The following is a 57,671-nucleotide window of genomic DNA, read 5'->3' as shown; positions in this document are numbered from 1 at the left end:
AGCAGGTGACTCAGATGATGTTCATATCGTCTTAAAAGGTGTTACTATGTCCAACACCAACGCACCAATTTCTGCTACGAAAGCAGGGCATGTCTACCTGACTCTAGCAAATGGCACGACCAATACCTTGTCTGATTCAAGTTCAAACAGTGATGAAGATGCCGATGCGGTCATCTTCTCTAAAGGCGACCTCACCATCAATGGTTCGGGTACGCTCAACATCGATGCCAAGAAGAACAACGGGATAAAGGCCAATGACACTCTCCACATCACGGGTGGAACCTATAAAATCACAGCTGTAGGAGATGCCCTCAATGTCAATGACGAACTCAATATCACTGGCACGACCATGACCATTGACGCAGATGAAGATGCGGTCAAGGTGGATAATGATGAAGATACTTCGGTCGGAACCATGTACCTTTCAGATAACAAAATGACCATCACAGCAGGAGACGATGGCATCCATGCTTCTGGTGATCTGATCATCGATAGCGGAACCTATCAGGTAACCGAGTCTGTCGAAGGTCTCGAAGGAAAATCGATCACCATTAACGGTGGAGATATCACCATCTATGCAACCGATGACGGGGTCAATGCGGCTAATGCTAATGCCAACCAAGATGAAATTTTCTTCACCATGAATGGTGGAACTCTCAACGTTGAAGTTGGCCAAGGGGATACCGATCCAATCGACTCAAACGGTAATGTCACTGTGACTGGAGGAACCATCAATTTAACAGGGCAATCCGGCTTTGACTTTGATGGTACTGCTACCTATACCGGTGGAGATATCTATATCAATGGTGAAAAACAAACAGAAATTGTCAATTCCATGCCTGGAGGCGGTGGTGCTCCCGGCGGTGGCGGACCTCAAGGTGGTGGACCTGGAGGCGGACATCCATAACAACAAATAAAGGCAGGATTTCTTCCTGACCTTTTTTTGTTCCTCTTTTTATGATAGAATAGAAAATCAATCAACTTGTTGAAAGGAATATGATGAAAAAACAGACACTACCTCTTTTCTTCACACTCTTGCTGTCTCTTCTTTTTCTATCAGCCTGTGTGCCGGACCTTAAGATCAATTTTAAACAAGTGCCTACTACTACCAGCTCAAAAAAGAAAACCACTAAAAAAAGTAGCTCGAGTCGTTCAACTAGCTCAACTAGCACAGGTAATTCCTCTAGCTCTCCCTCAACTACTACGGAGACCACTTCTGACATCATCACAACCGAAGGGCTCCCTAGAAATGCCCAAGAAGCACCCAAGGATAAAATTTATGCAACAGGGAACTTAAAAGTAGCCTACTCTAGAAATGACGACAATATTTTTGTACAAACGCCGGATTATGAAGGGTATACCACTGCTCTTGTCCAAAAAATCCTTGGAAATCCAGAAAAACAAATAACAGACCCTGCTTATATTAGCGAATCTTTTCAAAATATTGAACTAGAAAATATTAAAAATCTCTACCGTAAGGGGAAAATTACAGAAGAACAAGCTCATGCCTTTTTATTGGGAGCTGTTGATCTGAAACAAGCTTCTAAATTCGGAGTAGATTACACCATTTACACCTATAAAAACAACACCATCCAACTGGTCTTTGAAAACGACCAACTCCTCTATATTACGCCAAATCCTGATGTTGTCTTCTTTAAATAATGAATATTCTCGCTTAAACAAGCGAGAATTTTTGTTTCACATGAAACAAAAAACTCTCAACTCCAAATGAGTTGAGAGTTCTTGACGATTAGTCCTCTTCATATTTTTTTGGATTGTAAAACCACATCCCTAGTCCCGCAAATAGAGCAATGGTCATCAAAAGAAAGACCACTTGATTTCCAATTTCTCCTGTCATCGAAATCGTTTGACGAAGACCAGAGACGGTATAGCTCATTGGCAAGAATGGATGAATGGCTTGGAAAAATCCATTTGTCAAAGCAAGAGGATAAGTTCCTGCACTAGAAGCCAATTGCAAGAGCAAGAGGATCAACGAGAGGAAAGCACCGACCTTTCTTTGCCATGTTGTTAAAGCGGTCACGATAGACATGAAGGCTAGACTACCGATCACACAAAGGAAGAGGGTAGCCATCTCATGATTGGCAGATAAACCAATCAAGTGAACAGCACCATAGACCAAGATTCCTGCAACCACCGCAATGGTTCCATTGACCTCAAAGCGAGATTTAAACCATGCCCAACGACTTTCAGGATGACGACCGGATGGCAATTTTGCAAAGATCATATTGGTTGACAAGGCACAAACAAAGAGTGCTACAGAGATCATATAAGGAGCCATTCCGACCCCATTTACAGGGACATTATCTTGATCTGTTTTAGAAGTCGTAACAGGATTGGCTAAGGTTTTTGCGTTTTCTTTTTCAGTTGTAGCCACATTCAATTGTCCCTTAGCATCGTTTAATCCTTGACTCAAGGTTTGGCTTCCTGTTGCTAATTCACCTAAACCGTTTGTCAATGTTTGGCCACCCGTTGCTAATTTGCTGGATCCTTCTGAGATTTGATTTGCTCCGTCAGCTAGTTTATCAGCCCCATTCACCAATTGACTTGATTTTTCTGTCAACTGATTGACACCAGTGACAAGTTTGTTGACACCACCTGCCAATTCTGGAGTTTTGCTGTTCAATTGTCCTACACCGTCAGCTAATTTTCCAGCACCGGCAACCAATTCACCCGACTTACCTGTTAATTGGGTCGCTCCTGAAGCCAGTTGATTCATGCCTGATGTCAAGGCAGGCATCTTCCCATTTAACTCACCTAGACCAGAAGCTAATTGATTGCTTCCTGCAAGTAATTCTGATGATTTACTATCTAGTTGGCCAACCCCTGCTGCTAACTGACTAGCACCATCCGTTAAAGTGCTACTATTGGTCTGAAGTTGGGTTGCTCCATTAGCGATTTTATCGACACCTGCTGTATAAGCGTCGATCCCTTGACCGATGGTTTGACTAGCTGGCAACAATTGTCCACTAACTGCGGATTGGATCTTAGACAAGCCACTTGACAAGTCTGTCAAGGTAGAAGAAGCTGTCGGTAAAACTTGATTGGCTGCCGTTTGCAGTTGTGTCAAGCTATTTCCTGTATTCAAACTACCTTGGATCGTTTGAATCGTAGTCAAGATTCCTTGAGCCGCCGTTTCACTCGAGCTTGGGCTCGATGAGATCGCCGCATTGATTTCCGCTTGTTGGTCAGCTGTCATTGCTTGATAGGCTGCTGTTCCTTGCACACTTGCAAGGGCATTTGCACGATCCGCTTGGGCTGAAGCAAGGATTGATTGAGCTGAATTCGCAATACTCGTCAATCCAGACGAAAGTTGACTGGTATCTACTGTAGCATTTTGAATCGCTGCATTTAATTGGTTTAAACCTGCTGCCAATTGATCAATCTGAGCGGATTGACTTGTAGAAGCTTGTAGCTGGCTTGATAATGTTTGAATACCTGATTCTAATTGTGAAACCCCATTTCGAAGAGTAGCAGATTGACTACTTAATTGACCCGCTCCCTCTGATAAAGTAGCGACTCCATTTGTATAGGTTGCTAAACCATTTGAAAAGTTAGATAGGCCTGAATTCAATTGACGCACGCCATTGGTATAATTCCCAAGACCATCATTGAGGGTCCCCATACCACTGGTTAATTGACCAACTCCTGAAGCCAGCTGAGGGGTTTGACTCGCCATTTGATTGAGACCATTTCCTAATCGATCCACTCCGGTAGCATAAGCCATCAAGCCTGTATTAAAAGTACCAAACCCATTATTTAATTGATTGACGCCAGATACCAAGTTTGGAAGTTGACCAGCCATTTGATTGAGACCATTTCCTAATTGACCAACACCATCTGTATAAGCCGCTAGACCTGTACGAAGAGTAGTTGCACCATCTGAAAATGCTAAGCTTGAACGAGCCAATGTATTCAAATTAGTAGATAGTGTTTGACCACCATCTTCCAATTTACTTGCACCATCTGCTAATTTAGCACTTCCATCTGCCGCTGTACCCATACCAGTTTTAAGCGACCCCATTTTAGAAAATAAAGCTGTTGTATATGTATTGGTCACTTTTTCAGCCACTGACTGCTTCATTTTTGTCATCGCAGTATCGCTCATTTTTCCTGCGATAAAACTATGACCACTGGACGTTTGGTAATCAATGGTCATCTGTTCCGGATGATTGGTTAAGATGGAGCTAGCTTTTTTTGAAAGATCCTCAGGTAGCGTTACAATCATATAATAATCGCCATTTTTGAGGCCATCTTTCGCAGCTTTCTCATCTACAAAATGAAAATCAAGTGAGTCATTGTCCTTCAAATTGGACACCATGTCTTTTCCAATTTCCATCTTTTGTCCATTATATGTAGCAGATTGATCCTTATTGACAACCGCTACAGGAAGATCCGAAACCTTTCCATATGGATCCCACATGGAAGATAGAAAAATAATATTATAAAGAGCTGGAATCAAAGCAACTCCAATCATGACAATGATAAATGTTGGCTTTTTAAGAACAGCCTTCCATTCTTTCATCATATTTTTTGTCTCCTTTTTATACACATTGTCTAAATTTCTGATATAATAGATTATACAGTTTCTAGAAATTTTCACAAGTAGGAAATCTTTATTTTTAGACACTGTGTATATTTTTGTGCAAAAAGGATTAACAGATGACTGAGAGCAATAAACGATTAAAAACAAAACGAAATATCGAGGAGGCGATGGTTCGACTACTAGAAAAGGAATCATTCGACCAAATCACAACGGTTGAGTTAGCACAAGAATCCGGCATTAGTCGCTCTAGCTTTTATACCCACTATCGAGACAAGTATGATATGATCGAGCGCTACCAACAAGCACTCTTTCACAAGCTTGAATATATCTTTGATAAACACCAAGATGACAAGCGCCAAGCGATTACAGAAGTGTTCGAATTTCTAACCAAGGAGCCACTCTTTGCGGTTCTTCTGACAGAGAATGGAACCAAAGAGATCCAAACCTTCTTACGACATAAATTACAGATTCTTCTGGTTGATAGTTTGCAAGAGCGCTATAGTCATAAATCATTAACAGATATTGAAAGAGTCTACAGTTCTGTCTATCTGACCAATGCCTTCTTCGGAGTCTGTCAGATGTGGGTTTCGCGCGGAAAAAAAGAAAGCCCTCAACAAATGGCTGAATTTTTAATGAAAATGTTACGGTAACAGTCTCTCCTGATCGATCTAGATCAGGAGTTTTTTTATTAGCAGGTTTAGGTTTTAAGAAAACAAAAAGGAGAGCAAACCCAGAAATCAACCCTTTAAGACAAAACAAAAAGCCCACTGTAGTAGGCTTTCTGCAAAGTATATCTTAAAATTAAAGCATTTTGTTGTAGAATTCAACGACAAGTGCTTCGTTGATTTCTGGGTTGATTTCATCGCGTTCTGGAAGGCGAGTCAATGAACCTTCAAGTTTGTCAGCATCGAATGATACGAATGCTGGACGTCCAACTGTAGCTTCAACAGCTTCAAGGATAGCTGGAACTTTAGCTGATTTTTCGCGAACTGAGATCACTTGACCTGGAGTTACACGGTATGAAGGGATATCAACACGTTTTCCGTCAACAAGGATGTGACCGTGGTTAACGAATTGACGAGCTTGACGACGAGTAGTCGCAAGTCCAAGACGGTAAACAACGTTATCCAAACGACGTTCCAAAAGAAGCATGAAGTTGAAACCGACAGTTCCTTCTTTAACTTTAGTAGCTTGTACGAACAAGTTACGGAATTGTTTTTCACCAAGTCCGTAAGAGAAACGAAGTTTTTGTTTCTCAGCTAATTGCAAACCGTATTCTGACAATTTTGAACGGTTGTTTGGTCCGTGTTGACCTGGTACGTAGTTACGACGTGCCAATTCTTTACCTGTACCTGTAAGTGACAAGCCAAGACGGCGAGATTGTTTCCAAGATGGTCCTGTATAACGTGACATTTGAAATGTCCTCCTATAAAAATAATTTTTGTAGGAAATAACGTTTTAGACAAACCTGATTCGTTCAGAAAGCCTTCGCCCAAACAGCAAAGGTTACTTTTCTAGCTGACTTCCTGTTGACGAGCTTCATTTTGTCCTGCTGTCATTTCGCACAAATTCTATTCTATCACGGAATAGATACTTTGTAAAGTCCTTCAAAACAATTTCAATGAAATTCAGACAATAATTCTATGATTCGTTTTTTATATTGCAATTGTTGCCAGTCTCTATCCGTTGCTGGATCCCATTTTAAAGGAAGATCTGCAATAATTTCACCGGGATTATGATTCAAGATATAGACCCGATCACTCAATGTCAAAGCTTCTTCGATACTATGAGTGATCACCAGAGTGGTGAGACCAAGACGTTCCTTACTGTCTAAATACCAGTGATAAAGATCCTGCCTTGTCAATTCATCTAAGGCACTAAAAGCTTCATCTAATAGGAAGACAGAATGACCCAGAAGATAGGTTCTCAATAGCGCCACCCGTTGCCGCATCCCCCCACTCAGGGCATTGGGATAAAGGTTGGCAATACTTCCCAATTTAAATTCATCTAACAATTTTAGAGCTGTAGATGTTGCCTCTTCCTTAGGAATCTTTTTTAATAAAAGGGGCAGAATAATATTTCCCAATACTGTCTTATGTTCCAACAAAAGATCCTTTTGTAGCATATAGCTGACTTTCCCAAAGGAGATCGGAGCATTATCTACTTCTATGGTACCCTTTTGTAAGGGAAGGATCCCAGCAATTAAATTAAACAAGGTTGATTTCCCTACCCCACTCGGACCTAGAATAGAGACAATTTCTCCTTTTTGCACTTCTAGTGATACATTGTTTAAAACTGCTTTATCTCCAAAAGAGAAACTTACATCTTTTACGGTTAAAATATCAGTCACCTACCAATTCATTTGTGAAACCTTTGTCTTCTAAGTCATTTGAAACCAATCCTTGCTCTTTTGCCCAAGCATAAAAAGCATTCCACCGCTTAGGATCAAACTGCCCCCACTTTTCCTTGTCTGAAGCATATTGACTAGAAAGATATTTTTGGGAAGCTAGTACAAAATCACGCTGGTTAGCCAAAGCAGGGGCCTGTTTGATCAAGATATCCGCTGCTTCTTCTGGATGCTCTATAGCATATTGATAGCCTTTTTTCACCGCTTGAATGAATTTTTTTGCTTCCTCTTTATGAGACTTCAAATAGTCATTGTTAGCAATAATAACAGGCGAATAGTAGTCAAATGCAGGAACAAAATCTTTCATATAGAAGAAATTGGTCTTCATTCCCTTTTGCTCAGCCAAAATTCCATCCCAACCGTGATAAATCCAAGCAGCATCAAAGACCTTATTTTCAATCGGAGTAATGGAATTTGAATCACTATTTGGAACCAATTTTACTTGATTAAAATCAGCTCCCTCTTTTTTCATCATCGATTTGATCATTTCCAACTCAATTGGATCATTCCAGGTACCATACTTCTTACCAACCAAATCTTTTGGACTTGTGATCGCTGCATCTTTTCTTGAAATAATCCCTGACGTATTGTGTTCGACGATAGCTGCAACAGCGGTAATACCCGCACCTTTATCTAATTTCTTAGCCATAGAATCTTGGAAATAAATACCAAATGGAGCTTTCCCATTGATAATCAAATCAGAACTACTGTCTTCCGGAGGAAGTTTTATATCTACATCCAGTCCTGCTTCTTTAAAGTACCCTTTTTCCTTTGCTACATAGAGACCCGTATGATTGGTATTCGGGGTCCAATCTAGAATAAAATCAAGCTTTTTCAAACCACTTGACGATTGCTTGACAGAATTTTGACAAGCACTCAAGAAAACAAATCCCAATATTATTGAGAAAAATAAACCTATTGACTTTTTCATTAGCTATACCTCTTTTACATTTTTGTCAATTTAATTTTTACACCATTTACAAGTTTGTCAATCCTTTTTCCATTTTAGAATGGTTCGTTCTAATTGGTCAACGAGAAACATACCAAGTAAACTAATAGCAGAAATCAATACAATGATCGCAAACATCGTATCATACTGAAATAACTTCTTCGATTGGATCATATAGACCCCCAATCCATCAAAACCTCCTAACCATTCTGAAACGACCGTACTGATAAAAGCATAGGAAACACTCACACGTAAACCTGCGAAAAAATAAGGAAGCGCTGCAGGAATTTTATAATGGACTAAGGTCTGAAAGCGATTGGCTTGCATAATCTGAAACAATCTCAGAATATCTTGATCGCAATGCCGAAAACCATCTAACAGACTGACTACGATGGGAAATACCACCGTAATAATGATCAAAACCAGTTTTGGAAGCATACCATAACCAAACCAAAGAACCAGGATAGGGGCCAAGGCAATCGTCGGAATGGTTTGAATCACAACCATAAAAGGATAGACCAGATCATTCACCCATTGAAAACTATCCATGAGAATCGCAAAGCCAGCAGCAAGAAGAACGCCTATAACAAGTCCGATCAAGGCCACTTGAAGGGTAGACAAACTGTGATGAATCAGGAGAGCTCGATCTCGTACAAAGGCATTCCCAATTTCAAGTGGCGTTGGTAATACAAATTTGGGGAGGATATTTAAAAATCCTGCTAGCTGCCATAAGACAAGAAGGCTGCTAAAACCTGCAAATCCTATCAACTGTTTTGAATATCTTTTTACAAGAGACATCGTAACCTCCTTTCTCACAAATAAAAAACGCCTCCAAAATAGGAGACGGATTGCACAAGGTCACTCATAACGAAAAATACATTTCATTTGTTTCCTACGCTGGCATTACCCAGATCAGGTGCGGTCGAAGCTTACACTTCCTCTCAGACTGTACACAGACTCCCATATGTATTTATTATAATAACTGTTTTAGACGATAAAAGCAAGGAATTAATCCAAATAACGAATTAAATTCTTCTCTGTTAAAATATCTGAATAGGTGTAAGACTCCACGTATGTATTGGCCGGTTCACCTGGTAAACTATTGTCGTTCGTATACTCGATAATAAATAAAGAAGGATAGACCTCAATCAAGCGTCCAAATTTATTTTTTTGACGTTTCCGTCCATTTTCAAGCGTCATTTCAACCACTTGTCCTTCATGGGCCTTAATTTCTTCCTTAATTTTTTTCATTTTTGCAACATCTGTAAATGCATCACTCATCTTATTGATCCTCTCTCTTTGAAATACTTGAGAATTTATTGTATTCCTTTTGGAATATTAATTCGACTGTCCCACGCGCACCTGAACGGTTTTTCTCAATAATCACTTCAACCGTATTATTGGGCATTCCATCTTCGTCCTCTTCACCAGCTCGATCATAATAATCATCACGGTACAAGAAAGCAACAATATCCGCATCCTGCTCAATCGATCCAGATTCACGAATATCAGAAAGAACAGGACGTTTGTCTTGGCGCTGTTCCACACCACGTGATAGCTGACTCAAAGCAATAACGGGAACTTTTAGTTCCTTAGCCAAAATCTTTAACTGACGGGAAATTTCTGAAACTTCCTGTTGACGGTTTTCTCTTCCAGTCCCTGTAATCAGCTGCAGGTAGTCAATCAGAATAAGACCGAGATTACCTGTTTCCTGCGCTAATTTTCTTGCTCTCGAACGAATCTCAGTGATCCGAATTCCTGGAGTGTCATCGATGTAAATACTCGCATTGGCCAAATTTCCTTGAGCAATGGCATATTTTCGCCACTCTTCATCCGTCAATTGACCTGTACGAATCGAATGGGATTCAATTAAGCCTTCAGCAGCTAGCATCCGGTCTACCAAACTTTCAGCACCCATTTCTAATGAGAAAATAGCCACTGTCTTATCCAACTTTGTCCCGATATTTTGAGCAATATTTAGAGCAAAGGCTGTTTTTCCTACTGCAGGACGAGCCGCTAAAATAATCAACTCTTCCTCATGTAGCCCCGTCGTCATATGGTCCAAATCGCGATAGCCTGTCGCAATACCCGTAATATCAGAGGTTTGAAGCGAGCGGGCTTCTAAGCTACCAAAATTTATATTCAAGATGTCTCGAATATTTTTAAATCCACTACGATTTGCGTTTTCACTAACATCAATCAGAGCTTTTTCAGCACCCGCAATGATTTCATCTGAAGGACTTGCACCATCATAAGCTTGATTAATACTTTCCGTTAATCGAGAGATCAATCGACGTAAGACAGCTTTTTCGGCAACAATCTTCGCGTAATACTCCGCGTTAGCTGAAGTTGGTACCGAATTAATGACTTCTACCAAATAGGAGAGACCGCCAATATTTTGGAGATCCCCCTGACTATCTAAAATATTTCGAACAGTCGTCGCATCAATCGCATCCCCGCGGTCAGCTAGATCGATCATGGCTTTAAAAATCAAACGGTGCGAGTACTTAAAGAAATCGCCAGGCTCGATATATTCACGAACAAAGACCAATTTCCCCTCATCAATAAAGATGGCTCCCAACACTGATTGCTCCGCTTGGATATCCTGAGGTTGTGTTCGTAATTCCTCTATCTCAGCCATAAAAAAACCTTTCTATCGATCGTGTTTACCCTTCATTTACACGAATATTAATCACACCTGTAACATCTTGATAAATTTTTACAGGGACGTCAATCAAACCTGTTGAACGAATTGGAGAGGAAACTTGGATATGACGTTTATCAATTTTAATGCCAAATTGTTTCTCAAGCTCTTCTGCAATCTTTTTATTAGTAATAGAGCCGAAAGTACGGCCATCTGGCCCAATTTTTTCAGTGAATTGAACAACAGTTGCTTCTTCTTCTAATTTTGCTTTAATCTTTTGCGCTTCCGCTAACAATTCAGCATGCGCTTTTTCTTCTGACTTTTGTTTTCCACGAAGCTCACCGATTGCTTGGGCATTGGCTTCTTTCGCAAGATTTTTTTTGATCAAAAAGTTTTGTGCATAACCAGTAGGCACTTCTTTAATTTCGCCCTTTTTACCTTTACCTTTTACATCCGCTAAGAAAATAACTTTCATTCTACATTCTCCTTTTCAATAGTTACTTCGTTTTCAATAGTCTCAATCAGTTGTTGACGAATACTCATTAAATCTTGACCCTCAATTTGAGAAGCCGCCGAGTTGAAATGACCTCCTCCGCCAAGCTGTTCCATGATACGCTGTACATTGACTTTGCTTCGACTTCGTGCAGAAATCGAGACAGTTCCACTTTGATTACAAGCAATGACAAAGGTTGCTTCCACCTCAGACATGGCTAGCATACTATCAGCTGCTTTACTAATAGTTACTGAATCATAGGCTTTAGTCGTATTGGCACAAGCTACGATGATATGCGGCAAAATCTTTTCACCAGTCAAGATCAGTTCGTTCACTTCGCGGTACTCATCAAACTGAATCGCAGAGATCTCCTGGATGGTTACACTATCACTACCTCTTGAACGAAGGTAACTCGCCACATCAAAGGTCCGACTCGTAACACGTGCGGAGAAGTTCTTAGTATCCAGCATAATTCCAGCCATCAAGACACTAGCTTGAATCTTCGTTAACCGATTTTTCTTCGACTTCTGGAACTGAATAAGTTCACTAACCAATTCGCTCGCACTACTTGCTCCACTTTCAATATAGGTGATCAGAACATTTTCAGGGAAATCATCATCCCGACGATGATGGTCAATGACAATAATCTGTTGGAATTCCTGATAAAATTCTTTAGAAAGGGTCAAGGCTGTCTTAGAATGGTCAACCATAATTAACAAAGAGCGATCCGTCACCATTTGCATGGCTTCCTCTAGGGGAAGGATTTTCGTTACCTGCTCTTCTTCTAGTTTCGCAATTGCTCTTGAAATATCACTAGCCATTGCATGCGGGTCATAGACCACATAAGAGGAAGCCAAAATATTGCTAGAGAAAAACTGCATTCCCACAGACGCTCCTAAAGCGTCCATATCCAAGTTTCTATGCCCAACAATGAAAACTTGATCAACGGATTTAATCTTATCCGAAATAGCTGTCATCATAGCGCGTGTGCGAGTCCGCGTCCGCTTCACAGCAGAAGCTGTTCCACCACCAAAGAAAATAGGGTTTTTCTGTTCATCGTTTTCTTTGACTACTGCTTGATCCCCACCACGAACTTCCGCAAGGTTTAGGTTCAAGAGAGCCACTTTACCAATCTCATCATGCTCCCCGTCACCATACGAGAATCCCATACTTAAGGTAATAGGTAGCTCACGATTTTTAGCTTCTTCACGGAATTGATCGATGACAGAAAATTTTGATTCCATCAACTGTTCTAAGACCGTGTAGTCTGTAAATAAATAGAAACGATCCATCCCCACACGTCTGTAAAACATATGGTAATGAGCTGTAAACTCTTCTACAAAGTTGGCAATAAAACTATTGATATTGCTAATATCAGAGTCTGAAATGACATCTTCTAGATCATCATAGTTATCAACAGAAATAATACCGATAACGGGACGAGTTGTCACCAATCCCACAGTTGCTTCATACTCACTTGAAACATCAAAAAAGTAAACAACACTAGACGTCTGATCAAAGTAAACAGAATATTTCTTATCGGCTACAGTGACATAATGACCTTTATCCTCAAACAGAGTATTGAGTAACTTTTTCAAGGATTCAACATCAAAGTCCCCATCATCTGTTGAAAAAATCAATTCAGCATAAGGGTTGAACCACTCTACTTCATTTGTCTCTTCATTAATTTTGATAACTCCAACAGGCATTTTATCAAGGAGGGATGCTAATCCGCTTTCTGCCTGATGGTTAACGTATTGTATTTGTTCTAATTCATCTAACTCTGAAATTTGTAACTGGTATTCAAATAAAGCAATCAATCCAGCTAAGACTAAAAAAATTGCAATGAGAGTTACATAGCCTTTGCCAAAGATTCTTAAAAAAATTGCTAAAATTGCAAATGAAATAAAACCAATTAACACATAATGGATGAACGATAAACGAAATTTTTTCATCATAAACCTCTTCTCGGAATTATACCATAAATAGAGGTAAAAAGCGAGGTTTCTCTCTATATTACAGAGAAGAAAGACCACTAAAAAGCTCTTCCTCCGCTTCACTACTTTGTAAACAAGGTTTACAACTGTGTAAATAGTAACAACAAATTTCAATCCATAAAATTGAGGCTGAAACATCATCTCAGCCCCATTTTATTAGTGGTTTGCTTTGTTTTTGGAGATGCTCCGAGATTTACCTTCCAAGTAAACCATTAAAATAGAGATATCCGCTGGATTGACACCTGAGATACGACTTGCTTGACCAATCGTTTCTGGATTAATTAATTTAAATTTTTGACGCGCTTCGGTTGCAATAGAGTCAATATCATCCCAGTCAATATTCGCAGGGATTCGTTTTTCTTCCATACGCTTCATTTTTTCAACTTGGTCCATTGCTTTTGAAATATAACCTTCGTATTTAATTTCAGTTTCAATCAATTCAATGATTTTATCATCCAGTTCTTCAGCTGCAGGACCGATAAATTCTACCACATCTTGGTAAGAGACTTCTGGTCGTCTCAAGAATTCTTTAGCAGTGACAGCATCTGTCAATGGTTTAAAGCCCATTGCAGCGACCTTCTCATTGGTTTCCTTTACAGGCTTTAACTTAATGCTATCCAAACGCTTCATCTCGTTTTCAAACTGATACTTCTTGGTTTCGAAACGTTGCCAACGTTCATCATCTACCAATCCAATTGCTCGTCCCATTTCTGTCAAGCGCATATCGGCATTATCATGACGCAAAATCAAACGGTATTCTGCACGACTTGTTAATAAACGATACGGTTCGATCGTTCCCTTTGTTACCAAGTCATCGATCATAACCCCAATATAGCCATCACTACGTTTCAAAATGAGTTCTGGTTTTCCCTGGATTTTTAGAGCAGCATTGATCCCTGCAATAATCCCTTGACCAGCGGCCTCCTCATAACCAGACGTTCCGTTGGTTTGGCCAGCTGTAAAGAGACCTGAAATTTTCTTGGTTTCCAAAGTTGCGCGCAATTGATGAGGCAAAACCATATCATACTCAATCGCATAACCCGTTCGCATCATTTCTGCCTTCTCAAGTCCCTTAATAGAATGAACGAGATCCCGCTGAACATCCTCCGGTAAACTCGTTGACAGCCCTTGAACATAGACTTCTTCTGTGTTTCGTCCCTCAGGTTCTAAGAATAGTTGATGACGCTCTTTGTCAGCAAAACGGACAATTTTATCCTCAATGGATGGACAATAGCGAGGACCTACTCCCTTTACAACCCCTGTAAACATAGGTGCCCGGTGTAAATTATTCTGGATAATTTCATGGCTATGCCCATTTGTGTAAGTCAACCAACAAGGAACCTGATCCTTTACATAATCTTCATCACGCGATGTATAAGAAAAATGATTTGGAGCTTCATCTCCGGGTTGAATTTCCGTTTCGTCATAATTAATTGACGACGCCTTTACACGAGGTGGCGTCCCTGTTTTGAAACGTCCAATTTCTAATCCTAGCTGTTTGAGATTATCGGCCAAATTGATAGAAGCTAGACTATGATTAGGTCCTGACGAATACTTGAGATCTCCAATGATAATTTCTCCGCGTAAAGCTGTCCCAGTAGTGACAATAACAGCCTTTGCTCCATATTCTTGGTGAGTTGCAGTCCTTACACCAACAACCTTACCATTCTCCACCAAAATCTCATCAATCATAGTTTGACGAAGAGTTAAATTTTCTTGATTTTCAACCGTTTTCCGCATTTCTTTTGAGTAAAGTTCTTTGTCTGCTTGAGCCCGAAGTGCACGAACCGCAGGACCTTTACCGGTATTGAGCATTTTCATTTGGATGTAGGTCTTGTCGATATTCTTCGCCATTTCTCCACCGAGGGCATCGACTTCACGCACGACAATCCCCTTAGCAGAACCACCAATAGAGGGATTACAAGGCATAAAAGCCAGCATTTCAATGTTAATAGTCGCAAGTAAGACCTTACAACCCATACGGCTAGCAGCTAGGGAGGCTTCTACTCCCGCATGCCCCGCACCAATTACAATGATATCGTATTCTTCAATAAAATTATAAGTCATTTTTTCTCCTATTTCTCAAGATGGATGTGTCGTAATTTTCCGTCCCATTCTGGTAGGGCTGATTTTAAAAAGGCCGGTTTCATGTCAACAGTGTGTAAATCATCTAAAGCAATCCAACGGCAAGGTAATCGCTTTGTATCTTCCTGCATGACCAAAGGTGCATCTTCTAGCAAGTCCACCAAATAATGAAATTCAATGTTATGATAGTGGATTCCAGCTTGTTCAAAGTGATTTTCAACCACGAAAGCTAACGGACCTACTGTAGATGTAACACCAAGTTCCTCTTTGACTTCACGAACTACCGCATCCTCTGTAGTTTCATTGACTTGAATAGCACCTCCGATTGTATAACAGCCGTCCTCATCTTCTATGACGAACAAGCGATTATCTTTTACAATCAAAGCAGTCGCTCTCACGCCAAAAACAGTAGAACCTATTTTCGTCCGAAAATCCTGTTGCCTCATTTTACTTCCTTTCGAAATCACACAAAAATAGTCAAAACTCTGAGAAGTGCAGGACAAAAAAGCCTGCAACATCCATGAGCTTTGACCATCATTTCTATTGCTTTTATTATTGTAGCAAATTGAGAAAATTTGTCAATTTAAATATACTAAGATTGACGGATTGCTTCAAAAACTCCTTTGTCAATCTCAACTGGATCAGAGAATGCATCTAGAACAATCCCTCTCACTGGAAACTTTCCTATCCTTTCTGCAGTAAATAAACAGTCCGTAAAAGGTATTTGCAGCCAAGAAAAACGATCGTAATAATCTTTAGGAATATCCTGTTCCGTCAAGAAACAAGGATAAAAGTAGTCGTCTCCCTTTCGTAGAATATCCGGTTTTAGACGAACACCTTCTTGTTCGTCACTCCCATCCATTAAAGAGGCATTAAAGGGAACCCAAACTTTAGATTGCTTCAATTCCTTGAACAAAGCTTCAATTGACTCCGTCGTTTTCTCCCTCAAATACTGTTTCTTATAGTCAGAGATAGTCTTTGTGTTCTCTATTTTTTTCTTAAAGAACTGAAACACTTTCGTTCCTCCTAGAAAATCTAAATATACTGACAAACTTTTCCATCCCGATAAGCATTGTCAATCAAGCCACCGCCTAGACACTCTTCACCGTCGTAAAAGACAACAGCTTGTCCTGGTGTAATAGCTCGTTGAGGTTCTGCAAAAATCACTTCTGCCTTATCACCTTTAACGTGTACAGTTACCTTAGAATCTGGTTGACGATAGCGGAACTTAGCTGTACACTCTAATGTAAACTCTTCTGGCATATCTCGTGTAAAGTGAACTTGACTAGCCTGTAAACTTGTTGACATCAATGCTTCATGATAGAAGCCTTGACCTACATAAAGAATATTTTGACTAAGGTCTTTACCAACTACAAACCATGGCGCATTGTCTCCACCTTGTTGGCCTCCAATTCCAAGCCCACCCCGTTGACCGATTGTGTAATACATCAAACCTGCATGTTCACCCATATCTCGTCCATCAATGGTCATCATTCGACCTGGTTGGGCAGGAAGGTAATTCCCTAGAAACTCTTTGAAATTTTTTTCTCCAATAAAGCAAATTCCAGTTGAGTCTTTCTTTTTAGCTGTTGCTAATCCAGCTTCTTCAGCTAGACGGCGAACTTCAGGCTTTTCCAAATGTCCCAATGGGAACATGGTTTTTTGAAGTTGTTCTTGTGACAGCTGGCTTAAGAAATAAGTTTGGTCCTTCCCGTTGTCAACACCACGTAACATATGAACAATGCCATCCTCATCACGCGCCACGCGCGCATAGTGCCCTGTCGCTACATAATCTGCACCGAGTGTCATAGCATAATCTAAAAAGGCCTTAAATTTGATTTCCTTATTACACATGACATCCGGATTTGGTGTTCGACCAGCTCGGTATTCAGCAAGGAAATATTCAAAGACACGATCCCAGTATTCTTTCTCAAAGTTGACAGAATAGTAAGGAATGCCAATTTGGTCTGCAACCGCTGCTACATCTTTGTAATCTTCTGTAGCTGTACAGACGCCATTTTCGTCTGTGTCGTCCCAGTTTTTCATGAAGATGCCGATGACATCGTAACCCTGTTGCTTTAATAATAAAGCTGTTACAGATGAATCCACACCACCACTCATACCAACAACAACACGTGTTTTCGAGTTATCACTCATAGATTTCTCCCATCTTTTCGTTTCTCACGATTGAAGGTCGTGGTTTGCTTCAACGATTGAAGGTCGTTTTGAGCAGTTACCATTTTAACACGCTTTATATTAGAAAACAAGCATCTTACTATTCTTTTTGTTGATCAGGATCGATGGGTTTACAAGTCTGTAAATTTAAAAAGAGTCCTATTCAAGAACTCTTTTTAAACGAATTTAATACCAGCCATTTGCCAACCAGAAATTTTTAGCTGCTGACCATGATCCATAACGGTTGACAACATATTGATTGGCTACTTTTTCTTGGTTTGCAGGTGATAAATCACCATTCAAATAAGTGATAGTTAATTGGTAACGGCCATAATATTGGCCATTTTGTGCTGTATAGCTACCACTTGACTCTTTCTGAGCAATCCATTCCTTAGCAGCCGCGTCTTCCGCACTCAAGCCATCTGAAGCAGAGACAGTAGTTGTTGCTTGTGTAGTATCAGTTTTACTAGCAGGAGCTTGCTCCGTGGTTTTCTGCGTTGTATTTGCATCTTCAATCTCAAGAACTTGACCAACTGAGATGAGATTCACGTTACTAATCTTATTTTTCTTAGCAATCGCATCAACCGTTGTGTTTTTCTCTTTAGCAATAGCTGATAAAGTATCACCTGATTTTACAGTATAAGAATCTGCATTCGCTACAATTGGAAGGAAAAGTCCTGCAAGTAAACTAAGTCCAATCATTCGTTTCATCATTTGTTTTTTATTCATTATTATGTACTCCTTTATTGGTATACCTCTATACTACACAAGAAATATTTCATATTTATTGAAATTATATGTCAAATATTTCAGTCAGATGTTAGAAATACTAAAAATCCAGGATAATATAAATGCTTTAAGCCCCCTTTAAGATTTCTCAGATATTTCGGGAAAAATAGAAGAAATCATCAGCCATATCTGATATAATGAAGTAAAGTGATCACAAAGGAGCAGAGCATGAACTCTTTAAAATTCCAATCAGTTTTTGATATTATTGGACCTGTGATGATCGGCCCATCCAGTAGTCACACTGCAGGTGCTGTTCGAATTGGTAAAATTGTTTCTTCTATCTTTGGAGAGGAACCAAAAGAAGTTGAGTTCCAATTATTTAATTCCTTCGCCAAAACCTATCGTGGTCATGGAACAGATTTAGCCTTAGTAGCGGGCATCTTAGGAATGGACACAGATGATCCTAGAATCCCAGATAGTCTAAAAATTGCGCATGAACGAGGCATTCGGATTGTTTGGTCTATTCAAAAAGAAAGCAATGCTCCTCACCCAAACACAACAACCATTACTGTTAAAAATGATCATAAAACGATTTCTGTCACTGGAATCTCAATTGGTGGTGGGAACATACAGGTTACTGAGTTAAATGGCTTTGCTATCTCGCTAAATATGAATACTCCAACCATTATCATTGTTCACCAGGACGTCCCTGGAATGATCGCTCATGTGACAGAAGCTCTTTCTCGCTATGATATTAACATTGCGCAAATGAATGTGACGCGGGAAAAAGCTGGAGAAAAAGCGATTATGATTATAGAAGTTGACTCAAGGAGTTGTGAAGCAGCGATCGAAGATATCCGTAAAATTCCTCATCTTCATAATGTCAACTTTTTCAAATAAGGAGTTCATATGTTTTATTCAATTGTAGACCTCGTAGAACAAGCAAGCACGCAATACCAAGGAAACGTCGCAGAGTTAATGATTGCAACTGAATTTGAACTAACTGGTCGTGAACGAGAAGAAGTCCTACGATTAATGACCCGTAATTTAGAAGTGATGATTGATTCTGTAAAGTTAGGGTTAAATGAAAACCACTCTCGTAGTGGGTTAACTGGTGGGGATGCCGCAAAATTAGATCGCTATATCAAATCAGGAAAAACGTTATCTGACTTGACCGTCCTAACTGCAGCGAAGAATGCTATTGCTGTCAACGAACACAATGCTAAGATGGGACTGGTCTGCGCAACACCCACTGCAGGATCTGCTGGCTGCCTTCCCGCAGTTCTCACTGCAGCAACTCAAAAATTAGGGTTAAACCGTCAGCAACAATTAGATTTTCTACTGACAGCTGGAGCTTTTGGTTTAGTGATCGCCAATAATGCTTCTATTTCAGGTGCAGAAGGTGGTTGTCAAGCAGAAGTTGGTTCTGCTTCAGCTATGAGTGCGGCAGCATTGACACTAGCTGCTGGGGGAACTCCTTATCAAGCGAGTCAGGCAGTCTGTTTTGTCATCAAAAACATGCTTGGTCTCATTTGTGATCCAGTAGCAGGACTCGTGGAAGTTCCATGTGTCAAACGAAACGCAATGGGAGCCAGCTATGCCTTCATTGCTGCTGATATGGCCTTAGCAGGTATTGAATCAAAAATACCTGTTGATGAAGTGATTGACGCCATGTACCAAGTTGGATCTAGTCTTCCGACTGCCTTTAGAGAAACAGCTGAAGGAGGATTGGCAGCAACACCAACCGGACGTAGATTACAAAAAGAGATATTTGGAGAATAGCATGCAAGCCTTATTTTTTGATTTAGATGGAACATTAGTTGACAGTTCCAAGGGAATTACAGAGAGCTTTCAACATACATTCGATACTTTGAAGGTTCCTCAACCCGATCTCAAAACTATCCGTAGTTTTATGGGACCACCTTTGATTTCTAGTTTTGAAGCTACCCTTCCTGAAACTTTAGTAGATCAAGCCGTAACTATCTACCGCCAGTATTATCATGAAAAAGGTCAATACAAATCAACTCTGTTTCCTCAGATAGTAGAAGCTTTGAAAGCATTACAAGACGAAAACATTCCTCTTTATGTAACTACTTCAAAACATGAACCAGTTGCTTTACAGATGTGTCAAGATTTAGGTATCGCTAAATACTTTAAAGGAATTTATGGATCAAATTCAGATCGTATCCACAAAGCCGATGTCATTCGATACGCCTTGTCAATCAATGACCTTCCAAAAGAGGAGACAGTGATTATTGGAGATACAAAATTTGACCTCATCGGAGGTCAAACAGTTGGCATAAAAACCATGGCCGTCACTTGGGGATTTGGAGATCTTGAAGAGCTACTTCTTTACTCACCAGATTTTATTTGTCACTCTCCACTTGACATTCTTGAGACATTAAAAAAATAGGTTTACAATTTGTAAACCTATTTTTTAATAACCCCAAGCTGATAAACCTTGTGAGCTATATGCATTGTATGCAGCCTGGATTTGATCATCAACTGTTGCAGTTGAACCCCAACCTGGCATTGTTTGGAACAAACCACTGGCACCAGAAGCATTTGCTGCATTTACTTGACCATTTGATTCACGGGCAATGATTGCTTCCCAAGTAGAAGCAGGTACACCAGTCATTTCAGCCATACGAGCAGCCGCATAAGATCCTTGTTCTCCAGCAGTATTCCCATTTGATAGAACAATTCCACCATTTGTTGATTGTGCAGAAGTCACTGCAACATTTGCTGCATAAGTTGTTTGTTTTTGAGCAGTTTGTGCTGTTGCAGTTGCTGTAGATGCACTTTCAGCAGGTTTTGCTTGCTCTTGTGGAGCAACTTTATCAATCATAGATTTTGAACGCTCACCTAACTCAATAATTTGTCCTGCATAGATCAAATCTTCATTGGTCAGATTGTTAGATGCAATAATATTTTCTACTGAAGTGTTATTTTCTAGTGCAATTTTTGATAGAGTATCTCCAGACTTCACTTCGTAAGTTTCAGCATTCACTGTAGCAATACCAGAAATGAAAAGTGATGCTGCTGAAAGTAGGGAAGTGACTGTCCATTGGAACTTTTTACTGTTCATGAATTCTATTCTCCTTTCGAACATAATTCTATCATACACACAAAATGTTACAGTTTATTGTAGAATATATTACAAATGTTACAAGAATATGTGAATTTAATGTAAAAAGCGCTTTGTATAGCGCTTTTTCCTTATTTTTGAACCAATACAACTAGCTCTATCCATTTTTTAGATAAAAAACTATCAACATGAGGCACAGAATAACGAGCAATGCCAGGGTATCTTTTACTCCCCACTGCAGAGTCCGATAGCGTGTTCGTCCCTCACCGCCTTTGTACCCTCTCGCTTCCATCGCAATTGCTAATGCATCTGCGCGTTTAAAACTTGAGGCAAACAAAGGAATGAGGATCGGAATAAAGGAACGGATCCTTTTTAATAGATTTCCTTCACCAAAATCAACACCACGCGCCCTTTGCGCATTCATAATTCGATTCGTATCATCTACTAAGGTTGGAACAAAGCGCAAACTCATAGATAGCATTAAGCCAATCTCATGAGCTGGAACCTTAATAATTTTTAGTGGGGTAAGGATCTTTTCAACAGCATCTGCTAAACTCAATGGTGTCGTCGTCACGGTTAAAATCGTCGAATAAAAAATAATTAAAATAAATCTACAAAATATGATGGTGGCTTGCATCAATCCTTGGTCGGTTAATTTAAAAAACCACCATTGATACAAAATAGTTCCTTGAGAGGTCGCAAATAATTGAAAAATAGTTGTAAAAGCAATGATAAAAATCATTGATTTTAAGCCTTTAATATAAAAACTAACCGAAATCCTCGTTAGATACATTAAAACAAAAATAAAAGCAAAGAGAAGAACATTTGTCTGGATATTATTTGCCCAAAACAGAAGAAATATGAATAAAAACATTGAGAGCAACTTCCCACGAGGATCTAGTTGGTGGATAATGGAGTTTCCAGGAATATACCTTCCTAAAATCATATTATTCATGAAGTAACAGCTCCTTTAGTTCCTCAATTTTGATTGGTAGTCTGTCCAGAGGAAGTCCTCTTCGTTTCAATTGAAGAGCAAAATTCGTAATTTGTGGGACTCCTAATTGAAGTTTTTGTAAATACTCAACCTGTTGAAACACTTCCCTTGGGGATCCGTTTAGGACAAGTTTTCCCGCTTCTAAAGCAAATACGGTATCAGCAAAATTTGCTACATCATCCATCGTATGAGTTACCAGAACTAGAGTCATCCCATTTTTATGTAATGTTTCAAACAGCGCCATCAATTCCTTTCTTCCAGCAGGATCTAGCCCTGCTGTTGGCTCGTCCAATACTAAAATCTCTGGTTCAATAGCTAAAATACCCGCGATCGCAACCCGTCTCATTTGTCCACCAGATAGTTCAAATGGACTTTTATCATAGATAGACTCTTCTAAACCAACGATCGCTAATTTTTCTTTGGCTATTTCCTCCGCTTTGTCCTTAGGTACCCCAAAATTTTGTGGTCCAAAGGCTACATCAGCTAGAACAGTTTCCGCAAATAGCTGACTTTCTGGAAATTGAAAAACCAAACCGACTTTTTTTCTCAGGTACTTCATTTCTTTTGGCTCAGAATGATTATCTAAAACAAAATCTTCAAATTGAATCGTTCCTTTAGTCGGACGCAGTAAACCATTTAGTAATTGCAACAAAGTAGACTTGCCACTACCAGTATGCCCGATGATGGCTGTATAAGATCCATCTTTTATTTCCAAACTAATATCAGAAAGCGCCCGCCCTTCAAAAGGACTTCCCTCTTGATAAGTATAATAGACATTCTTTAAAGAGATTCCCATAGTTGGTCTAATAACTCACTTTCTGTTAGATAGTCCTGCTTTAGCGGAAAATGCGAGCTGAGAGATTCTTGGACCTGCTTACTAAAAGGCTTATCTAATCCAATCTCATTCAGATCATTTCTTGAAAACAATTCCCGCGGCGTCATAGAAGACTCTAGTTTTCCTTTTTGAAACACGAGTGTTCGATCACTTAAGGCAATTTCGGTTAAATCATGGGTAATGGAGATAATTGTTAATTGAAACTTTTTCTGAAGTTTTCTCATTACTGCCATTAGGTCCTCTCTACCTTCTGGATCCAACATACTAGTTGCTTCATCAAGGATAATAATAGTTGGTCTCAAGGCGATAATACCTGCTATGGCCACTCGTTGCTTTTGACCACCTGACAAACGAGATGGTTCGCGATCTTTAAACTCCAGCATACCGACTTGCTCAATAGCCTTCTCCACACGTTGAAGCATTTCTTCCCGTGGAATTCCTTGATTTTCTAAACCAAAGGCAACATCATCTTCTACTGTCGCACCAACAAATTGGTTGTCAGGGTTCTGAAATACAATCCCAATTTTACTACGGATTTCCCATATGGTTTCACGAGTCAGTTGTTTTCCATCAACGTAAATCTCACCAGACTCAGCTTCCAAAAGACCATCAATCAGGCGTACAACTGTAGATTTCCCACTACCATTGTGTCCAACAATCGAAAGCCACTCTCCTTGTTTCACGTGAAACGAAACCGTGTCAATTTGATACTCTTCTACTGTTTTATCGTATCGAAAGGATACATTTTTTAGCTCAATCATCTGTTTCATTTATTTAAATGTGTCTTTAAAGAGATAACTACTTCCCTTAAAGTAGTCGTAACCAGAATAAATTGTGAAAATCAATGCAATATAAAGCAACACTTGCCCTGGAAGTGTCCAATGGCAAAGCAAAAAGATAATGGCAAACATTTGGCTAAAGGTTTTAATTTTTCCTGGCATGGCTGCAGCAAGAACTGTACCACCTGTCTCAACAAGGAGAAGACGCAAACCAGTAACAGCTAACTCACGACAAATGATAACGGCTGCAATCCAAGCAGGAACCATTTTTAATTCAATCATCATAATAAAGGCTGACATGACCAATAATTTATCTGCCATTGGATCGGCAAATTTACCAAAATTACTCACTACATTCCATTTTCGTGCAAGAAAGCCATCTAAATAATCTGTAATACTAGCAATTGCAAAAATAACTGCCGCTACAATATGTCCTAGATAAGAGTGACTTAAACTTAAAATAGCAATAAAAATAGGAATCATCACAACCCGAATTAATGTCAATGCATTAGGAATATTTTCTTTTTTCATACTTCCTCCAAAAAATAAACTATCTTTACATCTATTTTACAGATGCTGTAAACTCATAAAAATATACGATATAAATCACAAAGCCAAGAATGGCAAAACTAACTAGTAGATAATACAGGATTGGTAACCAGCTCGCTTTCTGTCTTAATTTTCTTGAATGAAGCTCTTCGTCATCTACAAGTATTTCTTCATCAAATAACAATTCTTTTCCTTCACGAAAAGCTGTCAATAAGATGGACTCATCTAATCCCAAAGCCCATGCTAACTTTTTAAGATAGATCTGAGCGTAAAAGGGACTCGGTAATAGATCAAACTCATCGTTTTCCAACGCTTCTATATAAGGAATTTCAATGGCTGTTTTATTTGACACATCCTGTAAACTTAAGTGTAAATTTACTCTTGACAGTTTTAACACTTGACCAATCGTTCTCTTCTTCATGTTTTCCCTTCTTGATACATTGTTTACTACTTTTGAAAAATCATATAGTCAACCATCTCAGCCTGGTCGATGAACTGACGCCCTAATTTGATGATATCTTGTAAACTAATACCTTGTAAAATCTTTGGAAGATCATAAGAAGTGCTACCGTCTGAAAAATATTCAAACTGAGTAGCACTATACTCAAGCGAATTTAAACCTTGTAAGAAATCACCAAACATTTCGCTTTTAATCGTATCCAAATGTTCTTGATTCACATCTGGATCCTTCTCAAATTGTTTGATCGCTGATCTAAATTGATGAGATAAGGACACCGGTTCTTGAGTATCCATTGTCAAAATAACGAAATGAAATAATTCCTCAACCTCGACTTCAAGTGTCAATGAGTTGTCAATCTTCCCAGCTTCATATAAACTTTGAAACCGTTGCGAAGTCCAACCAAACATCATCGAAAACAGTAATTTCAACATCAATTTATAACGAAATTTTTCCTCTTCCTTAATGATATCATTTCCTCGAATTCCAATTGCCAACTTAGGAGTAGCAACTTCCATTCTACAAGATTGATTCAATCTTACTTCATTTTTTTCTACAGGAAAACGTTCTAACTCCACAGATGGATGAGGAGGAACTAGATCATATTCCTTTACTACTTGCAATACTTCATCAACATCAAAGTTTCCGATCACTAATAAGTGCATTTGAGAGGGATGATAGAATAGATCAAAGTTTTCACGGAGATTATCTATTGTAATGTCAGAAATAGACTCCCTAGTTCCAGCAATATCATCTGCTAACGGTGTTCCAGGATATAAATTTTCTAAAGCACCAAAAAATAATCGATAGTCTGGACTATCTTGGTACATTCCAATTTCTTGTTGAATGATTTCTCTTTCCTTAGATACAGATTTTTCTGTAAAGGAAACCTTTGAAACCATCTCCAATAACAATTGAATATTCTCAGGGATTTTTGAAGTTGTTGAGAAAAGATAACTTGTCTTTGTAAAGCTTGTAAAGGCATTACTTTCCGATCCTAAATGAACGAATTTTTTTAAATAATCTTGACCATTTTCATCTTCAAATACTTTGTGTTCTAAGAAATGAGCAATTCCTGCAGGATATTGCCTTTCATCACCATTCACTATAATTCGTGTATCCACTGAGCCAAACTTAGTTGTGATTATTCCATAGGTTTCATAATAATCTTCTTTGGGAATTAAATGAATAGTCAACCCATTTGACAAGCGTGTAAAGTAAACTTGCTCACCAACTGATTCATAATATTTTTCTTTAATTTTCAATCTTTACACTACTTTCCTTCCATAAAATAAACAGACTGTAAATTAATTGTTTTTGCCACTTCAATAATTTCTTCTCTACTAACCTTATCGATGGACTCTAACCACTCTTCTAAAGAAAGGACTTTCTTTCCTAGGATCGTTTTCAGATATTCCCTTTCAATCAAGGTATTTTGCCGATCCTGTGCTAATAAGGTCGTATTCACCAACATTTCTTTTGTCAATTGAAGCTCTGACTCTGTAAACTTGCCTCGTTTTAAATCATTCAACTGTCTCATAATCAAGGTCATTACTTTGGTACGAGATTCCTTATCAATGCCTGCAAAAACTCTCATGAAGCCTGTAAAAATATCAAAATGGCTTGAGATAGTATAAGCAAGGCCTTCTTTCTCACGAATTATTTGAAAAAGTCTCGAATGCGAGAAAGCTCCCAGCATCCCATTTAATACAACTAGAGGGATATGGAGAGATTCTCCATACTGGGTAGAAAAATGATAACCTAATTCTAAAATAGATTGTTGGTTTTGTTTTTGCTCTAACTTTTCTCTTACAACATTTGTAAAAGGTTGTTGATAGGTGACAGACAAATTGTTATCACGTGGCTTGAATTCAAACTGGTTCACTCGATCCACAATAGCGACCTCATTAAAATCGCCTATGAAAAAGAAGTCAATGTTATCTAATTGGAGCATCTGATGAAACTGTCCAAGAGAACTTTGAGCTGTTTCTTGTCTCACTAAATCAACTTTCCCCAATCTTGACATCCCGATTGTTTCGTCTTCAAAAAATAGTTGATTCAATTGCCCATGTGCATAATAATAAGGCTCTTCAATTTCTGACTCCAAATCGGAAATCGTATTTTTCTTTTCAACGTCAAATGTATCACTGTCAAAGTGATCTTCTACTACCAAAGGTGAAAAGAAGATAGTTTCTATAATGTCCAAAACCTCATCAGTAAGAACATTTTTCTTACTCAAAAAGTCATCGCGCACAAAGGAAATATTCAAATCAACATAATGAACACGCCCCCTCTTAGAGACTGAGGTTGACAATTCTACCCCGTATAGACTCGCTAATTTTTCACGGAATAATTGTGAAGTTGGATATTTTTGATTTGCAGTTTCCATCATACAGGCTACTAAAACACGCGCAGCCACGGTATTTTCATCTAATGGCGATGAAAAACGGACCTTAATTTTATTGGTTTTAAATTTTTTTGATTGAAGAAAGTGAAGATTCACGCCCTTTACTAATTCCATTTTCATCCTCGTTCTACTCAATAGTAACTTTCATTATAACACGAAATCACACTAAAATCCTAATTCAAACTGTGAAAAAGCTCCTCAAATCACTCAACATTCTCTACCCTAGAAAAACTAAAAATATGGTATAATAACACGCAAAGAGGTGAACTATGAATTACAAATTATTTGATGACTTTATTACATTACAAGCAATCTTAAAAGAACTCGGTATTATACAGAGTGGTGGTGCAATCAAAGCCTTTCTTCAAGAAAAAGAAGTCTTTGTTAATGGTGAATTAGAACAACGGAGAGGCCGTAAACTTCGTGTCAATGATCAAATTGACATTCCTGAACTGAGCATGACTATCACCATTCTTGAACCTTCTCAAGAAGAAATAGAAGAGCATCTTAAAGAGAAGGAAGAAAAGGAACGTGTTGCTAAACTTGTCAAGCAACTCAATCAACAACAAAAGAAACAACCGACAAAGACTAACAAAAAAGAAAAAGCAATTCGCTTTCCTGGTATCTCCTAATGTGGTTAAAACACTTATCCATTCAACATTTTCGTAATTATCAAGAACTTGAAGTCGAGTTTCATCCTGGATTAAATATTTTCCTAGGTCAAAATGCTCAAGGAAAGACCAATATTCTCGAATCAATTTATTTTCTAGCTTTAACCAGAAGTCATCGAACACGAAATGATAGAGATCTCATCTATTTTGAATCCACAGATTTCAAAGTTTCTGGTCAATTACAAAGAGAAACTGGTCCCCTTCCATTAGAAATTTCCTTGACTCCAAAAGGTCGGATAACTAAGGTAAATCATTTGAAACAAGCCAAATTATCGAACTATATTGGCCATATGAATGTTGTCCTTTTCGCACCCGAAGATTTGCAACTGATCAAAGGATCACCTGCAGGGCGTCGAAAGTTTATTGACATTGAATTAGGTCAGATGAAACCTCTCTACTTATCTGACTTATCTCAATACAACCATGTACTGAAACAAAGAAATAGTTATCTAAAAAATTCGGAAAAAATTGATGCTACATTTTTGGATGTCTTAGATTCACAACTAGCTAGTTTTGGAAGTCGCGTCATCCATCATCGGCTTGAGTTTATTAAAAAATTAGAAGCTAAAGCAAAAGAAAAACATACTCGACTTTCTGACAACAAAGAAAACCTATCAATTCAATATCAGTCAACTGTTTTTTCTGAAGAAGGAAATGATATAGAAGAGCAGTTTCTCTCTATGTTGGAAAAAAACCGTCAGAAGGATATTTTTAGGAAAACAACAAGTATTGGGCCTCACAGGGATGATTTGGCATTTTTCATCAATAATATGAATGCTACCTTTGGTAGTCAAGGCCAGCATCGAAGTGTTGTTCTCTCTCTAAAATTAGCAGAAATTGAATTAATGGAAGAAATCACAAGAGAAAAGCCGATTTTACTACTTGACGATGTCATGAGCGAACTTGACAATTATCGTCAACTTCAACTACTTGAAACCATCTCTAATAATATTCAAACATTTATTACAACGACCACTCTCGATCATTTAAAAGAACTACCTGAAGAGTTGAAAATTTTCACTGTTCAAGCCGGTCATATCAAAACAGCATCTTGACAATACTGTCAAGATGCTGTTATTTTTGTTTACAAATGTGTAAATTTATTGTGCCGAGTAGTTAGGAGCCTCGTTTGTAATTTGCACATCATGAGGATGGCTTTCTTTCAATCCTGCACCACTCATTTCAACAAATTGTGCATGATCATGTAAATCTTGAATGGTTGCTGCACCAACATACCCCATACCTGAACGAATACCACCGATCATTTGGAATACCATATCTGCTACAGAACCTTTATAAGCAACACGTCCCTCAATTCCTTCAGGAACCAATTTATTGGCTTCATTGACAGATCCTTGGAAGTAACGGTCGCTAGAACCTTTCTTCATTGCTGCAATAGATCCCATACCACGGTATGTTTTAAACTTACGACCTTGGAAGATTTCTGTTTCACCTGGTGCTTCATCTGTACCTGCAAGCATTGAACCAAGCATTACTGCATTTCCACCAGCTGCGAGTGCTTTGACAATATCTCCTGAATACTTGATACCACCATCAGCAATGATCGTTTTTCCATATTCACGAGCTACAGCGGCTGCGTCATAAATAGCAGTCACTTGAGGAACACCAACCCCTGCAACAACACGAGTTGTACAGATTGATCCTGGACCAATTCCGACCTTAACTACGTCTACCCCTGCATCAAATAATGCACGAGCACCTTCAGCAGTTGCAATATTTCCTGCAATCAAGGTACGATCTGGGAAGTGAGCACGAATTTCTGCAATCTTACGAAGAACACCCGCAGAATGTCCATGAGCAGTATCAATGACAATTGCGTCTGCACCAGCTTCAAAAAGAGCTTCTGCACGTTCAAAAGTATCTGAAGTAACCCCTACGGCACCAGCCACAAGCAAACGACCAAATTCATCCTTAGCCGCATTTGGAAACTCAATAACTTTTTCAATATCTTTGATTGTAATCAAGCCAGAAAGACGACCATTTTCATCTACCAATGGTAATTTTTCAATACGGTGCTCTTGTAGAATGCGTTCAGCTGTTTCCAAATCAGTTCCAACTGGTGCGGTCACCAAATTTTCACTCGTCATATGATTTGAAATGGGTTGATTGTAATCAGAAATAAAACGCAAATCCCGGTTTGTAAGGATACCAACTAATTTACGATTTTCAAGTGTTTCAACAACAGGAACACCACTGATTCGGTATCGTCCCATCAACTCATCTGCTTCTGCAATTGTATGAGACGGAGTCAAATAGAACGGATCAATGATAACTCCATTTTCAGAGCGTTTTACTTTGCGTACTTCATCTGCCTGTTGGTCAATTGACATGTTTTTATGGATAACACCAAGTCCACCAGCACGTGCCATAGCAATTGCCATTTGACTTTCAGTCACTGTGTCCATGGCAGCAGTAATGATTGGGATATTCAAGCGTAAATTACTTGCTAATTGTGTACTTAAATCTGCATCATTAGGCAATACGTGACTTTCTGCTGGAATCAAAAGCACGTCATCGAATGTAAACCCTTTTTTTAAAAACTTTGTGTCCCAATTAGACATTATCTGGATCCTCTTTTCTTTTTATTTGAGCAAGGCTCGAATTTTTATTGTTAATATCATACCATTCTATGGCAATTTGTCAATCATTTATTGGTAAATTATCAATGAACAGTAAGAAATGTTCGCTTTTAATGAAGTCGTTTTATTTTTTAAAATAGGTAATTCCCATCGCAGATTTTACTTCATCCAGTGTTTGAGCTGCTACATTTCGAGCGCGCTCACTTCCTTTTTCAAGAATAGAGTAGACCTCACCCATATCCTTTGCAAACTCAAGTCGTCTTTCACGAATTGGTCTTAATTCACGATCTAAAATTTCTAAAAGATATCGTTTGGTCTTTACATCACCAAGTCCACCACGTTGATAATGTTCTTTCATTTCTGCAATTTCAGCTACATCTTCTGGACGGCCAAATACATCCAGGTAATGAAATACCATATTGCCTTCGATTTTTCCTGGATCCTCTACTTTAATATGATCAGGATCAGTATACATACTCATCACTTTTTTCTTTAAAGTATCTGCATCATCAGCTAGGTAAATGCCATTATTCAACGATTTAGACATTTTAGCATTTCCGTCTAAACCAGGTAAGCGCCCTGCTGCTTCGTTTTCAGGATAAATCCCTTCCGGTTCCACCAAAGTATCTGTGTTGTAAGCATGATTAAAGGAACGAACAATCTCACGAGTTTGCTCAATCATTGGCTTTTGATCATTTCCTACTGGAACAAAATTTGCTTTAAAAGCTGTGATATCGGCTGCTTGTGAAATAGGGTATACCAAAAATCCTGTTGGAATACTCTCACCAAAACCTTTTTGAGAAATCTCGGTTTTTACAGTTGGGTTTCTTTCAAGTCGCGCCAAAGATACTAGATTCATGTAATACATGGTCAATTCCGCTAATTCAGGAATCTGACTTTGAATGAAAATCGTAACTTTTTCAGGATCTAGTCCAGCTGCCAGATAATCCAAAGCAACATTACCAATAGATTCTACAATCGTTTTTGGATCTTTTGCATGGTCTGTCAAAGCTTGCTGGTCTGCTAGGAAAACAAACATATTATACTCGTCTTTATTTTGCAACAAGACGCGATTTTTTAAAGAACCAACATAGTGGCCGATATGGAGTTTTCCTGTCGGTCTATCTCCTGTCAGAATGATGGGTTTTGTCATACTCTTCTCCTTAATCGTTATCCCTATCATTATAGCACTTTCTAGTTGAAAATGTTAGTCTATCCTCTATGTTTGTAAGGAATTAACACTTTACTAAACTGTCAATTTCGTTTACATCATTGTAAAAACAAATTGACAGTAAAAAAGTTGAATTTTCCCCTATTTTCTAGTAAAATGAAGACATTATAGAAAGAGGAGAAAATCATTGCTTACAGTATCAGACGTCTCACTACGTTTTAGTGATCGAAAATTGTTTGACGATGTCAATATCAACTTTACAGAAGGAAATACATACGGTCTCATCGGTGCCAACGGTGCTGGAAAGTCAACCTTTTTAAAAATTTTAGCTGGAGATATTGAACCAACAACTGGTCATATTTCTCTTGGCCCTGATGAACGTTTGTCTGTTTTGCGTCAAAATCACTTTGACTACGAAGACGAGCGGGTCATCGATGTTGTCATTATGGGAAATGAAAAGCTCTACAACATTATGAAAGAAAAAGATGCTATCTACATGAAAGAAGATTTCTCTGATGAAGATGGTGTCCGTGCAGCTGAACTTGAAGGTGAATTTGCCGAACTTGGTGGATGGGAAGCAGAAAGTGAAGCATCTCAATTGCTTCAAAATCTAAATATTTCAGAAGACCTTCATTATCAAACTATGAGCGAGTTAGCCAATGGGGATAAAGTGAAAGTTCTCTTAGCTAAAGCCCTTTTTGGTAAACCAGATGTCCTTCTTTTGGACGAGCCGACCAATGGATTGGATATTCAATCCATTACCTGGTTAGAAGATTTTCTGATTGATTTTGAAAATACGGTTATCGTTGTATCCCATGACCGCCACTTTTTGAATAAAGTCTGCACCCATATGGCAGATCTCGACTTTGGAAAAATCAAACTTTACGTCGGGAACTATGATTTCTGGAAAGAATCTTCTGAACTTGCAGCAAAATTACAAGCAGATAGAAATGCAAAAGCTGAAGAAAAAATTAAACAATTACAAGAGTTTGTCGCACGTTTCTCAGCCAACGCTTCAAAATCAAAACAAGCAACTTCGCGTAAAAAAATGCTTGACAAGATTGAACTTGAAGAAATTGTTCCATCTAGTCGGAAGTACCCATTTATCAACTTTAAGGCAGAACGAGAAATTGGTAACGATCTCTTGACAGTTGAAAATCTTTCTGTCAAGATTGATGGAGAAACTATCCTTGACAATATCAGCTTTATCTTACGTCCTGGTGACAAAACCGCCCTTATCGGACAGAACGATATTCAAACAACCGCTTTGATCCGTGCATTGATGGATGATATTGAATATGAAGGAACTGTCAAGTGGGGAGTTACAACTAGTCGGTCTTATCTACCAAAAGACAACAGTCGGGATTTTGCAGGTGGTGAAAGTATTCTTGATTGGCTTCGTCAATTTGCAAGTAAAGAAGAAGATGACAATACTTTCCTTCGTGGTTTCTTAGGACGTATGCTCTTTTCAGGTGACGAAGTTAACAAGTCTGTCAACGTCTTGTCAGGGGGAGAAAAAGTTCGTGTCATGTTGTCTAAATTGATGCTCCTCAAGTCAAATGTTCTTGTACTGGATGATCCAACCAATCACTTGGATTTGGAGTCTATTTCAAGTTTGAATGATGGATTGAAGAATTTTAAAGAATCGATTATCTTTGCCAGCCATGACCACGAATTCATTCAAACACTCGCCAACCATATTATCGTTCTTTCAAAAAATGGCGTGATCGATCGTATTGATGAAACCTATGATGAGTTTCTTGAAAATGAAGAAGTTCAAGCAAAAGTGAAAGAACTTTGGAGCCAATCATAAAAATAAAGAGCCCTGAAATCATTATTTCAGGCTCTTTCAGTAGAAATATATGAATAAAACAAAGCTAAAAACATCCCTTTTTATAGTATCTTCTTTCCTGATTCCAGCTATCATGATGTTCTTTATTTACCTCTCACAAGGAATCTACTGGAACAGTGATACATCCCCCTTATTAGGAGATGGTTATCATCAGTATGTCATTTTTGATACCACACTTCGAAATATTTTACACGGGACAGACAGCCTATTTTACAGTTTTCAAAGTGGATTAGGTATTAATTTCTATGCACTCAGTAGCTATTATCTAGGAAGTTTCTTTTCTCCTCTTGTCTACTTCTTTAATGCACAATCCATGCCGGATGCTGTTTACCTCATCACTCTTCTTAAATTTGGAGCTATTGGGTTAAGCACTTATATTAGTTTACATGGAATGTTTTCTAAAATTCCTAGATCCCTGGTTCTTACCCTTTCAACCTCATTTGCTCTTATGAGTTTTGCTATCAGCCAAATTGAAATCAAAACTTGGCTAGATGTTTTTATCCTAGCACCATTAATTCTTTATGGATTCAAAAAACTCATTTACAATGAGGGAGAGATTCTCTACTTTATCAGCTTAACCAGCTTGTTTATCCAAAATTATTATTTTGGGTTTATGATGTCTATTTTTCTTATTTTATGGTACTTGACACAACTGTCATGGGACATCAAAGGAATTGGAAAACGCTTCTTTCATTTTGTGATTGTATCTATTTTATCAGTTATAACAAGCCTTGTGATGTTATATCCAACCTTCTTAGATTTACGCACTCATGGAGAAAGTTTTTCAAAGGTTAACAGTATCTTTACAGAAAAAAGTTGGTATCTTGACGTATTTGCAAAAAATTTCATTGGAAGTTTTGACACTACTAAATATGGATCAATTCCAATGATCTACGTGGGATTATTTCCACTTCTATTAGCGATCACCTTTTTCTTTGTAAAGTCGATCAAGTTTCACGTGAAACTTTCTTACTTTATACTCTTGACCATTCTTATTTTGAGTTTTCGTTTTCAATTATTAGATCTCCTTTGGCAAGGTATGCACGCGCCAAATATGTTTCTTCATCGATACTCTTGGATCTTTTCTTTGACGATTATTCTGATGGCAGGAGAAGTACTAAATCGAATAGAGGAGATCACTTGGATTCGTTTTAGTCTTGCTAATTTCCTCCTTATTCTAGGATTTGGAGCAACTGTCCTTTACAGCAGTCACTATAAATTTTTAGATGCTGTCAATTTTATTGTTACTTTTGAATTTTTAATTGCTTTCTATTTGGTCTGTTTAGGATTTATCCTAAAAAAGATACCGCCTAGACTTTTCTATCTTTCGATCCTTTTTTTCTCCATTTTTGAATTATCGGTAAATAGTTATTATCAAATGGAAGGAATTGCGAATGAATGGGTCTTTGCTTCTCGATCATCCTACGAACGCGACTTAAAAGCCATCCAATCCTTAGTAAGAGAGAAGACAGACTCAAATTATCGGACTGAGATTCTACATCCACAAACGGGCAATGATAGCATGAAGTATGGTTATAATGGAATTTCTCAATTTTCATCTGTACGAAATACGGATGCTAGCTCGACATTGGACAAACTAGGATTTAAATCTGAAGGAACTAACCTCAATCTTCGATACCAAAACAATTCTATTTTAATGGATAGTCTATTTGGTGTTCGCTATAATTTAAGCCAACAACCTGTTCAAAAATTTGGATTTAAAGAGATTGCAACCAAAAATGGAGTCTCACTTTCAGAAAACGAATATGCCTTACCAATCGCCTTTCTGTCAGCAAAACCTTATAAAAATACTTCCTTTACGAATTTGACACTGGATAATCAGACACGATTCATCCATCAAATCACGGATGAAAAATATAAATTTTATAAGAAATTAAATATTCTCTCGCCTACTTCACAAAATACTACATCTTCGTTGCAAACTGCAAAAATTGAAGAAGATAGTCATCTTTCCTACGCAAGTATTCAATATGAAGTAACGGTTCCTGCCCATAGCCAACTATATGTCAATGTTCCAAATTTACAATTTTCAAACGATGATCGGAAAGATATTGAAATCAGCTACAATGGACAGACCCAACGCTATACCATTGATAATGCCTTTCCATTCTTTTCAATTGGCCATTTTGACACAGAAGAAACAGTTACTATTCGTATGAGTTTTCCAGAAAATTCGACAGTCTCCTTTGATACACCAGAATTTTTTGCTCTGGATCTTGACCAATACACACAAGCTATTGCTAGTATTCGTCAGCAAGAAGTTGCTATTCACAAAAAGAAAAACAAATTGGTAGCAGCCTATAACGCAAATAGAGACACTACCCTTATTTTTACACTCCCTTATGATAAAGGCTGGTCAGCTAAACAAAATGGAAAGCCTATCCAAATTCATCGCATCCAGAAAGGATTGATGGGAGTTCGTGTTTCAAAAGGATCCGGAACAGTCACCTTAACATTTGTTCCCCAAGGCTTCATTGAAGGACTTATTGCCTTTTTCATTGGAATCATTCTCTTCTTCCTCTACGAATGGAGACAAATAAAAAGACGAAAAAGTTAAGGAATCTAACCATCGTTCACTTATAAATAAAAGGCTAGGATAGTCATTATCCTAGCCTTTTTCAAAACAAAAAAAAAAACACCCAAATGGGTGCTATGCTAGCTCCGCCAGTAGGACTCGAACCTACGACATCATGATTAACAGTCATGCGCTACTACCAACTGAGCTATGGCGGAATGAGATATAGTCCGTACGGGATTCGAACCCGTGTTACCGCCGTGAAAAGGCGGTGTCTTAACCCCTTGACCAACGGACCATATATTCATTAACAGAACATATCCCATTATATCAAAATTTAACTAATTGTCAAGCACTAAATTCTAAATTTTGCTCTTCAATTAATTTTTTGGCACGTTTGATATTGCTTCTTGAGATTGGACAAGAATACCCTTCTTTCAACAGCAGCTGTTTCTTTTTCTTATCCATTCCAATGATCATACTTCTATTCACGATAAAAGATTGATGGGGACTGAAATATCTCTCCTCCACATCTTTCTCCAAGACATCTGATAAACTTCCCGCAATTTCTTTTTGAAAATTTTTCCCAACTAAGTTTAATTTATAAGCCGAACCAACAGTTTCAATATAGAGAATATCCTTAAATGGAATTTTTATCTTTTTATCCTTAAAGTCATACTCAAAATAATCTGTCAAATCATCATTTCCAATTTGAATAGTTGTTAGGTACTCAATACACTCCTTGATTTTTAATCTAAATAAATCTTCATTCAAATTTTTATCAATAAAATCTAAGGCAGATACTTTATAACGATAGGTAATCGAAGCGAATTCTGATTTTGTAGTAATAAAAACAATAATGGCATAAGGATTTGCTTCTCGTATTTTTTGAGCAATTTCCAGCCCACAATACTCATTGTCTTGGATATGAATATCTAGAAAATATAATTGGTGGATATCCGAATGTTGGATATAATTTTCAAATTCCGAAATTTTACCCGTAGAAATCACTTCAAGTTTAATTTCTAATTCCTTAGCAATTTCTGCAATATGTTTTTCTACCCGTATCTGTTGAGAGAGCTCATCTTCTAATAAAAAAATCTTCATTCTTGTTCGTATCCTCCAATCTTCAAAACTTGTAAAAAACGATTTCCTTGCAATTCCGTTTCTAAAAACATCGTTCCATAATTTGCTAAGATTTTTCTCACATTATTTAATCCTAGTCCTCTATTTTCTCCTTTTGTCGAATAGCCTTCTTCATATATTTTTCTAATATCAAAAGTGATTTCATTTGTTGTATTATGAATCACTAAGTAAACAATTTTTGAAATAGAGAAAATAGCAATATGAACTTTCTTTTCTTCTGCTTCTTTTGAAGCTTCCAAAGCGTTTGTCACTAGAATCCCAACGATTCTCACGATATCCAATAAATCAACTGGTAGTTGCTCGATTGGTTCACTCGTTTCAAAGGTCATTTCTACCCCAGCATCTCTTGCATCCAACCAACCTCGAATCAAAATACTTCGTAAAGCAGAATCTTTGATATTGACCAAGTTGAATCCTGATAATGCTTCTGTATTGATCTCTTTATAACCTTTTTCCAATACTTCTCTATGGATTCTCTGTATTTCTGGAATATTTTCTTCCTCAATAGCTAATGACATAGAAATAACTAAATTTCCCAAATCATGACGAAATCCCCTAACAATAGAATAGAGACTTTGAATTTCAGCCATATACCGACTCATTTGTTGCTCAGAAAATTCTTTATACTCCAGTTCTAAATTTTTACGATACTGATCTCGCTCGATTTTCATATGGAATAAGCTGACTACAAAAGAGAAAAAACAAATCGTTGCCAACATACTCCCAAAATTTTTAAATTGCGCTTGTTCACTAATCCATAAAGCAAAATTAATCACTACAAATATAGCAAAATAGACACAGATGAGTCTCTTTAAATATTTTTCAAATTCTTTCTCATAAAAAGGAGTAAAATCAAATTCAAATAGGTCAATTAACTTCAAAATGATTCCTAAAGAAAGCAAACGAATACACATATTGTAGACAATCGAGTAAGCTGCTACAACAGCATCCCCCAATACTGAAGAGACAATTATCGTCAGAAAAGTTGCTGTTCCTTCAACCGCTAAATAAGTAAAAAAAGAATAAAAAATGGCGCACAAGCGATTCGTCCGATTGGCATAATGATAATAAGGATATAAATAAACCGGCCATAAGAGCATATTTAAATCAGAGAGTCGAATATTTGAAAATAAAGTCACATCTAAAAATACTAAGAGACTTTCAAAAAGAAGAACAAAGGTGCTCAGCAGAAAGATAAACGCAAATTGATGTTCCTGATAGATTTTTTCGTCCACTAATGCAAACGTCAGAACAATGATCCCTCCCAAGAGAAAAGACAAGATTAATGACTGAATCACACAAATTCTCCCACTTTGTTTTTTCTATTTTATTATACTTTAGTATTATTATAAAAAAATAAAATATTATATACAAAAAATTATAATATAAAATAGCCTAAAATTAAAGGGAATCGGTAAAATTGTAATGTTTTTAATGTTTTTGTTACATGAATGAAAACTATTTTACACAATTTATATAATCTACACTTTGCACTATATAGGGATTGTTAGTTCTTTTTTAAAATATTCCTAATAAATCATTTCATTACTATTAATCTATAGCAAAGTATACAAAAATTAATAGATAACGAAAATTTATACATTTTAACATAAAAGAAAAGATGCAGCAAAAGCTGCATCTTTCATTTGATCCCAGCAGGATTCGAACCTGCGACCGTTCGCTTAGAAGGCGAATGCTCTATCCAGCTGAGCTATGAGACCGAACTTACTTCATTTTAGCAGAAAAAGGAAGGAGCGTCAAGGTTATTTATGGTAAGGACTCCCCTGTTGAATCATGAAAGCACGATAGATTTGTTCCACCAACACTAATTTCATCAACTGATGAGGAAGAGTTAATTGACCAAAGCTCATTAATAGATTTCCTCTTTTTTTCACTTCAGGAGACAGACCAAGACTGCCTCCAATAACAAAAGTAAGGTTTGAATAACCAGATGTCATAATCTGGTCAATCGTTTGACTAAATTTCTCTGAAGGAAATTGTTTTCCTTCGATGGCTAATACAATCACATATTCCTTATCTGAAATCTTAGAGAGAATTCGTTCCCCCTCTTTTTCAAGGATTTGTTGATTTTCGAGTTGACTGGCACGATCTGGAGTTTTTTCATCAACTAACTCAACCTGTTCTACTTTTGCAAATCGACCAAGCCTTTTAATATACTCCGCGATCCCATCTTTTAAGTATTTTTCTTTTAATTTTCCAACGGTTATCAATTTAATTTTCATTCCCCTATTGTAGCATAATTCTTCAATTCCACAAATAATCCACAGCTATAGAAAGGAAATCTATTCTATAAAGTCCTTTTAAAAGCCATTTCTCAACTAAATTCTACAACTTATCCACAATTTGTGGATAAGTTTAGTTATTTAAGATATAATTAAGAAAGTTTTTCTATACTCTAGACAATTTGATATCCTTAGGAGGAAAATATGAAATCTTCATCTAATTTACTAAAAAAACTTGGAAACATAGCCCTCATTTTTGTTGTAGGTTTTCTAGGTGGTATTCTTGGAACCTTTTTAACCTTACAAACATCTCATTCTTCTACTTCAAATACTGAAAGTAAGCAAGTCCACTCAACCACTGTTAAAACAGCTTATAAAAATACAACCTCAACTAGTGAGGCCGTAGACAAGGTGAAAAATGCTGTAGTTTCTGTGATTACTTATTCTGATTCTTCGAATCAAGGGTTATTTGAAAAAGAAGAAAACTCTGACTCACAAATTTCTAGTGAAGGTTCTGGGGTCATTTATAAAAAAGAAGGAAAATATGCCTACCTTGTTACCAACACCCATGTAATCAATGGTGCTAAAAAAGTAGATATTCTTTTAGCAGATGGGAATAAAGTCCCCGGAGAAGTAGTTGGATCAGATGTCTATTCTGATATTGCAGTCGTTCGTATTAGTGCGGATAAAGCAAAGGCAGTAGCTGAATTCGGAGATTCAAACCAATTAACAGTCGGTGAGACTGCAATTGCAATCGGTAGCCCTCTTGGAACTGATTATGCGAATTCTGTTACTCAAGGGATCATTTCTAGCCAAGGTCGCAATGTGAATTTGAAAGCTGATAATGGACAAAATATCTCTACACGCGCCTTACAAACAGACGCAGCCATCAACCCAGGGAACTCTGGAGGGCCATTAATCAATATTCAAGGACAAGTCATTGGGATTACCTCAAGTAAAATTTCAAATAATGGACAAACTTCAGTAGAAGGAATGGGATTTGCTATTCCTGCAAATGATGTTGTCAATATTATCAAACAGCTAGAAGAAAAAGGAAAAGTAGTTCGACCAGCTCTTGGAATCCAAATGATGGATTTATCCAACCTTTCAACATCTGATTTAAGCCAATTAAAACTTCCTGAAAAAATCTCTGGAGGAGTACTGGTTCGTTCAACACTTGAAAATATGCCTGCTTCAGATAAATTGCAACGCTATGATGTGATCACAAAGATCGATGATACAGATATCGAGTCAACTGCAGATTTACAATCTGCCCTGTATTCTCACCAAATCAACGATACGATCAAGGTAACATTCTATCGTGACGGAAAACAACAAACAACTTCTATCAAGTTGACAAAATCAACTGAGGATCTGAGCGATTAACTTTCACTTTCTTGACATACTTGTAAACACACCTTTACGAATTTGTAAAGGTGTGTTATTCTATTCATAAGATGGAAAAATTAGAAAAAATAGCGGTAAAGGACATTCGAACCAATCCTTTCCAACCAAGAAAAGTATTTGATCAAGAAAAATTAGAAGAACTGGCTCAGTCAATCAAAGAAAATGGCTTAATTCAACCCATTATTGTCAGAAAATCTCCAATAATTGGTTTTGAATTGCTTGCAGGTGAAAGACGTTTTAGAGCTTCAAAAATTGCTGGATTAGAGCTTGTTCCTGCGATTATTAAAGAGTTAACGGATCAAGAAATGATGCGACAAGCCATTATTGAAAATCTTCAACGAGAAGATCTCAATCCAATTGAAGAAGCTATCTCCTACCAGAAGCTCGTTGATCATGGCTATAAGCACGACCAAATCGCTCAATTTATGGGGAAATCTAGACCCTATATCAGCAATATGCTTCGCTTGTTACATCTAGCTCCCTCTGTTCAAGAAGCAGTCATTCAAAATGATATTTCTTCGGCTCACGCGCGTGTTCTTGTTCCTCTTGATGAGGAAGAGCAGCGCTTTTGGTTGGAGCGAATCAAACAGGATCATTTAAATGTTCGAACATTAGAAAGTAAGATCAGTTCAAAAAGAAAACAGAAAAATAAAAAAGCAAAAGAAAGCTTCCTACTAGAAGAGGAACAACGATTGAAAAAAATATTAGGAACAGATGTGACGATACACTCCTCTTCTCAAAATAAAGGAACTATCCAAATTTCTTTTTCCAGTCTTGATGAATACCAACGAATTATCAACAGCCTTAAATAAGGCTGTTATTTTTATTTTTTATATTGACAAGCTTTTCCACCATAAAAATCTTTTGTAAATAGCAGAAAAATAAGGATATTCTCTAGTTATCCCCATTTTGTGGATAACTTTTAAAAACAATGTGAATTTAAATCCACAACTTGTGGAAAAGTTTAAAACTATAATTTAATTTCATGAAATTTAGCCTGTGGAAAACTATTTTTGTTTGTGGTAGAATAGGAGTACGTATGATTTGATACAATTCAAGAAAAGGAGGGAAGTCTAATAGTGTCACAAGAAGAGCAATTTTGGTCTCGTTTTTTAGAATTAGCCCAATTACAACTAAAAGATAGTGCCTATGATTTTTTTGTCGCCGATTCAAAATTAGTCAAAATAGATGGAGAAACGGCTACCATTTATCTTGATGGAAATTATAAAGAATTATTTTGGGAAACAAATCTAAAAAATGCTTTGATCACAGCCAGCTTTGAAGTCTACAATACAGATTTGAAGTTCCATTTCGTTTTTGAAGATACCGAAGAAATTCCTAGCAATCATAGCGGTGAGAATAGGAGATTATCTTCAGGTAGCTTAACAACCGAACCGTTACCTAAAATTGATACAGGTCTGAAATCAAAGTACACCTTTGATAATTTTGTGCAAGGGGATGGAAATATTTGGGCGAAAGCAGCAGCGCTTGCAGTTTCTGAAAATCTTGCAACAACTTACAACCCTCTCTTTATCTATGGTGGACCAGGGCTTGGAAAGACTCACCTATTGAACGCAATTGGAAATCAAATCCTAGAAAATATTCCAAATGCACGGGTTAAGTATGTTCCAGCAGAAACCTTTATTAATGAATTTTTAGAACATCTTCGATTAGGAGAAATGAAGACGTTCAAGAATACCTATCGAAGTCTTGATCTCTTACTGATTGATGATATCCAGTCACTCGGTGGGAAAAAAGTCACGACTCAAGAGGAATTCTTTAATACCTTTAATGCTCTCCATAGCGACAACAAGCAGATTGTTCTAACAAGCGATCGAAGTCCGGATCATTTAGATAGTCTTGAAGAGCGGCTGGTTACTCGTTTCAAATGGGGACTAACGCAAAATATAACACCACCTGATTTTGAAACTCGGATTGCCATCTTACGAAATAAAATTGAAGATCTAGATTATATTTTTCCTAATGACACACTAGAATATCTAGCTGGTCAGTTTGATTCAAATGTCCGAGACTTAGAAGGTGCCTTAAATGATATTTCTTTAATGGCGAAGGTGAAAAAACTAAAAGAAATTACGATCGATGTTGCAGCTGAAGCTATTCGAGCTCGTAAAAACGATAATAGCAAGACGCTTGTCATCCCCATAGAAAAAATTCAGGAAGCAGTTGGAGCCTTTTATGGAGTCAGTGTAAAAGAAATCAAAGGTTCGCGAAGAGTTCAGAATATTGTCCTAGCACGACAAGTGGCCATGTATCTTTCAAGAGAGATGACGGACAACTCACTTCCTCGAATCGGAAAAGAATTCGGTGGAAAAGACCACACGACTGTCATTCATGCTTATGAAAAAATTAAAAGTATGGTCGACACAGATGATAATCTACGACTCGAAATTCAAAGTATCAAGAAAAAGTTAAATTAATCTGTGGATAACTTCCTCTAAACTTCTAGGGGTTATGCACAATTTTTAAACAAGTAACTTTTTAAGTCATAGATAGGATTCTGAGAGTTTTCCACAACTTCCACACAACCTACTATTACTATTAACTTACTAATCATAAAATAAATAAAAGGAATGACCATGATAAATTTTTCTATTAACAAAACTTTATTTTTACAAGCACTAAATACTACCAAAAGAGCGATCAGTTCAAAAAATGCTATTCCAATCCTTTCCACGATTAAAATTGATGTCACTCCAGAAGGAGTTGCCTTATCTGGATCGAATGGCCAAATTTCAATTGAAAACTTTATTTCTATCAAAGATGAAAATGCTGGTTTACTAGTGACCTCTCCAGGTTCTATTTTATTAGAAGCAACTTTCTTTATTAATGTGGTTTCAAGTTTACCAGATGTTACTTTAGATTTTAAAGAGATTGAACAAAAACAGGTTCTTTTAACAAGTGGAAAATCAGAAATTACACTTAAAGGAAAAGATGCAGATCAATATCCACGTATTCAAGAAATTGCTGCAAGTAATCCATTAGTTTTGGAAACAAAATTATTAAAACAATTAATTAATGAAACAGCATTTGCAGCAAGTGTACAAGAAAGTCGTCCAATTTTGACTGGTGTTCACTTTGTTTTATCAGATAATAAAGAGCTAAAAACAGTAGCAACAGACTCTCACCGTATGAGTCAAAAAGTGATTACACTGGAGAAAAATGGAGACAACTTTGATGTTGTCATCCCAAGTCGCTCTCTTCGTGAATTCACCTCTGTCTTTTCTGATGATATTGAAACAGTTGAAGTTTTCTTTGCAAACAATCAAATTCTCTTTAGAAGTGAACACATTAGTTTCTATACCCGTTTGCTAGAAGGAAATTATCCTGATACAGACCGTCTCATTCCAACAGAATTCAATACAGAGGCAACCTTCAATGTGGCCAACCTTCGATTTGCAATGGAGCGTGCTCGTCTTCTTTCAAATGCGACTCAAAACGGAACGGTTAAATTAGAGTTCAAAAATGGAGTAGTTTCTTCCCACGTTCATTCACCAGAAGTTGGACGAGTAAATGAAGAAATCGATACTAACGCTGTTTCAGGAGAGGATTTGTCAATTAGCTTTAATCCAACTTATTTGATTGAGGCGCTCAAAGCTATTGACAGTGAACAAGTTGTTATTCGCTTCATTTCTTCTGTTAGACCATTTACATTGGTTCCGGAAGGAAATGAACAAGGGTTCATTCAATTAATTACGCCAGTTCGCACAAATTAACATAGGTGAATCATGTATACGTTAGGTGATTTTGTAGAAATGAAAAAGCCTCACGCTTGTGTGATAAAAGAAACAGGCAAGAAGGCAAATCGTTGGGAAATTACGCGACTTGGTGCAGATATAAAAATCAAATGTAGCAATTGTGATCATGTGGTCATGATGAGTCGCCATGATTTTGAACAGAAAATGAAGAAAGTATTGTAAAAGAGAGTGGGACAGAAATCGGTAATTCGTTAGAATTCGATTTCGTCGTCCCACCTCCGCACAGTTGAGTAGGGCTGTAAAAGCTGATGAAATCAGCGTAATAGAGCCCACTCAACCACTGCGTCTTGCTCGACAATCCAAAGACAATTGAGAGGCTAGGACTTTTGTCCCAGCCTCTTTTCAATTATTTTAATTCTTCAAATTTTCCATTTTTAACTTCTTTGAAACCACCCTGTTTCATCATATCAAAAGTTGATTTAAAGCTGATATAGTCGACTTTTTTATCTTTTTGTGTCATTACTAATTTCTTTTCAATTAGCTGATCTAAGTCTGCCTTTTCATAATTTAGTGTTGTTTTTTCAACCATATAGTCATCTTTATATTCAGCAGAATGTGTGAATCCTTTGACATCTTTGTATTCTTCATCATATTTATCGATCATTTCCTTTAATTGATCTTTCGTAACTCCCGCCTCTTTGTAATAAATAGTAGTGGTGGTTTGGTTACTGATCGCTTTATCACCTTTATGTTCTAGTGTAATACGAACATCTGTTTTCTTTTCTTGGTTGATTGCCTGAAGATAGGATTTTTGAACAGATTGTTGTCCACAAGCTCCAAGAAGAAAGAGAGTAAAGATAGCGATTAAAGAAAGAAAAATAGATTTCCATGTTTGTTTTTTCATCTGAAAAACTCCTTTGTTCATTGTTAAATATAGTATACCATTTTTATCTTTTTAGAACGTTACAGTTTGATGAAAAAATCTAGTTTCAAAGGTGATGAAATATTTCATTTTTCATCACTTGTCTTTTGAATTATGTTATAATAAAAGAGATTGAAATTTGAACGGAGAAAAAGAAAAATGGCATTAACAGCAGGTATCGTTGGCTTACCAAACGTTGGTAAATCAACCCTATTTAACGCAATTACAAAAGCAGGAGCAGAGGCCGCAAACTATCCCTTTGCGACCATTGATCCAAACGTCGGGATGGTAGAAGTTCCAGATGAACGCCTCCAAAAATTGACGGAAATGATTACTCCTAAGAAGACAGTTCCGACTACTTTTGAATTTACAGATATTGCTGGGATTGTGAAAGGAGCTTCTAAAGGGGAAGGACTTGGTAATAAATTCTTGGCCAACATCCGTGAAGTAGATGCCATTGTCCATGTAGTGCGTGCTTTTGATGATGAAAATGTCATGCGGGAGCAAGGTCGTGAAGATGCCTTTGTTGATCCACTGGCAGATATTGATACCATCAATTTAGAATTAATTTTAGCCGACTTAGAGTCTGTCAATAAACGCTATGCGCGTGTAGAAAAAATCGCTCGTACACAAAAAGATAAGGATTCTGTTGCGGAATTTAATGTTCTACAAAAAATCAAACCAGTTCTTGAAGATGGTAAATCAGCTCGGACCATTGAATTCACTGAGGAAGAACAAAAAGTGGTGAAAGGACTTTTCCTTTTGACTACCAAACCAGTTCTTTATGTAGCCAATGTGGATGAAGATGTTGTTGCAGATCCAGATTCTATCGAGTATGTGAAGCAAATTCGTGACTTTGCGGCAACAGAGAACGCGGAAGTCGTGGTGATTTCTGCGCGTGCTGAGGAAGAAATTTCTGAGCTAGATGATGCAGATAAACAAGAATTTTTAGAGGCGATTGGCCTAACAGAGTCTGGAGTTGATAAACTTACGCGTGCAGCTTATCACTTGTTGGGACTTGGCACTTATTTCACAGCTGGTGAAAAAGAAGTGCGTGCTTGGACCTTCAAACGTGGCATGAAAGCTCCTCAAGCAGCTGGAATCATCCACTCCGATTTTGAAAAAGGATTTATTCGTGCCGTGACTATGTCCTACGATGATTTGGTCAAATACGGTTCTGAAAAGGCTGTAAAAGAAGCAGGACGCTTGCGCGAAGAAGGAAAAGAATATGTTGTCCAAGATGGGGACATCATGGAATTCCGTTTTAATGTATAAGAGAGTTAAAAAGATGTAAAGGTTGGAAAAAATATTTCCAACCCTTTTAGTGTTTTGAAAGGAAAGAGATGACGAAATTAATTGTTGGATTGGGAAATCCAGGTGATAAGTATTTTGAAACCAAACACAATGTAGGCTTTATGTTAGTTGATCAAATGGCAAAGTCTTTAAATCTTACTTTCTCCCATGATAAGATTTTTCAAGCTGATATCGCCTCAACATTTTTGAATGGAGAAAAGGTCTATTTTGTAAAGCCGACCACTTTCATGAATGAGAGTGGAAAAGCAGTCCATGCCCTTCTGACTTATTATGGTCTGGATATTGAAGATCTTTTGGTTATTTACGATGATTTAGATATGGAAGTTGGTAAGATTCGTCTTCGAGCGAAAGGATCAGCTGGAGGTCATAACGGAATCAAATCGATTATCAATCATATTGGAACTCAGACTTTTTATCGAATTAAGATTGGAATTGGAAGACCTAAGCAGGGCATGTCAGTTGTTCATCATGTATTAGGAAAATTTGATAAAGGCGATTACATCACTATTCTACAAACAATCGATCGAGTAGAAGAAGCGGTTAACGATTACTTGGTAGAAGAAAATTTTGAAAGAAGCATGCAGAAATACAACGGGTAAGTAGATGAATGTAATTGATTTAGTGAGTCAAAACTCCAACCTTCTATCCTGGCAACAAGGTTTGCAAAAAAATAATAGGGAATTGATCTTAGGATTATCTGCGACCACAAAGGCTATTGTAATGGCTTCAGCCTTTGATTCTATTGAAAAAGCAGTCCTCATCACTTCCAGTTATAACGAAGCAGAACGATTGGCCAGTGATTTTATTGCCTTACTTGGAGAAGAGAAAGTCCATACATTTTTGGGAGATGATAACCCTTTAGCAGAATTTGTTTTTGCTTCACAAGAAAGGCAATTTGCACGATTAGAGGCTTTGAACTTTTTATGCCAAGAAGATCGTCAAGGCATCCTTGTGACCAATGTGAGTGGTATAAAACTACTATTACCTTCTCCTAAAGTTTTTGCATCTAGCATTTTTCAATTGAAGGTTGGTCAAGAAATAGACTTAACTACTCTGAGTGAAACATTACAGAAAATTGGCTACCAAAAGGTGAGCCAAGTTTTGCAACAGGGAGAGTTTAGTCTACGAGGAGATATTTTAGATATCTTTGAGATCGACCAACTCCAACCCTATCGGATTGAATTTTTCGGAGATGAGATTGATGGAATCCGAATCTTTGACCCAGAAAGTCAGCGTTCTGTTGAAAATGTTGAAGAAGTTCAACTGAAGGCAGTGAGTGATCTATTGTTGCAAGAGGAAGATTTTATACGTGGTCAGCAGCAAATAGAACAATTGCAAGAACAGAGTGCAAATGAAGAATTTAAATCTTATCTAGCAGAAATTCTGGGAGATATTTCTCAAAGGAAACTCCATCCGGATCTTAGAAAATTTATTAGTTTCTTTTACGAGAAGCAATATACCCTATTCGATTATCTCCCTAAACACACTCCTGTTTTTCTGGATGATTATCAAAAAATAGCAGATCAAATAGCGAGATTTGAACTAGATACAGCTAATCTCTTGACGGAAGATTTACATAAAAATAGAGCTTCTTCTCGCCAAGTGTATTTTGCAGACACCAGTACAACATTACGAAAATATACGCCTGCAACTTATTTTTCAAACTTTCAAAAAGGATTAGGAAATCTGAAGTTTGATCATTTGTATCAATTCAATCAATATCCCATGCAGGAGTTTTTTGGACAATTTGATTTACTAAAAGAGGAAATTGAACGGTATCGAAAATCAAACTATACAGTTATTATCCAAGCAACTTCTCATCACAATCTTCAACAGCTCCATAAAAATTTAGAAGAGTATGGGATTCGATTAGATTATATTGATGGGGATACGATCATTCCTCAAGCTAGTCAATTAGTTGTTGGAGGACTAGCTCACGGTTTTCAATTTGTTGATGAAAAAATTGTCTACATTACAGAATCAGAGATTTATCAGAAAAAGATCAAACGAAAGATTCGCAGGCAAAATATTTCCAATGCAGAACGCCTAAAAAATTATAATGAACTGGAAAAAGGGGACTATGTTGTTCACCAAGTTCATGGTATTGGTCAATATTTGGGAATTGAAACGATTGAAATTTCGGGTGTCCATCGTGATTATGTTTCAATTCAATATCAAAATGGAGATCGCATCTCGATTCCTGTCGATCAGATTCAGATGTTGTCCAAATACGTTGCAAGTGATGGAAAAACGCCAAAAATTAACAAGTTAAATGATGGGCGTTTCCAAAAAACGAAGCAAAAGGTTCAGACCCAGGTGGAGGACATTGCGGATGATTTGATAAAACTTTATGCGGAGCGTAGTCAATTAGAAGGCTTTGCCTATTCCCAAGATGATGAAAACCAAGAGGCTTTTGAACAAGATTTTCCATATATTGAAACAGATGACCAATTACGTTCCATTGAAGAAATCAAAAAAGATATGGAATCGAATCGTCCGATGGACCGATTGCTGGTTGGAGACGTCGGTTTTGGGAAAACAGAGGTCGCTATGCGAGCAGCCTTTAAGGCAGTAAATGATCATAAACAAGTAGCAGTGCTGGTTCCTACCACTGTTCTTGCCCAACAACATTATGCCAATTTTAAGGAGCGTTTTGAATCTTTTGCAGTAGAAGTTGCTGTTTTAAGTCGTTTCCAGAGTAAGGCAGAGCAGAAAGAAACGCTTGAAAAGTTGAAAAAAGGACGAGTGGATATTATTATTGGAACTCACCGGCTCTTGTCCAAAGATGTTGTTTTTTCAGACTTAGGATTAATCGTGATCGATGAAGAACAACGTTTTGGAGTGAAGCACAAAGAAACCTTGAAAGAATTGAAAAAAAAGGTGGATGTGCTTACCTTGACAGCTACCCCTATACCTCGAACTCTTCATATGTCTATGCTAGGAATTCGAGATTTGTCTGTCATTGAAACACCTCCTACCAATCGATATCCTGTGCAAACTTTTGTACTAGAGACCAATCCAACTATTATTCGAGATGCTGTGTTGCGGGAGATGGATCGTGGAGGACAGGCCTATTATCTTTACAATAAGGTAGATACAATTGAACAAAAGGTGTCTGAATTAAAAGAGTTGATTCCAGAGGCTTCGATTGGCTTTGTTCATGGCCAGATGAGTGAAGTTCGCCTGGAAAATACCCTGTTGGATTTCATTAATGGCGAATACGATGTCTTAGTGACGACAACCATTATTGAGACAGGTGTGGATATTCCAAATGCTAATACACTCTTTATTGAAAATGCGGATCATATGGGACTTTCAACGCTTTATCAATTAAGAGGTCGTGTGGGACGAAGCAATCGAATTGCTTATGCCTATTTGATGTATCGTCCAGACAAATCTCTTACAGAAGTGTCTGAAAAACGCTTAGAAGCTATTAAAGGTTTTACTGAGTTGGGGTCTGGATTTAAAATTGCTATGCGAGATTTATCGATCCGTGGAGCAGGGAATATCCTTGGAGCTTCTCAATCTGGTTTCATCGATTCAGTTGGTTTTGAAATGTATTCTCAATTGTTAGAAGAAGCTATTGCTAAGAAACAAGGCCAAGAGCATCGTAGGCAAAAGAGCAATGCAGAGTTGAACCTTCAAATAGATGCGTATTTACCTAATGAATATATTTCAGATCAACGTCAAAAAATTGAAATTTACAAACAAATTCGTGAAATGAATTCTGCAACGGACTATGAATACTTGCAAGATGAATTGATCGATCGTTTTGGAGAATACCCAGATGTTGTCGCCTACCTACTTGAAATTGGGTTAGTGAAAGCTTACTTGGATCAAGTCTTTGTCCGTCTTGTTGAGAGAAAACAACAAAAAGTGACAGTGAAATTTGAACCTATTGCCAAACAACTGTTTTTAACACAGGATTATTTCAAAGCTCTGTCAATGACACAGTTAAAGGCACAGATTGCAGAAGAAAAGGGATTGATTGAAGTGATCTTCGATATTCGAAATAAGAAAGATTTTGAAATTTTGGAAGCTCTGAAGCAATTTGGTCAAACCTTATTGGAAATTAAACAGGAAAAAGAAAAGGACTAGCAGTTCTTAGCTCATTTTTCGCATTTTATGTATAAAAAATGATACAATACTATGTTAGAGGTGACAGTATGAGATTAGATAAATATTTAAAAGTTTCTCGCATTATTAAGCGTCGTCCTGTTGCAAAGGAAGTTGCAGATAAAGGACGAATCAAAGTCAATGGAGTATTAGCCAAAAGTTCAACGGATTTGAAAGTGAATGATCAAATTGAAGTTCGTTTTGGAAATAAAGTATTGACGGTTAAAGTCTTGGAAATGTTGGATAGTACAAAAAAAGAAGATGCATCCAAAATGTATGAAATAATTAGTGAAACAAGGATAGAAGAAGATGCCTAAAAATATCGTTCAAATGAACAATAAATATATCAAAGACGAAAGTCAGCGAAAACGTTTTTTAGAAGAAGAAAGAAAAAAACGCAATCGTTTTCTGGGACTCGTCTTGATATTGGTCATGTTACTATTTATTCTTCCAACTTATAATTTAGCCCAGAGCTATCAATCGCTACAAGATAAAAAAGAACAATACAAACAGTTGGAAAAAGAGTATAAAGAAACAAGTGAACAAAAAGAATACCAACAAGACATCGCTAAAAAATTAAAAGACGATGATTATGCAACAAAATATGCACGCGCTAAGTATTCTTTTTCAAAAGATGGTGAATATGTTTATACCATCCCAGATTTACTTCCCCAATAACCGATGGAAAATATCTTACAAACAGTTAAACAATTTCTTGAATTTTCGGATGAAAAATTAGAGGAATTAAAAAAGAAAAACCAAATGATCAAACTTCAAAAGGATGAAAAGGAAAGGAATACAGGTGTCTAAACGATTTCTGCTCCTATTGTTAGTTCCAATTTTATTTATTGGGTCTCAAGTAGCGAGTATTGAGCAGTCTGAGCCTTCTCAGACAATGGCTCATCCATCAGAACTTTATTTTTCTTCAATTCCAGCGAACCCTAATGTCTATCGCAAAATTTCTGTTTTTTCTGATCCTCAGTTGAAAAAAGCAAAAGGAGAAATTCTTCCCAACACACCGTTTACAATCGAACAACTCTTTGTAAATGATGAAGGGAAAGCTGTATTTAAAATAGCAGATAAAGGATATGTATTAGCAGATTCTTCTGTCATTTTTTCTGATGTTGTACAAGAAACACAAGAAAAAAAACAAGACATGTGGCTAAAACCTGGTTTTAAAGTGTATGACCGACCCTTAATAAATGGTGCAAAGGAAAAAAATACATCTCTTTCTCCTTATACAAAAGTGACAGTCTTACGTACAGCTAAGACTTTACGAGATGAGTTTGTGGAGATTGAAGGTCAGGGCTGGGTGAACAAAGCATTCGTTACCGAAAAAGATAATCGAATGGAAAAAGTACAGGACTTGTTAAATAGTAAATACAATTCTCCTTCGTATGGAATCTATGTAAAACAATTAGAGACTGGAAATACTGCTGGAATCAATCCGCAAAAAGAAATGTATTCTGCCAGTGTAACGAAATTACCATACTTGTACTACGTCCAAGAACAGCTCAATAAAAAAGCCATTTCTCCAACTACAACCTACAAATATATTCCAGAAGTCAATGATTTCAATGGTGGCTATGAACCAGAAGGAAGTGGTAGCCTTTCAAAAACACCAGATGGAAAAGAATATAGTGTTCAAGAGTTGGTAGATAAAATTGCAAAAGAATCAGATAATGTTGGACATAATATCTTGAATTATTATGTCACTCATCAATCAGATCAAGACTTCCAAAAAACTTTGGATAAAATTGCAAAGAAACATTGGGATGTTGAAAAAAGAGAAGCATCCGCTGAAATGGCTGGCAATGTCATGGAGGCTGTCTATCAACAAAATGGCCCTATTATTGATGCACTCTCCTCTACAAAATATGATGATCAACGGATTGCGCGTGACCTTCCAGTAAAAGTTGCTCATAAAATTGGAGATGCCTATGATTTTAGACATGATGTTGCAATTGTATATACAAATTCACCCTATGTAATAGCCATTTTTACAGATCATTCGAATTATGATACGATTTCCAATATTTCAAAAGATATCTATGAGGTATTGAAATAATGGAAAAGCAATTTTTAGAGTTTTGTGAAAAACAAGATCTATTTACTCCCCATCGCCGTGTTTTAGTTGCCTTATCTGGTGGATTGGATTCAATGAATCTGTATGAACTTTTATATAAGAATAAAGAACGATTGAAAATCTATCTGGTACTCGCTCATGTCAATCATGGACAAAGACCAGAATCGGATTTAGAAGAAAGTGAACTTCGAACGCTAGCTGATAGGCGAGAGACACGTATCCATGTGGCTCACTATTCGGGTGATTTTACAGAAGCAAAAGCTCGTACCTTTCGTTATGATTTTTTTAAACAGATTATGGAGAAAGAGGATTGCACCGCTTTAGTAACAGGTCATCATGCAAACGATCAAGCCGAAACAACTTTCATGCGCTTAATACGAGGAACAAAATTACGCCATTTAAGTGGTATTCCTGTACGCCAACCATTTGGTAAGGGTGAGTTAATCCGTCCTTTGTTAACTTTTACCAAAGATGAGTTGATGAAAATCCCTCACTTTGAAGACAGTAGCAATGACTCACAGGACTATTTTCGAAATCGTGTACGCCATCAATACCTTCCAGAATTTGAAAAAGAAAATCCCCAAATGCAAGCAAGTCTTCGCTATTTAGCAGAGGAAGTGACTCATTGGCACCAAGCACTAAAAGAATTGACTAGCAAGTTAAGCATTCAAGATTTAGCTTCTTTTAGAACGTATTCTCATTCTGTACAATCATTCTTATTAGAAGAGTATTTGGCACAATTTCCAGATTTGCAACTTGGTAGGGCCCAGTTTCAAGAATTATTAGATTTACTGCGAAAAAAAAGAAATTGCATTCATTATTTAAAGTCGAATTATGAACTACATCAAGAATATGATTTCTTTGAAATACGAAAAATCAGTCAAAAGTCGGATGACCAACCCCTTCCTTTTTTGTTAGAATTTGGGAATATCTTTGATATTGCAAATTATAAACTATCTTTTGGGCAACCATTAGTAGGGGAAAATGTAGAAATTCTTTCTGTTTCACGCGAAACTCCCATCTTAATTAGAGGGAGAAAGGAAGGAGATCAGCTGCTTGTTAATGGCCACCATCAAAAATTAAGACGGTGGTTTATCAACCATAAAATTCCAATTTCTCTTCGGCAAAAAGCTCTCATTATAGAACAGAATCATAATATTCTTTCTGTAGTGGGATTGGTAACGAGTGATTTGAGTAAACCCTCAAAAAGTGGTATAATGAAAGATAGTCTTTATATTCAAAAAATAGATAGGTAAAAACATGTTAGAAAAAGATATAAAAAAAGTATTGGTTTCACATGATGAAATTGTAGAAGCAGCAAAGAAATTGGGTGAAACCCTAACAAAAGAGTACCAAGGAAAAAATCCAATTTTTGTTGGAATTTTGAAAGGCTCTGTTCCATTTATGGCAGAGTTGATCAACCACGTGGATACACATATTGAATTGGATTTTATGCTGGTTTCAAGTTATCATGGTGGTACGGCAAGCTCAGGTATTATTAATATTATCAAGGATATCGACCAAGATATTACTGGTAGAGATATTTTATTTGTAGAAGATATTATCGATACAGGTAAAACTCTCAAGAGTCTAAAAGAACTCTTTGAAGAAAGAAATGCAGCATCTGTAAAGATTGCTACCTTACTGGATAAACCTGAAGGACGTTTGGTTGAGATTGAAGCAGATTACACCTGCTTTACGATTCCAAATGAGTTTGTTGTAGGATATGGTTTAGACTATGATGAAAATTATCGTAACCTACCCTATGTTGGTGTATTAAAAGAGGAAGTGTACTCAAAATAGAGGAGACTAGATGAATAACAGAAAAAATAACGGTTTTGTCCGAAATCCATTTCTGTATTTGTTGATTATTGTAGCGGCTGTGACAGGATTCCAGTACTTTTTTGCGGGTAATGGGGTTGGTCAAAGTCAGCAAATCAACTACACAGAATTGGTCAAAGAAATTAAAAATGATAATGTAAAAACGATCAGTTACCAACCAAATGGTAGTGTGATTGAAATTGCAGGTACCTATAATAAAGCAAAAGAATCAAAAGAAGATACAGGAATTCAATTTTTTACCCCAAGTGTTCAAAAAGTATCTCGCTTTACTAGTGTCATCCTTCCATCTGATATCACCGTCAATGAATTACAAAAATTAGCAGCTGACCACAAAGCAGAAATCACCATCAAGCGTGAGAGCTCAAGTGGCATGTGGATAACAATTCTCACTTCAATTGTTCCATTTGTTATCGTCATGTTCTTCTTCTTCTCAATGATGAACCAAGGCGGTGGCGGAGGTGCCAGAGGTGCCATGAACTTTGGTCGTAATAAAGCCCGCGCTGCTAATAAAGAAGATATTAAAGTTCGTTTTTCAGATGTAGCAGGAGCTGAAGAAGAAAAACAAGAACTTGTTGAAGTTGTTGAATTTTTAAAAGATCCAAAACGCTTTACTAAATTGGGTGCAAGAATCCCAGCAGGTGTGCTTCTTGAAGGCCCTCCCGGAACTGGTAAAACCCTTTTAGCAAAAGCAGTAGCTGGTGAAGCTGGAGTGCCATTCTTCAGTATCTCTGGTTCTGACTTCGTTGAAATGTTTGTCGGAGTCGGTGCTAGCCGGGTTCGTTCACTTTTTGAAGATGCTAAAAAAGCAGCTCCAGCCATTATCTTTATCGATGAAATTGATGCTGTTGGGCGCCAACGTGGTGTAGGTCTTGGTGGTGGAAATGATGAACGTGAACAAACCCTCAACCAGCTCTTGATTGAGATGGATGGTTTTGAAGGTAACGAAGGAATCATTGTTATCGCAGCAACTAACCGTTCTGATGTCCTTGATCCTGCCCTTCTTCGTCCTGGCCGTTTTGACCGTAAAGTATTAGTTGGACGTCCAGATGTGAAAGGTCGTGAGGCAATTCTTCGTGTTCATGCTAAGAATAAGCCGCTTGCTCAAGATGTGGACTTGAAATTGGTTGCTCAACAAACACCGGGATTTGTCGGTGCTGATCTCGAAAATGTTTTGAACGAAGCAGCCTTGGTTGCAGCTCGTCGAAATAAAAAAGTAATTGATGCTGCTGATATCGATGAAGCAGAAGATCGTGTTATTGCAGGTCCATCTAAGAAAGATCGGACGATTTCACAAAAAGAACGTGAAATGGTTGCTTATCACGAAGCTGGTCATACAATCGTTGGTCTGGTCTTATCAAATGCTCGTGTGGTTCATAAAGTTACCATTGTTCCACGTGGTCGTGCAGGCGGTTACATGATTGCCCTTCCTAAAGAAGATCAAATGTTACTTTCTAAAGAAGATATGAAAGAACAATTAGCTGGGCTCATGGGAGGACGTGTTGCCGAAGAAATTATTTTCAATTCACAAACAACGGGTGCTTCAAATGACTTTGAACAAGCTACCCAAATGGCGCGTGCAATGGTAACAGAATATGGTATGAGTGAAAAACTTGGACCAGTCCAATATGAAGGAAATCATGCGATGTTTGGTGCTCAAAGCCCACAAAAAATGATTTCAGAACAAACTGCTTACGAAATTGATGAAGAAGTTCGTGGTTTGTTGAATGAAGCCCGTAATAAAGCGGCAGAAATTATTCAAGGAAATAGAGAAACGCATAAACTAATTGCGGAAGCTCTATTAAAATATGAAACCTTGGATAGTGTTCAAATTAAATCATTATATGAAACAGGAAAAATGCCTGAAAATTCAGAGCATGAATTAGAAGAAGAAGCAAAACCTCTATCATATGATGAGATTAAGTCAAAATTAGAAGAAAATAACTAATTCAAAAGAAGGAAAATATTTCCTTCTTTTTTTATTAAAAAAGTGTTGACAGAGTAAAAATATTCTGTATAATAGAATATGTTGTAAAAATGGTCCGTTGGTCAAGGGGTTAAGACACCGCCTTTTCACGGCGGTAACACGGGTTCGAATCCCGTACGGACTATCGATAAACTGTCACCAAGTGGCAGTTTTTTTTGTGTATTTGGACAAAATAGTTAAAAATAATAACCAAATAGTTAAAAAAACGTGCAGAATAGAAAAAAAGTCCAATGGGCTTCTTTATTTTTATAAAATACAGATAAAAATAAAGGAGAGCTTATGGAATTTAATAAAATGTATCAAAAAGTAAAATATATCGTAAGAAAATGTGAAAAAGAATATTATATTCAATTATGGGAAAAGGATGATTGGGAACAAGAAGGTCAGCTAACTCTGTTTGAACTTTATCAAAAAAATCCTGAAATTGAAACAAATGAAGAATTACTTTATACATATTTCAAAACAAAATTTAGAAATCATATTAAAGATAAAATAAGACAACAGGAAAGTGATAAGAGAAAAATAAATAGACTTCCATATATTGAAATTGGAGAAATTAGTCACAGAATTTCATCAAGAAAAATATATTTAGATGAGTTGGTTGTTCTGAGAGATGCATTAAAACGTTTTAAAGAAAAATTAACCGTAAAAGAAAAAGAACAATATGAAGCATTACTAGCAAACAGAAGATGTCTAGGAAAAACAAAAATGAAAAAGAAATTAGAGAACTATTTAAAGGACTTTAAAAATTCAATTTAAAAACTGAAAGTTGACAGTGAATAAATGAACTTTCAAAAAAATAAAATTTTTTGGAAAAAAGTGTTGACAGTAAGGGTAGGTCATGATATACTAATATAGTTGTCGCGCGAGAGCGACAAAGACCTTTGAAAACTGAACAAGACGAACCAATGTG

At 37.3% G+C, this 57,671-nt stretch carries 54 protein-coding genes and 4 tRNA genes (1 of these 58 running past the window's edge); 27 read left to right on the top strand and 31 right to left on the bottom strand.

The window, feature by feature from the left end; genetic code table 11:
- Both P5Y91_RS05580 and P5Y91_RS05575 read left to right on the top strand, forming a co-directional pair.
- Nucleotides 1–907 carry the 3' portion of a carbohydrate-binding domain-containing protein gene (locus P5Y91_RS05580; RefSeq protein WP_277839147.1) on the top strand. Its footprint begins 341 nt before the window's first position, so the window shows 907 of its 1,248 coding nt (coding positions 342–1,248); the start codon falls outside the window, past its left edge; the stop codon is at nt 905–907.
- A 92-nt stretch (nt 908–999) separates the two neighbouring features.
- The gene (locus P5Y91_RS05575) at nt 1,000–1,662 is read left to right on the top strand and encodes a DUF4947 domain-containing protein (protein ID WP_118396230.1); all 663 of its coding nucleotides are present in this window, start codon (nt 1,000–1,002) and stop codon (nt 1,660–1,662) included.
- An 88-nt stretch (nt 1,663–1,750) separates the two neighbouring features.
- Here P5Y91_RS05575 and P5Y91_RS05570 read toward each other — a convergent pair whose 3' ends face one another.
- On the bottom strand, nt 1,751–4,546 hold the full coding sequence (locus tag P5Y91_RS05570) for a YhgE/Pip family protein (RefSeq protein ID WP_118396228.1): 2,796 nt from the start codon (nt 4,544–4,546) through the stop codon (nt 1,751–1,753).
- Nucleotides 4,547–4,680: 134 nt separating this feature from the next.
- Here P5Y91_RS05570 and P5Y91_RS05565 point away from each other — a divergent pair, with 134 nt between their 5' ends.
- Nucleotides 4,681–5,214 (top strand): TetR/AcrR family transcriptional regulator, encoded by a 534-nt coding sequence (locus P5Y91_RS05565; RefSeq protein WP_003001962.1) that lies wholly within the window; start codon nt 4,681–4,683, stop codon nt 5,212–5,214.
- Between the two features lie 151 nt (nt 5,215–5,365).
- Here the strand turns inward: P5Y91_RS05565 and rpsD are convergent, their stop codons facing one another.
- From rpsD to apf, 13 genes are all read right to left on the bottom strand, one after another.
- A complete protein-coding gene (gene rpsD / locus P5Y91_RS05560; protein WP_003002210.1) occupies nt 5,366–5,977 on the bottom strand; it encodes a 30S ribosomal protein S4 in 612 nt (203 codons plus the stop codon).
- 205 nt (nt 5,978–6,182) lie between these two features.
- On the bottom strand, nt 6,183–6,914 hold the full coding sequence (locus tag P5Y91_RS05555) for an ABC transporter ATP-binding protein (protein ID WP_118396226.1): 732 nt from the start codon (nt 6,912–6,914) through the stop codon (nt 6,183–6,185).
- A complete protein-coding gene (locus tag P5Y91_RS05550) occupies nt 6,907–7,902 on the bottom strand; it encodes an ABC transporter substrate-binding protein (protein WP_118396224.1) in 996 nt (331 codons plus the stop codon). Before P5Y91_RS05550 ends, P5Y91_RS05555 begins: the two co-directional genes overlap by 8 nt.
- Nucleotides 7,903–7,959: 57 nt before the next feature.
- Complete coding sequence (locus P5Y91_RS05545; protein WP_003009181.1) at nt 7,960–8,718, bottom strand: ABC transporter permease; 759 nt, start codon at nt 8,716–8,718, stop codon at nt 7,960–7,962.
- A gap of 210 nt (nt 8,719–8,928) precedes the next feature.
- Nucleotides 8,929–9,201, bottom strand: coding sequence for a Veg family protein (locus tag P5Y91_RS05540; protein WP_003009183.1), 273 nt, complete (start codon nt 9,199–9,201; stop codon nt 8,929–8,931).
- A 1-nt stretch (nt 9,202) separates the two neighbouring features.
- Nucleotides 9,203–10,561, bottom strand: a complete 1,359-nt coding sequence (dnaB, locus tag P5Y91_RS05535) for a replicative DNA helicase (protein WP_070587662.1) — start codon at nt 10,559–10,561, stop codon at nt 9,203–9,205.
- A 25-nt stretch (nt 10,562–10,586) separates the two neighbouring features.
- On the bottom strand, nt 10,587–11,039 hold the full coding sequence (rplI, locus tag P5Y91_RS05530) for a 50S ribosomal protein L9 (RefSeq protein ID WP_003002156.1): 453 nt from the start codon (nt 11,037–11,039) through the stop codon (nt 10,587–10,589).
- Nucleotides 11,036–13,012, bottom strand: coding sequence for a GGDEF domain-containing protein (locus P5Y91_RS05525; RefSeq protein ID WP_049482704.1), 1,977 nt, complete (start codon nt 13,010–13,012; stop codon nt 11,036–11,038). Before P5Y91_RS05525 ends, rplI begins: the two co-directional genes overlap by 4 nt.
- Before the next feature lie 198 nt (nt 13,013–13,210).
- Nucleotides 13,211–15,121: a tRNA uridine-5-carboxymethylaminomethyl(34) synthesis enzyme MnmG gene (mnmG, locus tag P5Y91_RS05520; protein ID WP_061455868.1), complete on the bottom strand. Its 1,911-nt coding sequence runs from the start codon at nt 15,119–15,121 to the stop codon at nt 13,211–13,213.
- A gap of 8 nt (nt 15,122–15,129) precedes the next feature.
- On the bottom strand, nt 15,130–15,585 hold the full coding sequence (locus P5Y91_RS05515) for an NUDIX hydrolase (protein ID WP_070449615.1): 456 nt from the start codon (nt 15,583–15,585) through the stop codon (nt 15,130–15,132).
- Nucleotides 15,586–15,731: 146 nt separating this feature from the next.
- Nucleotides 15,732–16,154, bottom strand: a complete 423-nt coding sequence (locus P5Y91_RS05510) for an SseB family protein (protein WP_049471774.1) — start codon at nt 16,152–16,154, stop codon at nt 15,732–15,734.
- A gap of 20 nt (nt 16,155–16,174) precedes the next feature.
- Nucleotides 16,175–17,296: a tRNA 2-thiouridine(34) synthase MnmA gene (gene mnmA / locus P5Y91_RS05505; RefSeq protein WP_023919979.1), complete on the bottom strand. Its 1,122-nt coding sequence runs from the start codon at nt 17,294–17,296 to the stop codon at nt 16,175–16,177.
- Between the two features lie 204 nt (nt 17,297–17,500).
- The gene (gene apf / locus P5Y91_RS05500) at nt 17,501–18,043 is read right to left on the bottom strand and encodes an aggregation-promoting factor (RefSeq protein ID WP_070664944.1); all 543 of its coding nucleotides are present in this window, start codon (nt 18,041–18,043) and stop codon (nt 17,501–17,503) included.
- Nucleotides 18,044–18,271: 228 nt separating this feature from the next.
- Between apf and sdaAB the strand changes: the two genes are divergently transcribed.
- Genes sdaAB through P5Y91_RS05485 form a run of 3 tightly spaced genes read left to right on the top strand, consistent with a single transcriptional unit; the run spans nt 18,272 to nt 20,456 of the window.
- Entirely contained in the window at nt 18,272–18,943 is a 672-nt protein-coding gene (gene sdaAB, locus P5Y91_RS05495) for an L-serine ammonia-lyase, iron-sulfur-dependent subunit beta (RefSeq protein ID WP_003002135.1), read from the top strand.
- A gap of 9 nt (nt 18,944–18,952) precedes the next feature.
- Nucleotides 18,953–19,825, top strand: a complete 873-nt coding sequence (sdaAA, locus tag P5Y91_RS05490) for an L-serine ammonia-lyase, iron-sulfur-dependent, subunit alpha (RefSeq protein ID WP_045760056.1) — start codon at nt 18,953–18,955, stop codon at nt 19,823–19,825.
- A gap of 1 nt (nt 19,826) precedes the next feature.
- Nucleotides 19,827–20,456: an HAD hydrolase-like protein gene (locus P5Y91_RS05485; RefSeq protein WP_003002086.1), complete on the top strand. Its 630-nt coding sequence runs from the start codon at nt 19,827–19,829 to the stop codon at nt 20,454–20,456.
- 24 nt (nt 20,457–20,480) lie between these two features.
- Here the strand turns inward: P5Y91_RS05485 and P5Y91_RS05480 are convergent, their stop codons facing one another.
- From P5Y91_RS05480 to yfmF, 8 genes are all read right to left on the bottom strand, one after another.
- Nucleotides 20,481–21,131: a LysM peptidoglycan-binding domain-containing protein gene (locus P5Y91_RS05480; protein ID WP_118396222.1), complete on the bottom strand. Its 651-nt coding sequence runs from the start codon at nt 21,129–21,131 to the stop codon at nt 20,481–20,483.
- 157 nt (nt 21,132–21,288) lie between these two features.
- Nucleotides 21,289–22,086, bottom strand: coding sequence for an energy-coupling factor transporter transmembrane component T family protein (locus P5Y91_RS05475; protein ID WP_118396220.1), 798 nt, complete (start codon nt 22,084–22,086; stop codon nt 21,289–21,291).
- Nucleotides 22,079–22,921, bottom strand: coding sequence for an energy-coupling factor transporter ATPase (locus P5Y91_RS05470; protein ID WP_155125170.1), 843 nt, complete (start codon nt 22,919–22,921; stop codon nt 22,079–22,081). Before P5Y91_RS05470 ends, P5Y91_RS05475 begins: the two co-directional genes overlap by 8 nt.
- Complete coding sequence (locus tag P5Y91_RS05465; RefSeq protein WP_118396216.1) at nt 22,906–23,730, bottom strand: energy-coupling factor ABC transporter ATP-binding protein; 825 nt, start codon at nt 23,728–23,730, stop codon at nt 22,906–22,908. Before P5Y91_RS05465 ends, P5Y91_RS05470 begins: the two co-directional genes overlap by 16 nt.
- Nucleotides 23,731–24,270 carry a CDP-diacylglycerol--glycerol-3-phosphate 3-phosphatidyltransferase gene (gene pgsA, locus P5Y91_RS05460; RefSeq protein WP_003009208.1) on the bottom strand — a complete coding sequence of 180 codons (540 nt, stop codon included), beginning with the start codon at nt 24,268–24,270 and terminating at the stop codon, nt 23,731–23,733.
- Between the two features lie 31 nt (nt 24,271–24,301).
- Nucleotides 24,302–24,709, bottom strand: coding sequence for a helix-turn-helix domain-containing protein (locus P5Y91_RS05455; RefSeq protein ID WP_118396214.1), 408 nt, complete (start codon nt 24,707–24,709; stop codon nt 24,302–24,304).
- Nucleotides 24,710–24,735: 26 nt separating this feature from the next.
- A complete protein-coding gene (gene yfmH / locus P5Y91_RS05450) occupies nt 24,736–26,010 on the bottom strand; it encodes an EF-P 5-aminopentanol modification-associated protein YfmH (RefSeq protein WP_118396212.1) in 1,275 nt (424 codons plus the stop codon).
- Between the two features lie 8 nt (nt 26,011–26,018).
- The gene (gene yfmF / locus P5Y91_RS05445) at nt 26,019–27,266 is read right to left on the bottom strand and encodes an EF-P 5-aminopentanol modification-associated protein YfmF (RefSeq protein ID WP_118396210.1); all 1,248 of its coding nucleotides are present in this window, start codon (nt 27,264–27,266) and stop codon (nt 26,019–26,021) included.
- 155 nt (nt 27,267–27,421) lie between these two features.
- Between yfmF and yaaA the strand changes: the two genes are divergently transcribed.
- The gene (yaaA, locus tag P5Y91_RS05440; protein ID WP_024054765.1) at nt 27,422–27,784 is read left to right on the top strand and encodes a S4 domain-containing protein YaaA; all 363 of its coding nucleotides are present in this window, start codon (nt 27,422–27,424) and stop codon (nt 27,782–27,784) included.
- Nucleotides 27,784–28,878 (top strand): DNA replication/repair protein RecF, encoded by a 1,095-nt coding sequence (recF, locus tag P5Y91_RS05435; protein WP_118396208.1) that lies wholly within the window; start codon nt 27,784–27,786, stop codon nt 28,876–28,878. Before yaaA ends, recF begins: the two co-directional genes overlap by 1 nt.
- 45 nt (nt 28,879–28,923) lie before the next feature.
- Here recF and guaB read toward each other — a convergent pair whose 3' ends face one another.
- Together guaB and trpS are read right to left on the bottom strand one after the other, a co-directional pair.
- On the bottom strand, nt 28,924–30,405 hold the full coding sequence (gene guaB, locus P5Y91_RS05430) for an IMP dehydrogenase (RefSeq protein ID WP_277839142.1): 1,482 nt from the start codon (nt 30,403–30,405) through the stop codon (nt 28,924–28,926).
- A gap of 142 nt (nt 30,406–30,547) precedes the next feature.
- Nucleotides 30,548–31,576 (bottom strand): tryptophan--tRNA ligase, encoded by a 1,029-nt coding sequence (trpS, locus tag P5Y91_RS05425; RefSeq protein WP_049486041.1) that lies wholly within the window; start codon nt 31,574–31,576, stop codon nt 30,548–30,550.
- A gap of 205 nt (nt 31,577–31,781) precedes the next feature.
- On the opposite strand from trpS, the gene P5Y91_RS05420 reads away from it, so the two are divergent.
- Together P5Y91_RS05420 and P5Y91_RS05415 are read left to right on the top strand one after the other, a co-directional pair.
- A complete protein-coding gene (locus tag P5Y91_RS05420; protein WP_049486042.1) occupies nt 31,782–33,407 on the top strand; it encodes an ATP-binding cassette domain-containing protein in 1,626 nt (541 codons plus the stop codon).
- Between the two features lie 49 nt (nt 33,408–33,456).
- A complete protein-coding gene (locus P5Y91_RS05415; RefSeq protein ID WP_118396206.1) occupies nt 33,457–36,024 on the top strand; it encodes a YfhO family protein in 2,568 nt (855 codons plus the stop codon).
- Between the two features lie 102 nt (nt 36,025–36,126).
- Here the strand turns inward: P5Y91_RS05415 and P5Y91_RS05410 are convergent.
- The 6 genes from P5Y91_RS05410 to rlmH all read right to left on the bottom strand — a co-directional run bounded on the left by P5Y91_RS05410 (nt 36,127) and on the right by rlmH (nt 39,371).
- Nucleotides 36,127–36,200, bottom strand: a tRNA-Asn gene (locus tag P5Y91_RS05410).
- 8 nt (nt 36,201–36,208) lie between these two features.
- Nucleotides 36,209–36,280: transfer RNA gene (locus P5Y91_RS05405), tRNA-Glu, on the bottom strand.
- A gap of 50 nt (nt 36,281–36,330) precedes the next feature.
- Nucleotides 36,331–37,089, bottom strand: a complete 759-nt coding sequence (locus tag P5Y91_RS05400; protein WP_003009229.1) for a response regulator transcription factor — start codon at nt 37,087–37,089, stop codon at nt 36,331–36,333.
- On the bottom strand, nt 37,086–38,426 hold the full coding sequence (locus tag P5Y91_RS05395) for a sensor histidine kinase (protein ID WP_195487232.1): 1,341 nt from the start codon (nt 38,424–38,426) through the stop codon (nt 37,086–37,088). Before P5Y91_RS05395 ends, P5Y91_RS05400 begins: the two co-directional genes overlap by 4 nt.
- Nucleotides 38,427–38,775: 349 nt before the next feature.
- A tRNA-Arg gene (locus tag P5Y91_RS05390) sits at nt 38,776–38,849 on the bottom strand.
- A 42-nt stretch (nt 38,850–38,891) separates the two neighbouring features.
- The gene (gene rlmH / locus P5Y91_RS05385; RefSeq protein ID WP_003009233.1) at nt 38,892–39,371 is read right to left on the bottom strand and encodes a 23S rRNA (pseudouridine(1915)-N(3))-methyltransferase RlmH; all 480 of its coding nucleotides are present in this window, start codon (nt 39,369–39,371) and stop codon (nt 38,892–38,894) included.
- A gap of 204 nt (nt 39,372–39,575) precedes the next feature.
- Here rlmH and htrA point away from each other — a divergent pair, with 204 nt between their 5' ends.
- The 5 genes from htrA (at nt 39,576) to P5Y91_RS05360 (ending at nt 44,716) form a co-directional block, all read left to right on the top strand.
- Complete coding sequence (gene htrA, locus P5Y91_RS05380) at nt 39,576–40,757, top strand: serine protease HtrA (RefSeq protein ID WP_155125168.1); 1,182 nt, start codon at nt 39,576–39,578, stop codon at nt 40,755–40,757.
- Nucleotides 40,758–40,828: 71 nt separating this feature from the next.
- Nucleotides 40,829–41,590: a ParB/RepB/Spo0J family partition protein gene (locus tag P5Y91_RS05375; protein ID WP_049495811.1), complete on the top strand. Its 762-nt coding sequence runs from the start codon at nt 40,829–40,831 to the stop codon at nt 41,588–41,590.
- A gap of 267 nt (nt 41,591–41,857) precedes the next feature.
- Nucleotides 41,858–43,216 carry a chromosomal replication initiator protein DnaA gene (dnaA, locus tag P5Y91_RS05370; protein ID WP_129824946.1) on the top strand — a complete coding sequence of 453 codons (1,359 nt, stop codon included), beginning with the start codon at nt 41,858–41,860 and terminating at the stop codon, nt 43,214–43,216.
- A 159-nt stretch (nt 43,217–43,375) separates the two neighbouring features.
- Nucleotides 43,376–44,512 carry a DNA polymerase III subunit beta gene (gene dnaN / locus P5Y91_RS05365; RefSeq protein ID WP_277839135.1) on the top strand — a complete coding sequence of 379 codons (1,137 nt, stop codon included), beginning with the start codon at nt 43,376–43,378 and terminating at the stop codon, nt 44,510–44,512.
- A 12-nt stretch (nt 44,513–44,524) separates the two neighbouring features.
- Nucleotides 44,525–44,716 (top strand): DUF951 domain-containing protein, encoded by a 192-nt coding sequence (locus tag P5Y91_RS05360; protein WP_003002008.1) that lies wholly within the window; start codon nt 44,525–44,527, stop codon nt 44,714–44,716.
- A gap of 184 nt (nt 44,717–44,900) precedes the next feature.
- Here P5Y91_RS05360 and P5Y91_RS05355 read toward each other — a convergent pair whose 3' ends face one another.
- Nucleotides 44,901–45,398 carry a DUF1307 domain-containing protein gene (locus P5Y91_RS05355; RefSeq protein ID WP_049495817.1) on the bottom strand — a complete coding sequence of 166 codons (498 nt, stop codon included), beginning with the start codon at nt 45,396–45,398 and terminating at the stop codon, nt 44,901–44,903.
- A 177-nt stretch (nt 45,399–45,575) separates the two neighbouring features.
- On the opposite strand from P5Y91_RS05355, the gene ychF reads away from it, so the two are divergent.
- From ychF to P5Y91_RS05295, 12 genes are all read left to right on the top strand, one after another.
- Nucleotides 45,576–46,691, top strand: coding sequence for a redox-regulated ATPase YchF (gene ychF / locus P5Y91_RS05350; RefSeq protein ID WP_003010773.1), 1,116 nt, complete (start codon nt 45,576–45,578; stop codon nt 46,689–46,691).
- 68 nt (nt 46,692–46,759) lie between these two features.
- Entirely contained in the window at nt 46,760–47,329 is a 570-nt protein-coding gene (gene pth / locus P5Y91_RS05345) for an aminoacyl-tRNA hydrolase (protein ID WP_021154173.1), read from the top strand.
- A 4-nt stretch (nt 47,330–47,333) separates the two neighbouring features.
- The gene (mfd, locus tag P5Y91_RS05340; protein ID WP_118396202.1) at nt 47,334–50,828 is read left to right on the top strand and encodes a transcription-repair coupling factor; all 3,495 of its coding nucleotides are present in this window, start codon (nt 47,334–47,336) and stop codon (nt 50,826–50,828) included.
- A gap of 68 nt (nt 50,829–50,896) precedes the next feature.
- Nucleotides 50,897–51,163 carry an RNA-binding S4 domain-containing protein gene (locus tag P5Y91_RS05335; protein WP_003002258.1) on the top strand — a complete coding sequence of 89 codons (267 nt, stop codon included), beginning with the start codon at nt 50,897–50,899 and terminating at the stop codon, nt 51,161–51,163.
- The gene (locus P5Y91_RS05330; protein WP_003009251.1) at nt 51,156–51,524 is read left to right on the top strand and encodes an FtsB family cell division protein; all 369 of its coding nucleotides are present in this window, start codon (nt 51,156–51,158) and stop codon (nt 51,522–51,524) included. Before P5Y91_RS05335 ends, P5Y91_RS05330 begins: the two co-directional genes overlap by 8 nt.
- A gap of 3 nt (nt 51,525–51,527) precedes the next feature.
- Nucleotides 51,528–51,656, top strand: a complete 129-nt coding sequence (locus P5Y91_RS05325) for an SP_0009 family protein (protein WP_003009253.1) — start codon at nt 51,528–51,530, stop codon at nt 51,654–51,656.
- Nucleotides 51,649–52,914: a serine hydrolase gene (locus tag P5Y91_RS05320; RefSeq protein WP_277839131.1), complete on the top strand. Its 1,266-nt coding sequence runs from the start codon at nt 51,649–51,651 to the stop codon at nt 52,912–52,914. Before P5Y91_RS05325 ends, P5Y91_RS05320 begins: the two co-directional genes overlap by 8 nt.
- A complete protein-coding gene (gene tilS / locus P5Y91_RS05315; protein WP_155125164.1) occupies nt 52,914–54,188 on the top strand; it encodes a tRNA lysidine(34) synthetase TilS in 1,275 nt (424 codons plus the stop codon). Before P5Y91_RS05320 ends, tilS begins: the two co-directional genes overlap by 1 nt.
- A 4-nt stretch (nt 54,189–54,192) precedes the next feature.
- Complete coding sequence (gene hpt / locus P5Y91_RS05310) at nt 54,193–54,735, top strand: hypoxanthine phosphoribosyltransferase (protein ID WP_003018402.1); 543 nt, start codon at nt 54,193–54,195, stop codon at nt 54,733–54,735.
- 10 nt (nt 54,736–54,745) lie between these two features.
- Nucleotides 54,746–56,719: an ATP-dependent zinc metalloprotease FtsH gene (gene ftsH, locus P5Y91_RS05305; protein WP_003002062.1), complete on the top strand. Its 1,974-nt coding sequence runs from the start codon at nt 54,746–54,748 to the stop codon at nt 56,717–56,719.
- A gap of 91 nt (nt 56,720–56,810) precedes the next feature.
- Nucleotides 56,811–56,882, top strand: a tRNA-Glu gene (locus P5Y91_RS05300).
- Between the two features lie 155 nt (nt 56,883–57,037).
- The gene (locus tag P5Y91_RS05295; RefSeq protein ID WP_003009261.1) at nt 57,038–57,517 is read left to right on the top strand and encodes a sigma-70 family RNA polymerase sigma factor; all 480 of its coding nucleotides are present in this window, start codon (nt 57,038–57,040) and stop codon (nt 57,515–57,517) included.
- Nucleotides 57,518–57,671 lie beyond the last annotated feature (154 nt).

The organism is Streptococcus taoyuanensis (assembly GCF_029589235.1).
Classification (GTDB): domain Bacteria; phylum Bacillota; class Bacilli; order Lactobacillales; family Streptococcaceae; genus Streptococcus; species Streptococcus taoyuanensis.
The sequence above is the reverse complement of the archived record's forward strand: the minus strand, read 5'-3'. Positions and strand labels throughout refer to the sequence as shown.

What these genes read in the sequence shown, in the direction of transcription:
- apf (WP_070664944.1), bottom strand. Translation starts at nt 18,043, where the DNA reads ATGAATAAAAAACAAATGATGAAACGAATGATTGGACTTAGTTTACTT.
- P5Y91_RS05355 (WP_049495817.1), bottom strand. Translation starts at nt 45,398, where the DNA reads ATGAAAAAACAAACATGGAAATCTATTTTTCTTTCTTTAATCGCTATC.
- rlmH (WP_003009233.1), bottom strand. Translation starts at nt 39,371, where the DNA reads ATGAAAATTAAATTGATAACCGTTGGAAAATTAAAAGAAAAATACTTA.
- ftsH (WP_003002062.1), top strand. Translation starts at nt 54,746, where the DNA reads ATGAATAACAGAAAAAATAACGGTTTTGTCCGAAATCCATTTCTGTAT.
- mnmA (WP_023919979.1), bottom strand. Translation starts at nt 17,296, where the DNA reads ATGAGTGATAACTCGAAAACACGTGTTGTTGTTGGTATGAGTGGTGGT.
- htrA (WP_155125168.1), top strand. Translation starts at nt 39,576, where the DNA reads ATGAAATCTTCATCTAATTTACTAAAAAAACTTGGAAACATAGCCCTC.
- sdaAA (WP_045760056.1), top strand. Translation starts at nt 18,953, where the DNA reads ATGTTTTATTCAATTGTAGACCTCGTAGAACAAGCAAGCACGCAATAC.
- P5Y91_RS05325 (WP_003009253.1), top strand. Translation starts at nt 51,528, where the DNA reads ATGGAAAATATCTTACAAACAGTTAAACAATTTCTTGAATTTTCGGAT.
- P5Y91_RS05400 (WP_003009229.1), bottom strand. Translation starts at nt 37,089, where the DNA reads ATGAAGATTTTTTTATTAGAAGATGAGCTCTCTCAACAGATACGGGTA.
- P5Y91_RS05545 (WP_003009181.1), bottom strand. Translation starts at nt 8,718, where the DNA reads ATGTCTCTTGTAAAAAGATATTCAAAACAGTTGATAGGATTTGCAGGT.
- P5Y91_RS05480 (WP_118396222.1), bottom strand. Translation starts at nt 21,131, where the DNA reads ATGAACAGTAAAAAGTTCCAATGGACAGTCACTTCCCTACTTTCAGCA.
- yfmF (WP_118396210.1), bottom strand. Translation starts at nt 27,266, where the DNA reads ATGGAATTAGTAAAGGGCGTGAATCTTCACTTTCTTCAATCAAAAAAA.
- P5Y91_RS05475 (WP_118396220.1), bottom strand. Translation starts at nt 22,086, where the DNA reads ATGAATAATATGATTTTAGGAAGGTATATTCCTGGAAACTCCATTATC.
- rpsD (WP_003002210.1), bottom strand. Translation starts at nt 5,977, where the DNA reads ATGTCACGTTATACAGGACCATCTTGGAAACAATCTCGCCGTCTTGGC.
- recF (WP_118396208.1), top strand. Translation starts at nt 27,784, where the DNA reads ATGTGGTTAAAACACTTATCCATTCAACATTTTCGTAATTATCAAGAA.
- pth (WP_021154173.1), top strand. Translation starts at nt 46,760, where the DNA reads ATGACGAAATTAATTGTTGGATTGGGAAATCCAGGTGATAAGTATTTT.
- yaaA (WP_024054765.1), top strand. Translation starts at nt 27,422, where the DNA reads ATGAATTACAAATTATTTGATGACTTTATTACATTACAAGCAATCTTA.
- guaB (WP_277839142.1), bottom strand. Translation starts at nt 30,405, where the DNA reads ATGTCTAATTGGGACACAAAGTTTTTAAAAAAAGGGTTTACATTCGAT.
- mnmG (WP_061455868.1), bottom strand. Translation starts at nt 15,121, where the DNA reads ATGACTTATAATTTTATTGAAGAATACGATATCATTGTAATTGGTGCG.
- P5Y91_RS05415 (WP_118396206.1), top strand. Translation starts at nt 33,457, where the DNA reads ATGAATAAAACAAAGCTAAAAACATCCCTTTTTATAGTATCTTCTTTC.
- hpt (WP_003018402.1), top strand. Translation starts at nt 54,193, where the DNA reads ATGTTAGAAAAAGATATAAAAAAAGTATTGGTTTCACATGATGAAATT.
- trpS (WP_049486041.1), bottom strand. Translation starts at nt 31,576, where the DNA reads ATGACAAAACCCATCATTCTGACAGGAGATAGACCGACAGGAAAACTC.
- P5Y91_RS05360 (WP_003002008.1), top strand. Translation starts at nt 44,525, where the DNA reads ATGTATACGTTAGGTGATTTTGTAGAAATGAAAAAGCCTCACGCTTGT.
- P5Y91_RS05525 (WP_049482704.1), bottom strand. Translation starts at nt 13,012, where the DNA reads ATGAAAAAATTTCGTTTATCGTTCATCCATTATGTGTTAATTGGTTTT.
- P5Y91_RS05575 (WP_118396230.1), top strand. Translation starts at nt 1,000, where the DNA reads ATGAAAAAACAGACACTACCTCTTTTCTTCACACTCTTGCTGTCTCTT.
- dnaB (WP_070587662.1), bottom strand. Translation starts at nt 10,561, where the DNA reads ATGGCTGAGATAGAGGAATTACGAACACAACCTCAGGATATCCAAGCG.
- rplI (WP_003002156.1), bottom strand. Translation starts at nt 11,039, where the DNA reads ATGAAAGTTATTTTCTTAGCGGATGTAAAAGGTAAAGGTAAAAAGGGC.
- dnaN (WP_277839135.1), top strand. Translation starts at nt 43,376, where the DNA reads ATGATAAATTTTTCTATTAACAAAACTTTATTTTTACAAGCACTAAAT.
- ychF (WP_003010773.1), top strand. Translation starts at nt 45,576, where the DNA reads ATGGCATTAACAGCAGGTATCGTTGGCTTACCAAACGTTGGTAAATCA.
- P5Y91_RS05550 (WP_118396224.1), bottom strand. Translation starts at nt 7,902, where the DNA reads ATGAAAAAGTCAATAGGTTTATTTTTCTCAATAATATTGGGATTTGTT.
- P5Y91_RS05465 (WP_118396216.1), bottom strand. Translation starts at nt 23,730, where the DNA reads ATGAAACAGATGATTGAGCTAAAAAATGTATCCTTTCGATACGATAAA.
- P5Y91_RS05335 (WP_003002258.1), top strand. Translation starts at nt 50,897, where the DNA reads ATGAGATTAGATAAATATTTAAAAGTTTCTCGCATTATTAAGCGTCGT.
- P5Y91_RS05455 (WP_118396214.1), bottom strand. Translation starts at nt 24,709, where the DNA reads ATGAAGAAGAGAACGATTGGTCAAGTGTTAAAACTGTCAAGAGTAAAT.
- P5Y91_RS05295 (WP_003009261.1), top strand. Translation starts at nt 57,038, where the DNA reads ATGGAATTTAATAAAATGTATCAAAAAGTAAAATATATCGTAAGAAAA.
- pgsA (WP_003009208.1), bottom strand. Translation starts at nt 24,270, where the DNA reads ATGAAAAAAGAAAATATTCCTAATGCATTGACATTAATTCGGGTTGTG.
- P5Y91_RS05565 (WP_003001962.1), top strand. Translation starts at nt 4,681, where the DNA reads ATGACTGAGAGCAATAAACGATTAAAAACAAAACGAAATATCGAGGAG.
- tilS (WP_155125164.1), top strand. Translation starts at nt 52,914, where the DNA reads ATGGAAAAGCAATTTTTAGAGTTTTGTGAAAAACAAGATCTATTTACT.
- P5Y91_RS05540 (WP_003009183.1), bottom strand. Translation starts at nt 9,201, where the DNA reads ATGAGTGATGCATTTACAGATGTTGCAAAAATGAAAAAAATTAAGGAA.
- P5Y91_RS05330 (WP_003009251.1), top strand. Translation starts at nt 51,156, where the DNA reads ATGCCTAAAAATATCGTTCAAATGAACAATAAATATATCAAAGACGAA.
- P5Y91_RS05570 (WP_118396228.1), bottom strand. Translation starts at nt 4,546, where the DNA reads ATGATGAAAGAATGGAAGGCTGTTCTTAAAAAGCCAACATTTATCATT.
- P5Y91_RS05470 (WP_155125170.1), bottom strand. Translation starts at nt 22,921, where the DNA reads ATGGGAATCTCTTTAAAGAATGTCTATTATACTTATCAAGAGGGAAGT.
- P5Y91_RS05375 (WP_049495811.1), top strand. Translation starts at nt 40,829, where the DNA reads ATGGAAAAATTAGAAAAAATAGCGGTAAAGGACATTCGAACCAATCCT.
- P5Y91_RS05515 (WP_070449615.1), bottom strand. Translation starts at nt 15,585, where the DNA reads ATGAGGCAACAGGATTTTCGGACGAAAATAGGTTCTACTGTTTTTGGC.
- sdaAB (WP_003002135.1), top strand. Translation starts at nt 18,272, where the DNA reads ATGAACTCTTTAAAATTCCAATCAGTTTTTGATATTATTGGACCTGTG.
- mfd (WP_118396202.1), top strand. Translation starts at nt 47,334, where the DNA reads ATGAATGTAATTGATTTAGTGAGTCAAAACTCCAACCTTCTATCCTGG.
- P5Y91_RS05485 (WP_003002086.1), top strand. Translation starts at nt 19,827, where the DNA reads ATGCAAGCCTTATTTTTTGATTTAGATGGAACATTAGTTGACAGTTCC.